The organism is Marivirga lumbricoides (assembly GCF_014636295.1).
GTDB classification, from domain to species: Bacteria; Bacteroidota; Bacteroidia; order Cytophagales; family Cyclobacteriaceae; genus Marivirga; species Marivirga lumbricoides.
Map to the genome: position 1 here is coordinate 1 of NZ_BMEC01000006.1, position 57,671 is coordinate 57,671.

General features: G+C 37.0%; 32 protein-coding genes and 1 tRNA gene (1 of these 33 running past the window's edge). 13 read left to right on the forward strand and 20 right to left on the reverse strand.

All coding sequences use genetic code 11. The features are described from left to right. The first annotated feature begins 1,662 nt into the window (after positions 1-1,662). Together IEV85_RS10165 and IEV85_RS10170 are read left to right on the forward strand one after the other, a co-directional pair. Positions 1,663-2,907, forward strand: a complete 1,245-nt coding sequence (locus IEV85_RS10165; protein WP_188462918.1) for a cation:proton antiporter — start codon at positions 1,663-1,665, stop codon at positions 2,905-2,907. A gap of 521 nt (positions 2,908-3,428) precedes the next feature. Beyond that, a complete protein-coding gene (locus tag IEV85_RS10170) occupies positions 3,429-3,791 on the forward strand; it encodes a response regulator (RefSeq protein ID WP_188462920.1) in 363 nt (120 codons plus the stop codon). Between the two features lie 118 nt (positions 3,792-3,909). Here the strand turns inward: IEV85_RS10170 and IEV85_RS10175 are convergent, their stop codons facing one another. From IEV85_RS10175 to IEV85_RS10205, 7 genes are all read right to left on the reverse strand, one after another. After that, on the reverse strand, positions 3,910-5,043 hold the full coding sequence (locus tag IEV85_RS10175; RefSeq protein WP_188462922.1) for a hypothetical protein: 1,134 nt from the start codon (positions 5,041-5,043) through the stop codon (positions 3,910-3,912). A 220-nt stretch (positions 5,044-5,263) separates the two neighbouring features. After that, the gene (locus tag IEV85_RS10180) at positions 5,264-6,385 is read right to left on the reverse strand and encodes a M14 family metallopeptidase (RefSeq protein WP_188462924.1); all 1,122 of its coding nucleotides are present in this window, start codon (positions 6,383-6,385) and stop codon (positions 5,264-5,266) included. A gap of 25 nt (positions 6,386-6,410) precedes the next feature. Next, positions 6,411-7,763: a DUF3526 domain-containing protein gene (locus IEV85_RS10185; protein ID WP_188462926.1), complete on the reverse strand. Its 1,353-nt coding sequence runs from the start codon at positions 7,761-7,763 to the stop codon at positions 6,411-6,413. A 3-nt stretch (positions 7,764-7,766) separates the two neighbouring features. Continuing rightward, complete coding sequence (locus IEV85_RS10190) at positions 7,767-9,206, reverse strand: ABC transporter permease (protein ID WP_188462928.1); 1,440 nt, start codon at positions 9,204-9,206, stop codon at positions 7,767-7,769. After that, on the reverse strand, positions 9,206-11,713 hold the full coding sequence (locus IEV85_RS10195; protein ID WP_188462930.1) for a TonB-dependent receptor: 2,508 nt from the start codon (positions 11,711-11,713) through the stop codon (positions 9,206-9,208). Before IEV85_RS10195 ends, IEV85_RS10190 begins: the two co-directional genes overlap by 1 nt. Before the next feature lie 38 nt (positions 11,714-11,751). Beyond that, entirely contained in the window at positions 11,752-12,444 is a 693-nt protein-coding gene (locus IEV85_RS10200) for an ABC transporter ATP-binding protein (RefSeq protein WP_188462932.1), read from the reverse strand. A gap of 157 nt (positions 12,445-12,601) precedes the next feature. After that, entirely contained in the window at positions 12,602-13,330 is a 729-nt protein-coding gene (locus IEV85_RS10205) for an SDR family NAD(P)-dependent oxidoreductase (RefSeq protein ID WP_188462934.1), read from the reverse strand. 433 nt (positions 13,331-13,763) lie between these two features. On the opposite strand from IEV85_RS10205, the gene IEV85_RS10210 reads away from it, so the two are divergent. Continuing rightward, positions 13,764-17,018: a PAS domain S-box protein gene (locus tag IEV85_RS10210; RefSeq protein WP_188462936.1), complete on the forward strand. Its 3,255-nt coding sequence runs from the start codon at positions 13,764-13,766 to the stop codon at positions 17,016-17,018. Between the two features lie 51 nt (positions 17,019-17,069). On the opposite strand, the gene IEV85_RS10215 is transcribed toward IEV85_RS10210, so the two are convergent. Then, the gene (locus tag IEV85_RS10215) at positions 17,070-17,321 is read right to left on the reverse strand and encodes a hypothetical protein (RefSeq protein WP_188462938.1); all 252 of its coding nucleotides are present in this window, start codon (positions 17,319-17,321) and stop codon (positions 17,070-17,072) included. Positions 17,322-17,614: 293 nt separating this feature from the next. Here IEV85_RS10215 and IEV85_RS25150 point away from each other — a divergent pair, with 293 nt between their 5' ends. Next, a complete protein-coding gene (locus IEV85_RS25150; protein ID WP_188462940.1) occupies positions 17,615-18,961 on the forward strand; it encodes a glycoside hydrolase family 11 protein in 1,347 nt (448 codons plus the stop codon). 552 nt (positions 18,962-19,513) lie between these two features. Here the strand turns inward: IEV85_RS25150 and gndA are convergent. Next, complete coding sequence (gene gndA, locus IEV85_RS10225; RefSeq protein WP_188462942.1) at positions 19,514-20,908, reverse strand: NADP-dependent phosphogluconate dehydrogenase; 1,395 nt, start codon at positions 20,906-20,908, stop codon at positions 19,514-19,516. Between the two features lie 261 nt (positions 20,909-21,169). Between gndA and zwf the strand changes: the two genes are divergently transcribed. The 3 genes from zwf to IEV85_RS10240 all read left to right on the forward strand — a co-directional run bounded on the left by zwf (position 21,170) and on the right by IEV85_RS10240 (position 25,577). After that, complete coding sequence (gene zwf / locus IEV85_RS10230) at positions 21,170-22,693, forward strand: glucose-6-phosphate dehydrogenase (protein ID WP_188462944.1); 1,524 nt, start codon at positions 21,170-21,172, stop codon at positions 22,691-22,693. A gap of 9 nt (positions 22,694-22,702) precedes the next feature. Beyond that, a complete protein-coding gene (pgl, locus tag IEV85_RS10235; RefSeq protein ID WP_229712557.1) occupies positions 22,703-23,416 on the forward strand; it encodes a 6-phosphogluconolactonase in 714 nt (237 codons plus the stop codon). Between the two features lie 115 nt (positions 23,417-23,531). Then, positions 23,532-25,577, forward strand: a complete 2,046-nt coding sequence (locus IEV85_RS10240) for a glutamine--tRNA ligase/YqeY domain fusion protein (RefSeq protein WP_188462946.1) — start codon at positions 23,532-23,534, stop codon at positions 25,575-25,577. A 1,513-nt stretch (positions 25,578-27,090) separates the two neighbouring features. Here the strand turns inward: IEV85_RS10240 and IEV85_RS10245 are convergent. Both IEV85_RS10245 and IEV85_RS10250 read right to left on the reverse strand, forming a co-directional pair. Beyond that, positions 27,091-27,342 (reverse strand): hypothetical protein, encoded by a 252-nt coding sequence (locus IEV85_RS10245; RefSeq protein WP_188462948.1) that lies wholly within the window; start codon positions 27,340-27,342, stop codon positions 27,091-27,093. Positions 27,343-27,496: 154 nt separating this feature from the next. Continuing rightward, complete coding sequence (locus IEV85_RS10250; protein ID WP_188462950.1) at positions 27,497-27,964, reverse strand: pyrophosphohydrolase domain-containing protein; 468 nt, start codon at positions 27,962-27,964, stop codon at positions 27,497-27,499. Between the two features lie 336 nt (positions 27,965-28,300). Here IEV85_RS10250 and IEV85_RS10255 point away from each other — a divergent pair, with 336 nt between their 5' ends. Continuing rightward, positions 28,301-28,966, forward strand: coding sequence for a TIGR02453 family protein (locus IEV85_RS10255; protein ID WP_188462952.1), 666 nt, complete (start codon positions 28,301-28,303; stop codon positions 28,964-28,966). Positions 28,967-29,033: 67 nt separating this feature from the next. Here IEV85_RS10255 and IEV85_RS10260 read toward each other — a convergent pair whose 3' ends face one another. From IEV85_RS10260 to IEV85_RS10275, 4 genes are all read right to left on the reverse strand, one after another. Continuing rightward, positions 29,034-29,960: a hypothetical protein gene (locus tag IEV85_RS10260; RefSeq protein WP_188462954.1), complete on the reverse strand. Its 927-nt coding sequence runs from the start codon at positions 29,958-29,960 to the stop codon at positions 29,034-29,036. Positions 29,961-30,237: 277 nt separating this feature from the next. After that, positions 30,238-31,047 (reverse strand): COG4315 family predicted lipoprotein, encoded by an 810-nt coding sequence (locus IEV85_RS10265; RefSeq protein ID WP_188462956.1) that lies wholly within the window; start codon positions 31,045-31,047, stop codon positions 30,238-30,240. Positions 31,048-31,178: 131 nt separating this feature from the next. Next, positions 31,179-32,864, reverse strand: coding sequence for an AMP-binding protein (locus IEV85_RS10270; RefSeq protein WP_188462959.1), 1,686 nt, complete (start codon positions 32,862-32,864; stop codon positions 31,179-31,181). 568 nt (positions 32,865-33,432) lie between these two features. Next, positions 33,433-35,115, reverse strand: coding sequence for an alpha/beta fold hydrolase (locus IEV85_RS10275; protein ID WP_188462961.1), 1,683 nt, complete (start codon positions 35,113-35,115; stop codon positions 33,433-33,435). Between the two features lie 426 nt (positions 35,116-35,541). Between IEV85_RS10275 and IEV85_RS10280 the strand changes: the two genes are divergently transcribed. Genes IEV85_RS10280 through IEV85_RS10300 form a run of 5 tightly spaced genes read left to right on the forward strand, consistent with a single transcriptional unit; the run spans position 35,542 to position 46,732 of the window. Further along, positions 35,542-36,888, forward strand: coding sequence for a hypothetical protein (locus tag IEV85_RS10280; RefSeq protein WP_188462963.1), 1,347 nt, complete (start codon positions 35,542-35,544; stop codon positions 36,886-36,888). After that, positions 36,885-37,517, forward strand: coding sequence for a condensin complex protein MksE (locus tag IEV85_RS24865; protein ID WP_229712558.1), 633 nt, complete (start codon positions 36,885-36,887; stop codon positions 37,515-37,517). Before IEV85_RS10280 ends, IEV85_RS24865 begins: the two co-directional genes overlap by 4 nt. Continuing rightward, positions 37,514-40,729 carry a hypothetical protein gene (locus IEV85_RS10290; RefSeq protein ID WP_188462965.1) on the forward strand — a complete coding sequence of 1,072 codons (3,216 nt, stop codon included), beginning with the start codon at positions 37,514-37,516 and terminating at the stop codon, positions 40,727-40,729. The genes IEV85_RS24865 and IEV85_RS10290 overlap by 4 nt, the downstream gene beginning before the upstream one ends. Continuing rightward, entirely contained in the window at positions 40,716-41,699 is a 984-nt protein-coding gene (locus IEV85_RS10295) for a hypothetical protein (RefSeq protein ID WP_188462967.1), read from the forward strand. Before IEV85_RS10290 ends, IEV85_RS10295 begins: the two co-directional genes overlap by 14 nt. A gap of 14 nt (positions 41,700-41,713) precedes the next feature. Continuing rightward, the gene (locus IEV85_RS10300) at positions 41,714-46,732 is read left to right on the forward strand and encodes a sacsin N-terminal ATP-binding-like domain-containing protein (RefSeq protein ID WP_188462969.1); all 5,019 of its coding nucleotides are present in this window, start codon (positions 41,714-41,716) and stop codon (positions 46,730-46,732) included. A gap of 60 nt (positions 46,733-46,792) precedes the next feature. Here the strand turns inward: IEV85_RS10300 and IEV85_RS10305 are convergent, their stop codons facing one another. The 5 genes from IEV85_RS10305 to IEV85_RS10325 all read right to left on the reverse strand — a co-directional run. Then, a complete protein-coding gene (locus IEV85_RS10305; RefSeq protein WP_188462971.1) occupies positions 46,793-48,214 on the reverse strand; it encodes an RtcB family protein in 1,422 nt (473 codons plus the stop codon). Positions 48,215-48,304: 90 nt separating this feature from the next. Then, on the reverse strand, positions 48,305-49,405 hold the full coding sequence (locus tag IEV85_RS10310) for a slipin family protein (protein WP_188462973.1): 1,101 nt from the start codon (positions 49,403-49,405) through the stop codon (positions 48,305-48,307). 378 nt (positions 49,406-49,783) lie between these two features. Next, positions 49,784-49,849: transfer RNA gene (locus tag IEV85_RS10315), tRNA-OTHER, on the reverse strand. A gap of 929 nt (positions 49,850-50,778) precedes the next feature. Continuing rightward, positions 50,779-52,695 (reverse strand): hypothetical protein, encoded by a 1,917-nt coding sequence (locus tag IEV85_RS10320; RefSeq protein WP_188462975.1) that lies wholly within the window; start codon positions 52,693-52,695, stop codon positions 50,779-50,781. A gap of 3 nt (positions 52,696-52,698) precedes the next feature. Further along, positions 52,699-57,671 carry the 3' portion of a DUF6603 domain-containing protein gene (locus tag IEV85_RS10325; RefSeq protein ID WP_188462977.1) on the reverse strand. 118 nt of this gene lie beyond the right edge of the window, so 4,973 of the gene's 5,091 nt are visible here — the last part of the coding sequence; its start codon lies off the right edge, out of view — the gene reads right to left on this strand; the stop codon is at positions 52,699-52,701.

The window sequence follows — 57,671 nt, forward strand, 5'->3', positions numbered from 1 at the left end:
TATTAAATGTAATTCGACATGTCAAAATCTATATGATAGACTTAGAACCAAAGGTAAAAGTCATAATTTGGCCATCATCGCTGTAGTCAATAAATTGATCAAACAGTCCTTCGCAATTGCCAAAAACGATACTTATTATCAAGTTGATTATATTGGTTGATTTAGTATCAAACAATATTTTATTTTGAATGATTTTACTTTTTACTTGATTTTTATCACAGTTCATTGCGAATATGTTATTCTTTCGATCTTAATCGGAAGAATTCATATGTGGCAATCTTTTGATTTGGAACGTTACACATTTTGCTTGTCTTTCTTAAGACTGATGCGGTTTTCTATGGCTTCCGTAAAGCCATGAGGAAAACCTGGCAATGACGAGTTCTATTGTGTATATTCAGGGTTAAACAATTCAGTCCCAAGTAAATCCCCCCTGCCCCCTTTCTTAAAAGGGGGAGAACGATCTCGGATACAATTACGTCATTCCAGAATTTTACGAGGTACGAGGAAAATATCAGGAATCTTTTCAACGGTGCAAAGCAGCGTTATCGAGTAAGTATGATCAAATACACGATATTTCAACCACTGTTGAAATCATAAGATTCCCGACTGCTCGGGAATGACGTGCAAATTAATAGCTAGTGGTTAAAATATTAACCTTCTGGAAGTTGCTGTATAACTCACCCCAAGCCCCTCTTAGAAAAAGAGGGAGTTCGATCTCACTATAATTGATATTAATCCTCTATTTGAAAATTCTCTACAATCTCCAAAAAGCGCGCGTCATTCCAAAAATTTTTGGAGTGAAACGGAAAAAATTATTTGGAATCCCCTTGCTTTTAAGCACTCTATCAACCAAATCATCTTTGAAAATCAAAAATTCAATAAATCTAACTCGGATTTCAGTATTAAATCGTGCCCGTCATTGCGAACATGCTATTCTGTCGATGCTAATCGAACAGAACGCATGTGAAGCAAATTTTTGATTTGGAGCGTAAGACGTTTTGCTTGTCTTTCTCAAGACTGCCGCGGTTTTCTATGCCTTCCATAAAGCCATGAGAAAAACCTCGCAGTGACGAGTTCTATTGTATATATTCAGGTTAAACAATTCAGTCCCAAATAAATCCCCCCTGCCCCCTTTTAAGAAAGGGGGAGAACGATCTTGGTTTTGATACTAATCAAACAGAATGCATGAAGTAATTCTATAAACAACTCACCCCACCCCTCTCTTAGATAGAAAAAGAGGGAGTTCATCCTCGTGACAATTTATAATTGTTAGACATTTGAAAATTGCTACCATCTCAATATATATCGTCATTACGAGGCACGAAGCAATCTTTCTATTTACATACTGAAACGCTATAGAAAGGCTTGCCATTCTAATTACAAGATTGCCGCGGTCATGTTTCCCTCGCAATGACTTAAATTTCATATGATTGCTTTCGTTGTTCCGCCCTCGCAATGAGGTAAGGTATTATAAGACTGCTTCAGTCATACCTCCCCTATCTATACAGACACGAACAGGTTCCACCCTCACAATAACGATTAACTTAGCAGCTGGTATTTTCCTTCTTCAGCCAAAAAACAGACAATTTTTACAGTTTTGGTTTTGCTTCTATTAGGTATACATCGATTCAATTCCTAATTTAGCCATTTTAAAATATAGAGATGAGTATATTCCATGTTATCACCCTTTTAATTGTTATTTCCGCACTCTTTAGCTACATCAATGTGCGTTTTTTTAAAATGCCTACTACTATTGGCCTTATGATTATGGCCATGATTTTTACTGTAGGCATTTCTATTTCCTCCCTTTTTACGGATGTGCTTTTGAATAATGCAGTGAACATCATTGGTTCAATTAATTTCAAAGAAGTATTGCTGGATATTATGCTGAGTTTCCTGCTCTTTGCCGGTGCTTTACATACCAAATTTCCTGATATTAAGGCACAACGCTATCCTATTATCATGTTTGCCACTGTCGGGGTGCTGGTATCCACCTTTTTAATAGGAACTGTTGCTTATTACCTGCTCAATTTTATGAATTTGCCTATTAGCTACTTACAAGCCTTGTTATTTGGGGCTTTAATCTCCCCTACCGATCCTATTGCTGTTTTGGGCATCCTTAAGAAGGCAGGAGCGCCAAAAAGGCTGGAAACCAAAATTGTAGGCGAAAGTCTTTTTAATGATGGTGTGGGTGTGGTTATTTTCCTAACGTTGTTTCAGTTGGCGGCCAGTCCTGAAGCAGATGTTTCTGCAGGGCATATTGCCTTTTTGTTTTTTGAAGAAGTAGGTGGTGGTTTGTTGTTAGGCTTAGGTCTGGGCTATTTAACTTATTGGCTAATTAAATCAATAGACAATTACGAAACAGAGGTAATGCTTACTTTAGCTATGGTGACAGGTGGGTACTTATTAGCCAGCAGCCTTCATTTTTCTGGTCCTTTGGCGATGGTAGTGGCTGGCTTATTCATAGGCAATGATACAAGAAGGCAATCTTCCATGAGTGAAATGACTGAGCTATATGTCGATAAATTCTGGGAACTGCTAGACGTGCTGCTTAATGCTATTTTGTTCGTATTAATTGGCTTGGAGGTGCTGATATTTACTTTCGAAGGTAATTATATTTTGGCAGGACTGATTCTAATTCCGGTAGCGCTTATTTGCAGGTACCTGGCACTTTTAGGACCCATCTCTATTTTCAAAACTAAACTCAACTTTGTGCCTAAAACAGGCCTCATCATGACCTGGGGAGGACTTAGAGGAGGGATTTCCATCGCACTGGCCCTCTCTCTTACTTCTGAGATGAATCGTGAAGTGATAGTCGCCATCACTTATATCATTGTAGTGTTCAGCATTATTGTGCAAGGATTGACCGTGGAGAAAGTATTGAAATGGTTAAAGGTGAAGGGATAGAACTTACCATGATGCGTCATTAGTATTGTTCATTGCGAGGAACAAAGCAATCTTACTATTTTGTAATAAAACGCCTTAGAAAGATCTTCCATACTAATCACAAGATTGCTTCAGTCATGCTTCCTTCGCAATGATGACGGTAAGGTTGGCGAGATTGCATCGGTCATATTTCCCTAGCAATGACGGAAAGCATTACATAATTGCTTCAGTCGTACCTCCTTCTCAATGACGATTAACTTAGCGGCTGGTATTTAGTCATGCTTCATCTTTCTACAATTTACTGGTGGCAGAAATTTTCATAGGAAAACATGAATTACTCAAAACTAAAGCAGCAAAGGTGTTGGCTATTTTAGCTTTAGTTATGAGTTCACTATTCCTAATTCTCGCCACCTATTTCTTTACGAAAAAGTTTTGGGGCCCGGCCATTATTGAGGTCATAATGTGATTGCCTCAGATTTAACCTTAGCTTATTAATTATTTTTGTACTTTTGATTTCAACAAAGCTTTTACCTAAATAATATATGAACAAAGCAACCTATCTAATTATAGATGATGATATTGTCTTCAGTAAATGGTTGAAGGTGAATATGGAGGATTTGTTTCCGGATTTCCAATGTATCACCTCCAAGGACAACACTCTTGAAGGTTTGTTGGAAATCCAGAGGAAGCAGCCGGATTTAATCTTTCTAGATCAATATATCGATGGGTTAAATGGTTTTGATGTCCTGGATCTCATGAAACACTCCCCGAAAACGATTATGATCTCTTCGGATAAAATTGATCAGTCGAAATTAAAAAGCTATCCTAATGTAATAGGTTTTATTGAAAAGCCGGTAGACTTGAAAGCTTTAGAGGCAGTGGTAAGTAAAAGTGGACTTGTTTAAGTGCTTTTATAGCTTACTTAAATGTAGCAGAAACACTATAATACTATTTAATATTAGAGCACAAAAAAACCAGGCTATCTATTGACCTGGTTTATAAGTCTATTTTATGATTGAAAACTTAATGGTCGTGGTCATCATCCTCTGCCACAGACATAATTAAAGTAAGGTCGGTTTCAAGAGTAAGGTTAGCATCATCGGTAGTTGCTTTCACAATTATTTTGTAAGAGCCTTCTTCTAATGAATGATTATGAGCTACTTTAACAGCACCATTATTTTCGTTAATGCTTATGATCCCCTCACTATTATCAAAATCTTCATCATCCTTTTGAATTGATTCAATCAAGAAAGACTTTTTGTATTCTGCAGGAAAAAAGGAAGGTGCAGAGCTTTCGTATGCTTCTCCTAAAGCAATATGTACAATATTGGTCTTAACAGTTAAATCATACTCTGGATAATAAGTACCGAAGAAGAACTTAATTTCGGGTATAAAAAACACCCTAAATTGTCTGCTGGCGATTATAAAGCCATCTTTTGTTAGTGATGGAATTAAATCATATGTCCATTCAGCAGTATTTTCCGGACTTCCTGCTGCTGAAGTAAATAATATTTTATCCTCATTAACAATTACCTGCTGATCAGGAAAGCCATTCTGATGAAGCACCCAGTTGGTATTTTCCAAAGACAGGCCAGGAGCTTTCAACTGATGAATATACTTGGCGGTATCTTCTCCATACATATGGTAAGAAAAGGGAATTTCATCACTATCATCCACACCTGAAATTTCTACTTTTGCAGCAGAGATATACAAGGAAAAAGTATTACTAACTGGCTGGTAATTTTCAAGGGAACTTACTGTTAAAACAGTTTTGTAAGTTTCCGGAAGTCTTACATCAGTAATGGATGAGACTTGGTTATTAGGATATAATTTATCACTTTCAATAACCAGTTTATTTTCTTCAGTGTTAACCTCAATAGCACTTTCCAATATTTCCTGAAGGTTTTTACCATTTCCCAGGTCTAAATCATTAGATGAAAAATCCAGTGAAAATTCTACATCAGCATTTTTGTAATCATCAGGAAGCTGGATAGAGTAATCCTCTCCATATTGAAGATAAATAGCTTCTGGAAGATTTAAGGGAGCCAGATAACCCAGTGGCTGTTGTACTTCATTCTCCTCATCGCATGAAGAAAATAAGGTGAATAAAATAGCTGTAAAAGCTATGAATCTAATTGTTTTGTAGTACTTATACATAATTTTTGTTGTGATTTTAAAGTACGGCAAAAGTAATTAAATTTTAATAAACGCAATTATATTGCGTTTATGTTTTTAGAAAAATTATACATGCCATGAGACAGGTGGAACAAAAATTAAGGGCTGTACAAATTAAGGAAAACTCAAATTCCTCTTTGAATTAAATACTCACTGTTAAATAGTATAAAAATAGCACAAGATAAGATAAGGGCAATTATCGCTACTCTTTTAAATCAAGATCCCCTATTACACATAGTGTTTCACCCTTTTTAACTGGCGGGGTGCCTAATATCAGTAAAACAACTCCGGATTTATCAGCATATATATCATCTATCTTTTCACCAAAGAAATTGGTTATATAGCCTAAGCTACTCCCCTTTTCAACATGTTGACCACTATGGACTTTTGGATAAAATATTCCGGTATAATTACTGCTTATAAAACTTCGCTCGTTAATGACTTTTATCTGCTCATTCAAAGAGAAAGTACCCTCCGTCATTTTTAAAGATTTCAAAAGTTGTTGAACAGCCAAGATAATCTTCTTTATACTGGCTTCTTCAACAATACCTAAGCGTCCGCATTCAATATCAACTGCAGCCTTTCCCTGTTTAAAGGCCTCCGCTGAACAGTATAAACTTGGAAACTCCTTTCTCATATAATCCTTACCGGTAGTTTTAAATACCACAACATGTTCAAAGCCCATACTGACTGCCATTTTTTTCCCTTTATCAGATATTTCTTCTTTATTATCGTTTTGATAATAGGCAGCATAAGGGAATAAATCTTCGGGAGCATCTCCACTGTGCATATCTACAAAATAATCTGAGCGTGCTATCACTTTTTTGGAAATGTAATTGGCAATTTGTTCTGTAATGCTTCCATCTTCCTGACCTGGGAAAGACCTGTTGAGGTTTTTACCATCTAAGGGATTGATAAAAGGAGTTCTTCCCAAAAAGCTTCCGGTATTTGCTATTTGAACTAAAATAATAGTACCCACTAACTGAGAAGGCTTAATCTCCTTCAGTAGTTTTTGTCCTGCTAATATCGGAGCGTATTCATACCCATGAACGCCTGCTGTAATACCCAGCACAGGTCCATTTTTTATACCATGGATAACACTTATTGGAATAGTCGTCTTTAAATCAATTGTACCTACTTCTACAGTAAAGTGCTCTACCGATCCGGCCATTACCTTTCTCCCTTCAAACTCAAAAGGCTGTTGCCCAAATGCTATAGAACAAAGACAACAAAAGAATGCCATTATTCTCAATGGACGAAAAAAGACCCATAAAACTGTACTCTTCAACTCACACAAAAACCTTTTAATTATAAGTACTTCCACAAGCATAAAATTTATAATAAATCAATTAAACTCCCTGATTTTTTCTAATGAAGAAAAAAGCTAAACAACTGAAAAGTAAGCTTACTACTACCAATGGGCCTAGTTCCATTAGCCAATTCACTGAGTGAGTATATTGGAAATATGCCGGCTTAAATTTTTCCCACTGCACAGTTTCAGTACTTGCTTCTGAGAATATTTTAGGATAAAAATACAAGCGTGTTTCTTCATGAAACCGGCTAATTTCTTTAAGAAAGCTCATGTGATTCTGAAGATTAGTACCGGCTATCTCATTAAAGGACATCTGAGTATGCATTGAGGGTATAAATTGTGCCCAACTACTGCTAACACTGGCACGTTCAATCATTTTATTCTCCATAGAAGCACTTTCTACACGGGATTCCACATCACCTAAATGCTGCATAGCATAATACCAATGCCAGTTAAACCCATCATCTGTCGGGTAGCCAAATTTCTCTAATTGAGGATAGCTGCTGTAAAATTTCTCCAATGTAGCTCTTTTATCAGTATCCCACTTTTCGTGATATCCGTCACGTTGTTTGATCATTGTTGTAAGCGCCTCAGGTACAGGATAATTTACTGTAACTAAATTATTGACTATTGAAGGTAAAATAATGGTTAGAACTATCCAGCAAGAAAGCAGTGTGACTGCATTGAAATTTGAATTGCGCCTAAGTGTCACAATGCAAAAGCATAAACTAAACCAAAAGAGCTGATAAAGTATAGCAATGGTAATAAATAATGCGGAATTTATGCTTATTGAAATACCTAACACAATACTGGCGGCTAAGTATAATATGAATAGTAATAAAATAATAATAGAAATTCTTACCAGCAGCTTTTTTAATAGGAAATGGGTAGTAGACTGTGACATGGTGCTTACAATCTTCCAGGTTCCGGATTCCTCTTCCTCGGATCTAAGGTTATAAGTAAAAGTAATAATCAGAAGAGGAAATACATAAATAAAAACAAAGCTCAGGTCTAGATTTCCAAACAACAGTTTTACCGGATTCACCAGATCAGTATCATGCTTTTGACCTTCAAGGGTTAAAATACTTACACTTTGAATACCCGGATTAAGATCGCTCTGTCCTATAGATAAAGCAGCCAAAGGGTCTCTCTGATTTACAACTGAGAATTTAAGATAATATAAAAGTAAGCCTAAATCATCTTTATGCAAATCCAGGTTTCGCTGAATATGAGCTTCTTGCTTTTCCACAACCTGGGAAGTAGCTTTTTTCTGATCTTCCAAAAATTGCTTCCCTGTCATGATACTAATGATACCAAGAATTAAAGCCAATGCTATACCCAACTGGCAAGTTTTGGTTCTTATAAACTGTATAAACATTAATCGGTACATAACTTAAATAGCTTTAGCTTTTTGAGAAGTATAAATAATTGCGAAATATGATAAGGCAAGCCATAGCAACAGAGAAATTAAAGCTACAGCTTCACTTTCCAAAGTTCCACCTACACTCATGAAATCATGTTCAAAATCAGCAAATGACTTCCATTCATTCCGGTCTACCACATTCTTTTTGCCCTCGGAACTACTTACATCCGCTGCAATGTAATCCATCTGTAGCCGGTTCATTTTTTGAGCCAGCTTATATCTGTAATCCTCGGCTTGATTCTGAAATTGAACATAAGATTCGAAATCCGTCCCACACAATGCCATTGATAAGTTCTTTAAAGCTAAATACGGGTTAATTAAAGCTAACCACCTGGTAAGTTCATTCTGTTGGCGATAGTTTTGAAGTAATTGATTATGTTGTTCTTTATAAATTTCGGCACTTATCCTTTCCCCTTCAGCCATTACAAATCCACCATAATTGAAAGGAAGCGCTGTTACAGAAGCTACGTTATGAGCTTTTAGCACTGAATCTTTTAGGTGGTTAAAGTACGGGTCATTCGGATCATGGCTATCTCCATGCGCAAGCACTTGCTCTTCAATTAGTGCTTTAAACTCCAGCTTAGTCGGTGCGGGATGAAAATAAGTTCCCAGGGCTTGAGAGGTTCTGGGGAGCAGTACAACTAATACAAGCCATAACCCCAGCAGCTTTATCAAGGCACTTTTGGAAGATCTGCTATTGGTAGAAACGGTAATAGTAATAAAACTTAACACGAAAGAAAAAGCTACATATAATAGGGTAAGAATACTTAGCCTTATCCAAACATCAGCGGTTGTAGCACCTTCCAGCAATAACAGAATTACCGTAATTATAAAAAATGGAAGTACAAAAAAGAAAGCAATCGCAAATAACCCTAATGACCTTCCGAATAAAATCTCTTTCCAGCGTGCTCCCTGAGTGATTAAAATTTTAAGAGTACCATTTTCACGGTCAGAAACAATAGCAGAATAGCCAATAAAAAAGATAATTAATGGTAAAATCAACTGAAGCACCATTCCCATACTCAATTCGCCAAATCTCAACAGTCCTGTAGAAAAGCCTGCATCGGAAAAATTGACCATGTTTTGTTTATGGGCTTCCAAAAAAATAGCATTACCCGTGTAACTCTCAATTCCGAAATCAAAAATACTTAAGGGATATTTTATTCGGAAGGCAAACGTTCCAAAATGAGCCATTCTATGAGGGTGCTTATCAGGGTTTGCTTCCCAGCTTTGTCGTGCCATTTCCTGATGTTCCGTACGGAAATGATTTTGGTCATGGTAACTTACACCACTATAAGCAGCATAGAAAAGCAGGATAATTATTACTCCGAAAAGAGTATATAGAATCTTTGATTTGAAAATGCTAGTCCAAAAATGTCTGGCAATTAAAAGTATTATATTCTTACGCATTAAAATTTGTAGGTAATAGTTAATAAAGAATTACGAGGTGCGCCAGGGAACAATCTTGTATAATTTATAGCCCCCAACCAGTAGGTTTTATTTAGAATGTTATTCATTTTAACCATTAACTGCATATTGGAATTTATAGGTTTGTAGTAAATGGCCGCATCAAATACTGTAAATGCCGGAATCATAAAATCTCTTGTCTGCCATGGAATTCTTTCACCTCTGTGTTGCATGCCAAACCCAATTCCCAAGCCTTTCAATACACTTGTAAATCGAAAATCATATCTGGCCCATAAATTGACATTATGCCGGGGGGTATTCTCTTTACGTTCTCCAATTAACGCCTCGTTATCATCATCCATAATTATAGCTTCTATAAAGCTGTAGGATGCATTTATTTGCAAATTGGGAAGCGCATAGCCTGAGATATCCCACTCAAAACCTCTGCTCCTATCTGATCCTCTCTGCACTAAAAAATCGGGATCCTCTTTGGAAGGGACAAGTATATTGTTCTGATTGATTTCATAAATTGCCACACTAGTAGTAATATCACCACCAAAAAATACACCCTTGGCTCCTATTTCTTTCAAATCGCTTAACAATGGATCGAATTGAGCGGCAGAATTTGGGTTCCAAATATAAGATTCTGTATTAGGCATTAGCTCCACAGTGTTTGACTGAGGCTGGAAACCTTCCAGATAGGTAACGTAAATATTGATGTTCCTATTTAGCTCATAGCTCAGCCCTACCCTTGGTATAAAAGACTGATTACTAAAGGACTGCTGATTTGTCTTTCCGTAGTTAGTAAAATCATTAAACCACTCATACCTTGCACTTAATAAGGCAGTTAACTTACCAAAGTTCAATTGTTCCTGAATATAAGCTCCATGAGTTACCGATAAGTTGGAAGGAATTTCAAATACGGAATTCATTGTATAATTCTGGACATTTTTAATGGTGTTAGAAGGGTTTGTTAGGTTGAAATAATCCACATTAGGCTGAGGAAGTTTAACACCATCAATTTCTGTATACAGAAATTTACTCCCCTGAGCAGGGTCATAGGTTCTGGTAACGCTACCATCTGCAAGTCTATATCCCCGGGCAGAATTTTGTCCTCCACCATTGGAGACATTCCAGCTATGTAGATCGTAGCCTGCCAATAATTTATGGTTAATATTACCTGTTTTGAGATCGAAATTAAAATAAGCATTGATATTGTCAATATTCCAAAACTGTTGCCTTTCAGCATATCTCATTTGAATGAGATTATCTACTGGATTACCTGCACTGTCGATGGCAAACCTGTTTTCAGTCCTGTGTTCTTGTAAATTTTCACTCCATGTCTGCTTCATGTAAGCACCATTAAAACTAATATTATCAGCTAATTTCTTAAAAAGGCTCGTTGTCATCACCCACTGCTCCGATTGATAATAATCATTAGTGGCACCAAGATTTAAGCTGATAGGCGTCTGAACATTATTCAAACCTGTTTCACCTGGTACAGCACCAAAAATAGGTTGTCCCCTGTCTACATTGCCAAGTGCGTTGCTATAAATGAGTTCAACGTTTACAGCTGTTGTCTCATCTGGAATATAGCTAAAGGAAGGTGAAGCAAGTACCACATTATTTTGCACCAAATCTCTAAAAGAATTTGCCTTTTGCACACCTGCATTTAAACGATACAATAATTTTCCTTCTTTATCAATAGGTCCTGTAAAATCAAGTGTTCCCCTAAGTGTACTGAAGCTTCCCATGCTTAGGCTTATTTCTTTACGATCTTCTTTCAGGGGTTTTTTAGTAACTAAATTGATACTGCCACCAGGATCAGCACTAGAAAAAGTAACGGATGCAGGACCTTTCAATACTTCAACTCGTTCTATGTTACTTGTAATGGGCTGAATAAAATAGAATTGTCTGGTACGCATTCCATTCAATATTTGTCCAGACTCATTCTGAGTAATACCTCGAATATTAAAATGGTTGTAAAAACTTAGGTTAGATACTCCGCTTACAGTCTTAACGGCATCTGTAACCTGAAAAGCCTGCCTATCTGCAATGAGTTCCTTAGTAACGGCTATCAAAGCTTGAGGCAGTTCTTTATTTTTAATTCCTGTTTTTGTGGCAGAAAAGGAGTAGTCACTATTGTAATCTTTTTGCTGACGACCAATAATTTCTACCATTTGTAGCTCCACTTTATCGTCTTGTAATTTGATGTCGTCTAATTTATAAACTTTCTTTTCCAACAGAGATAATTGCCTGGTATAAGTTTGGAAGCCCACAGACCTAAGTTCTAATTGGTAATTTCCGGTGCCATCAACAGCAATTTCAAATTGACCATCTCTATCAGTTATGGCTCCTTCTACTACTTGCTCTTGATAAAGTGAAACTGTTACGCCTGGCAGAGCTGAACCTTCCGAGTTGAAAACTCTTCCCTTTACCTGAATTTGAGCGTAAGATGATGCTGAAATAAGTAAAAGAGAGCCTATAAAAAGTAAATTTTTAAATTTCATGGAATTATGAGGAGATGCTTAATAATCAATTAGGGCTATTATATAGTTTTAAGGTAAAGCTCCTGCAACTCATTAGCACTAACATTTTTAGTGTCTGCAGAATGGATCAGTTGCCCTTCTTTCATAATACCTATTTTACTTCCTACATTAACAGCATTGAAAATATCATGGGTGGCCATGAATATAGATTTCTTTTCTTTTACCAATTCTTTACAAATTGAGGTGAACTCATTGGTGGCTTGAGGATCAAGTCCCGAAGTAGGCTCGTCCATAAAAATAACTTGTGCATTTTTGGAGAGTGCGATAGCAATTCCTACTTTTTGACGCATACCTTTAGAATAGTTAGAAAGCTTCTTTTTAAGATCCCCTTCTTTTAAACCTGCTTTTTGCAATAGAGCTTTCAGTTCATTTTTAGTATATTGGTTGCCTGAAAGCTTACTAAAGAACTCAAGGTTCTCGATACTGTTCATATTTCCATAAAGCTGAACTACTTCAGGTATGTAAGCAATCATCTGATTTGTCTTCTTATCAGCCCCTACTTCTACTCCATTAATCAGCGCTTTGCCACCAGATGGTTCAATTAAACCTAAGAATAAATTTATTGTGGTGGTTTTTCCAGCGCCATTTTGCCCTAAAAGGCAATATACCTCTCCCTTATCTACTTTGATATTTAAATTAATGAGTGCATTGTGCTTGCCATACATCTTCGAAAGATTGACCGCTTCTAACATGTGTTTCGTGATTACAAGATTATAAGACTTAAAGCAATGACTTACTTAAGCATTGCTTTAAACTTTCCGGTTTAAAAACGCGAAGATAGCGGATAATTTATTTAATGCAATATAATTGCGTTTATTATTTTAGCAGGTAATAACTTTCCTGACTTCACTAATGCACAAATTTTACAGAGGTAAAGCTATCCAGAACCTGTAACAGTTCTTCCTGCTTAGCTATATCATCTGTTTCAGTCATAGCATTTTGCTGTTGCTGGTGATAGAAATATTTTCCGCTCACTTTAGCTTCCGCATCATCGCTGGTGGCCAACCATATCTGGGTCTGGTAGCCCTTCTCAAGGTCGTCTGATGCAGTTGAACCACCCATTTTTGTTGGCACCCATCCAGGATCTACCGCATTAGCATACACCTGGGGCCATAGTCGGGCAATGGATTTTGTCAGTAGCACTATATGTAGTTTGGAGTCTCCATACGTAACTTTTCCCGGCTGCAGATTTTTAAATCCAGCTCTCCCCTGCCGGTGCAGATTTGAACTGAGGTAAATCAATCGCTTTGGTTTGTTAATTAAGCAGGTCAAGATGTAAGGAGCTAATGTATTGACATTAAATATGAGTTCAGGAGAGGCTGAATAGACTCCGGCATTGTGAATAATGGCATCAAAAGCACCTAAGGCATTAACTTCAGCTGCTAATTGTTTAGTTTCCTCTATATCAGAAAGATCTCCGGTCAAAACAGCTTCTGCATTTGGCACAGCATTTTTAGCGTCCTCTGCTCTTTTATTGTTTCTGGCATGTAATACCACTTGATGTCCTTCCCGGGTTAATTGCTTAGCTGCCAATTGCCCTAATCCGTCTGCTGAGCCCGTAATGAATATTCTTGACATGTACTTATATTATTTAATGAAATGGGCTATTTAAAATTCCAAGACTCTCTCCTACGAGGCCTTAAGTATCACTTACAATACGGGCTTCCTTACTTAAAAGGTTTTTTAAAGATTAAACCTCATGAAAGTGATCCAATTATTTGATTGTATATCTCATACTTTTTTAATTGATTAAAATCTTACACCTAACATAATTACTTAGTTATTTTAGAATTCGACTATTTATAGGATATAAAGAAGTTAGGTAGCGTGTATTGTATTTACTTAACTGTTAAAATATAGCAATAAAACCTTCATAAAAGCTCCTCAAAAACTTTTCCTACCAAAATCTTCGGAAACATTACTTCTTTTGATGACAGCTTAATGTATTGGGTAGAACTATTTAATGAAAAATAAGAATAAATACGGTAAATTGATAATTCAATTATATTAAATGTTGAAACTAATTACGAAACCTTCTGGCAAAGTCAAAGATTCCTCATCACTGCTATCCTTTGGAATAGCAGGAGCTCAGGAAGATGAAAATTTTACAGACATAACACAGCTGGCTGCAGAAGTTTGTAATGCTCCTATTTCTATTATCTCGCTGGAGCATAATACCAGGAAATGGTTCAAGAAACATGTAGGAATTTCGATTGCAGAAACCCCTTCAGAATTCTCTATTGTAAGCTCAGAAAACAATCATAAAGATGTTTTGGAATGGACAAATGACGAGCTGGAAAAATACTATACCAAGGCGGTCAGTAGTTCAAATACTCAGCATGTGAAGTTTTATGCATCAATACCACTTATAAACAACGAGGGATATACATATGGTACTTTAAATGTTCTGGATTATCAGCCTCAAAAGCTAAATGATAGCCAGAAGAAAGTACTGGGTATTTTAGCTAAACAGGTACTGATACGCATTGATCACCTGAAGAAGAACAGAAAATTAAAGCATGCGGAATTTACTTTCGATAATTCAATAGTAGGAATTGTGCGGCTGAATAAAGAAGGAGCTATTTTAGAGTGCAATAAAAAGTATAAAGAGATGGTAGGCCATTCAAATAGCGGATTGTGCCCTAAGTTCATTTATGACCTTGACCCTCAATTTAACAAAGAAAACTGGAAGAATTACTGGGGAAAATTACAGAAGAAGCCATTTTTAAAAATTGAAACTCAATCTAAGCTCAAAGAGACAAATTATAGAGACATAGAGAGGTCTTTATCTATCCATACCAATGGAAATGAGCAGTTTGTTGAGATAGCTTGCCATGATATTACTGAGCGCAAGAATATAGAGCAAAAATATCAAGAGAATATTGATTTACTTGAAGAAAATGATAATAAATCAAAACGTACCATTGATTTATTAGAAGAGCTTCAGAACATTGCCCATATTGGTTATTGGGAGTATAATCTTAAAAATAAAGATATATTTTGGTCTGACGAAACACGAAAAATTCATGAAGTTGAGGGTAGCTATACTCCTACTTATCAGGAAGGTATAAACTTTTATGATGATGAGTCAAAGCCTGTTATCATACAAACAATTAAAACAGCCATTAAAAGTGGTAGCTCATGGAATAAAAAACTGAAAATAGTAACAGCCAAAGGGAATAAAAAATGGGTACGATCTGTAGGAAAAGTCTCTAATGAAAAAGGAGAGCCAGTTTTACTGTATGGACTATTTGCGGATATTTCAGAAGAGATTGAAATTCGCAAAAAAGTGACTCTCAGTCAGGAAAACTACCAATTATTAGCTAACCATACGCATGAAATGGTGGCGCTCCACCAATTAGATGGAACCTATACCTATATTTCCCCGGCCTCCAAAATTGTTTTAGGATATGAACCCGAAGAGTTAATAGGGAAGAATCCTTATGATTATTTTCATCCTGATGATATTGAAAGAATCAGGAAAGAATCACACGAGCCAGTTGTTCAAAAAAATGATTTAGCAAAGATTGAGTGTAGAGTAATTACGAAAAGCGGAGAATATAAGTGGTTAGAAGTGCTTTCCAAATCAATTATGTCAAATGATAAAGCTGTTGCTATCATAACCTCATCCAGAGATATTACTGAGCGAGTTGAAATTCAAACTGAATTATTTGAAAATTACAAATCTTTAGAAAAGGCTAAAGAGCAGGCTGAAATAGCCTCTAACTCAAAAAAGCAATTTCTAACAACAATGAGTCATGAAATAAGAACTCCTCTGAATGCTATTAATGGACTGACTCACCTATTATTAAAGAGCAACCCCAGGGAAGATCAAATTGAAAATCTGAAATTATTAAATTTCTCAGGAGAGAATTTACTAAACCTAATTAATGACATACTTGATATTTCTAAAATAGAATCGGGGAAACTTGAGCTTGCTAAACAACCATTTGATTTGGCGTACCTGCTTACAAATATTCAGAGATCTTTGGGTACTAAGGCAAAGGAGAACCTGGTAAATATAGCCATTAAATATGATGATAATTTACCCACAATTTTTGTAGGAGATAGTGCAAGAATAAGCCAGGTACTATATAATCTGGTAGGGAATGCTATAAAGTTTACTAAAAATGGTGAGGTTACTATTCTAACCTCTCTCCTGGAGCAATCGGGAACTACTTATAAGTTTAGAATTGGCGTAAAGGATAATGGTATTGGTATATCAAAAGAAAAACAGGCGAAAATTTTCGGATCATTTGAACAGGCAGATGCCAGCATATCCCGTCAGTATGGAGGCACCGGTCTGGGGCTGTATATATCTTCAAAGCTAGTTGAGTTGATGGACAGTGTTATTCAATTAGACAGTATGGAAAACATGGGGTCATACTTCTATTTTGATATTCAACTAAACGAGGGCTCTATGGAGTTAGAAGATCTTTCTAATACCAATGCTGAAATTGACTTTAGGGGAAAAAGTATCCGGGCTTTAGTAGCTGAAGACAATACTGCTAATCAGATGATTATCAGCAAATTCTTAGAAATGTATAATGTGGATTTTGAAATTGCTGAAAATGGCAAAGAAGCATTGGAGAAAATTAAATCCAAAGCATACAATTTTGTGCTCATGGATTTACAAATGCCTTTAATGGATGGCTTTGAAGCAACGCAAAAAATTCGAAGCCTGGATGATGAGTATTTTAAAAATGTACCTATTATAGCATTAACTGCCGATGTCTTTGAGAATGTTAAAAGTGAGTCTCTTGCCAGTGGAATGGACGATTACCTAAGCAAGCCATTCAGACCAAAAGATCTTGTTAATATTATCAATAAATATTCTGCAAAAATTGGAGATTTACAAGTGAGAATGCCTAAACAGGCTCTCCCACCTGAAAAAGGAGTGACAATTCCATTTGAAGAGGGCAACTGGAATAGCAGTGATATTGAAAAAACATTAGCAGCAGGTTTATTGGGAGATCAGCCTTTTAAAATGAAATTTTTAAGAAAATGCAACGATAATATTCTCCAATTCAAAAGTGGTTTTAAGGTATGCATCCAAAATAAAGATATCGCACAATTAAGAGTATTACATCATAATTTAATCACCATACTAAGGTTTTTCAGACTAGAGTTTGTTTTAAATAATATTCGTAAATTAGTTGAAGAAGGAGAAGGTTTTCCAGGTAACACCGTACTTATTGACAAAATATCTTCACAGATAAATAAGGTAAATGCAGATTTTGAGGCCATTCTCAATAAACACGAATAAAATTTGATTATAAATTAACTGGTTTGGCATACAGCATTAGAAAATGCTAAATTATGCCACCCGGGATTCGGAATATAAATCGTAGGCAGCCACAAGAGATTCTCGGCCGGTAGAAGATTCGTATTTTTCGAAAGTTTCTATAGCTTCCCTTCCTTCCTTATAAACAGGTATATACTTCTGGTCGTATGCATCCCAAACTACCAAAAGATAAGCATATCCTATTTTACTGTCACGGCCTTTTTCAAGCCAATTTTCAAAAATTGCTTCATCCAATGAAGCTGGGAAAGCGGAGCCATCAAACATACTCAGGTTACTGTTTAGAAATTTGTTGCAATTTAGACCTTATAACTATTGATACAAAGTATAATTCCTATTCTGTTGAAGTAAATATTATCCATAAATAACCAACACTATACCTTTCGTATTTATGTGTATTTTAAATTCTTAAAACTTAGGATTAATAAATATTATTTGTTAAATTGTTTTTATGATCGCAATCGATTGCGTGTCAATTCCCAAAATTAGTATGCACCCATTGCGATTATATCAATAATTGGGTAATTATTGATTAAATATTTTAACCAAAATCCAAAATTATGAGAAATCGATTCCCCCTCTTAAAAAAACGACAACATTTAATAATGCTATGCATTTTGATGTTTTCACTCAGCTTAAATTCCAATGCGCAAACAATTTGTAATAATGATGTTGGCAGCAGTGGCGGTTACACTTATGAGTATTGGAAAGATAGCGGAAATGGCTGTATGACTCTTGGCTCTGGAGGAACCTTTAGTGTTAACTGGAGCAATATTGGTAACTTATTAGCCCGCAAAGGAATAAGGCCGGGTTCAATGAATCAAACAGTTACTTACGGTGCCAATTATCAACCTTCAGGTAATTCCTATTTGTGCGTTTATGGTTGGACAACCGGACCATTAGTTGAATATTATATAGTGGATAGCTGGGGTAGCTGGAGGCCACCAGGCGGAACACCTAAAGGCACCGTAACTACAGATGGAGGCACGTATGATATCTACGAAACCACCAGAACCAACCAGCCTTCAATTGAAGGTAACAGGACTTTTCAGCAGTACTGGAGTGTAAGAAGATCCAAAAGAACTAGTGGAACTATTACTTGTGCCAATCATTTTAACGCATGGGCCAGTCTAGGTATGAATATGGGTAATTTATATGAAGTTTCCCTTACGGTAGAAGGTTATCAAAGCAGCGGAACATGCGATGTTTACAGTATGTCAATGGGTACAGGAAGTGGCAACGGAGGTGGTGGCTCAGGCGGTGGCAGAGCTTATACTTTAACAGTGCGTGCACGTGGTTTAGCCGGTGGTGAACACCTGAATGTATTAATTAATAATGAGGTGCAATCCGAAATAAACCTATCAACCAGCTGGAATAATTATGAAGTATATGTTGACCCAGGTGACCTAAATTTAGAATTTGATAATGATGGTGGTAGCAGAGATGTAGAAGTTGACTGGATTGAAATACATGGACAAACAAGGCAAGCCGAAAATATGTCATATAACACAGCCGTTTATCAGAATGGTAGTTGTGGCGGCTCCTACAGTCAGATGATGCATTGTAATGGAAGAATTGGATTTGGAGATATAACCTATCAAAGCAATAACAGAGTGCTTAGTAGTGGGAGGTCAGCGCTTAATGAAGATGAGTTAATATCGCTGCAAAGTTTAAAAATCTTCCCCAACCCCATCAATAACGGTCAGCTCTCTATAAACCTTATAGGAATTGAAGAAGCAAAACACATTGCGCTTACTGATTTAAATGGAAAAATCCTTCGAGAAGTTGATTTGAATAGCAAGAACAATTCCTTGGTGGAGTTTGATGTAAGCATGTACTCCGGACTTTACCTGGTTAGGGTAAAAGGCGATAAAGATCAGATTGTAAGAAAAGTTATGATTAAATAGAACCTATTGAATAAGTAATAAGTAAAAAAGAGGCTGTCTCAAAAGTAAAAATTTTATGACAGTCTCTTTTTTTGATTTTGGGTTACGCCTATCTCTAACAAAAGCATTGTCCCGTCTGTTTCTTTATACCTCCTTTAAATATCAGTGAGAATATATAATGTCGTCCTTACAGGACTTTTAAAACATGGTAAGTTCATTATTACCGTAATACCACCTCTACGAGGTTTTGAGCCTCGTCTCATACCACCTCTAGCCATGTTTCGTGTCTCACGAAACATTATTTAAGCGATCTTAAGCCATGCTTCGTGTCCCACGATGCATTTCATATTCCTAGTTTACTTGAATATGCTATCACAAAACCTGATCATAGTGCATCAAAGGTATCAGTCCAATCGGGACGAAACTATGGTAGCAATCAAGGTGAATGGGGTTTTATATATAATGATTTTACTTATACTTTGATTAGAAACAAAATAATATTGGGGCAAAAGATAAGAGGCCGTCCTTTTGAGACAGCCTCTTTTGATTATAAGTATTTGGGCAATGTATCACTCACCACTCTGTATGAAAAATCCCCTCTTTATCCAGTCTCTCATAGGTATGCGAGCCAAAATGATCTCTTTGTGCCTGAATTAAATTCAGCGGCAATCGACCTGTGGTAAAGGCATCAAAATAACTCAAGCTGGCACTTAAACCTGCAACGGGAATGCCGGCAGAAATAGCGAAAGTAGCTACCTTACGAGCTCCGCCTACTGAAGCATTCAATTTCCGGGCAAAATCCTCATCCAGCAATAAGCTCTTTAGGTCATTCTTTTTAGTAAACGCTTTGCGCATATCTTCCAGCAATTCAGCTCTGATAATGCAACCACCCCTCCATATTTTGGAGATTACTGCTAAGTCCAATTCATAATGGTATTCTTTGGAAGCAGCTACTAACTGAGTCATCCCCTGAGCATAGGTAACAATAAAAGCAAAAAATAAAGCCGCTTCAATATCTTGAATTGATGGTAAGTTAGCAGGAAGAGCTGGTTTAGGGTAAAGGTTTTGCGCTTTTAGCCTATCACTTTTAAAAGAAGAAATGGCTCTCATACTTACTGCAACATCAATGGTAGGAATTGGAGTACCAAGATCCATCGCATTCTGGGAAGTCCACTTCCCGGTACCTTTCTGCTTCGCTTTATCGAGGATGATGTCGACTAAATCCCCACCGGTTTCCTCATCTTTCTGAACAAATATTTCCGAGGTTATTTCAATCAAAAATGACTTAAGCCGGTCGTTGTTCCAATCAGTAAATATTTTATGTAGCTCTTCATTGTTTTTACCTAATCCGGTTTTCAACACATCATAAATCTCTGAAATCAACTGCATAAGCCCATATTCTATACCATTATGGACCATCTTCACATAGTTTCCGGCAGATTTAGCCCCCATATAATCCACACAAGGCTCACCATTCACTTTTGCTGCAACCGCTTCAAATATGGGTTTTACTAACTCATAGGCTGCTTTGTCTCCACCTGGCATAATACTGGGGCCAAATCTCGCTCCTTTGGCACCACCTGAAACACCTGTCCCTATAAAGTGAACTCCCTTAGCCTGCAGTTCCTCTGCCCTTCTGTTAGTATCAGTGAAAAACGAATTCCCTCCATCTATAATCAAATCACCTTTATCCATTAAAGGAAGAAGATCCGCAATTACTGCATCTACAGGAGCTCCGGCAGGTACAAGTAACATGATTTTTCGCGGTTTTGACAAATGCTGAATAAATTGGGCTTTTCCTGTAGTACCATCTACTTTTTTACCCTCTCCTTCCAATCGCAAAGCATCAACTTTTTCAGGGTCTGTATCTAATCCATAGGCTGAAAAACCATTATCTGCAACATTTAAGATAAAGTTTCTGCCCATAACTCCCAGTCCTACCAGGCCAAAATCATAAGTTCCTTCCATGTTTTTTTATAAAAATTAAACTTTAGTATATTTTCCGTATAAGTGATGCCTTTACAGCAATTAGGTTTTGCGTAAGGCTCCTCTCCTATTTTCACTCACTTAAAAATCAATTAACCTTGATCCCTGTGTTAATTATTCGCTCTCAGCCGATTATATAAAAGATGTCTGATAAACTATTCTAAACAGGCTTCTTTATTTCCGTTTGAGTTTAACGAAGTATTAAAATATTTGTAATATTACCAAATCTTGTGATAAATCATTATGTCAAAAACAAAAATTGAAGATCAGGTGCTGGTAATCTTCGGAGCTTCCGGTGACCTTACCATGAGGAAACTGATTCCTGCAGTTTTTAATTTATATAAAAGAGGCTTTCTGCCACAAAACTATCAGGTGCTTGGCGTTAGCAGAACTCATTATACTGATCAGGAATACCAAAAATTAGCTGTTCTTGAAAATCCACATTTGCCCACTTTAGAAAAGGACGAACTTGCGGTTTTTGCTCAACATGTTCGTTATCAGGCCATAGATACAGCAGATATTACCGGTTATCATACGCTTAAGGAAAGGCTGGATAATCTTTTTAAAGAGTGTTCAATTAGTAAAAATTGTATCTTTTACTTGTCCACCCCACCTAGTTTATACGAAACCATTGGGGCTAATTTAAGTAAAGTGGGCCTGAATAAGGAATCCGATGGTTGGAAAAGGGTAATTATAGAGAAACCTTTCGGATACGATTTAGCTTCTGCTAATGCTCTAAATGAAAGACTCTTAAACTGTTTTCAGGAGAATCAATTATACAGAATAGATCATTACCTGGGTAAAGAAACAGTCCAAAATCTGCTGGTTACACGTTTTGCCAATAGTATTTTTGAACCACTTTGGAACCGTAATTACATTCAGCGGGTAGAAATTACTTCTGCGGAAAGTGTTGGTGTTGAAAAAAGAGGCGGTTATTATGATAAATCGGGTGCTATGCGAGATATGATCCAGAACCACCTATTGCAATTAGTAGCTTTGGTAGCTATGGAGCCACCTGCCAAAATGGATGCCACCAGCATCAGAAACGAGAAAGACAAAGTTTTTCAGGCTATCCGGCCTCTTACTCAGGAAGAAATCAGAAAAGATGTGATCCGTGGCCAATATATGGCTTCTACCTATAAAGAAGAGGCAATGACAGGTTACAGGGAAGAAACTGGCGTTGCTCCGGAATCAAGGACAGAGACTTTTGCCGCCATTAAGTTTTTTATAGATAACTGGAGATGGGCAGATGTTCCTTTTTACATCCGAACAGGTAAAAAACTACCTACACGCGTATCAGAAGTAGTGATTCACTTTAAACCGAATCATCACCATTTGTTTAGCGATAAAAAACTACCCAATCAGCAAAACATCCTTGTCTTCAGAATACAGCCTAATGAAGGGATTTTATTAAAATTTGGATTAAAAGTTCCTGGTACTGGTGTAAATGTGGAATCTGTTAATATGGATTTTCTTTATGAGGATTTGTCTAACACTTATGTACCGGAAGCTTATGAGCGTTTACTGCTTGATTGTATGCAGGGAGACGCCACTCTTTATGCGCGCGGTGACAGTGTTTTAAAAGCTTGGGAATTTGTAGACCCTATTTTAAAAGCATGGAAAGATGATCCTTCCATTCCTGTATATGGCTACCCAGCAGGTACCTGGGGGCCAGAAAATGCCATGAATATGATTGAAGGAGAAGGATTGAAATGGCGAAACCCATGTAAAAATTTAACTAATGATGGCATTTATTGCGAACTATAGAACTTAATAATGATGAATAATAAAAATATTTGTAAGGACGGAGAAACGCTTTCCGAAGAATTTGCTAATTTTTTCCTCCGGGAAACTCAGAATAAACCTGTCTTTCATGTAGCATTATCTGGCGGATCCACTCCAAAAATATTATTTGATTTACTTGCCAAAGAATATGCAACAAAATTCAATTGGCAAACTATCCATTTTTGGTGGGGTGATGAACGTTGTGTCCCTCCTACCGATGATGAAAGCAATTATAAAATGACGAAAGAATTGCTGATTGACAAAATAGCTATTCCCCCGCAAAATATTCACAGGATTTTAGGAGAGAATGCCCCTGAAAAAGAAGCTATCAGATATGCAAAAGAAATTGAAGGAATTATCCCTGCTAAAAACGGGCTCCCCCGCTTCGATTTGATGCTCTTAGGCATGGGGCCTGACGGACATACTGCGTCTATTTTCCCGAATCAAATAGAATTAATAAAAGCTGAACCAATTTGTGCGGTAGCTACTCACCCGGAATCCGGACAGAAAAGAGTCACTTTAACAGGCGCCACTATCAATAATTCTGCTGAAATAGCTTTTTTAGTAACAGGGGCCAATAAAGCAGAGAAAATCCAGGAAATATTTAATAAGGAAGGTGATTATAAAAAATATCCTGCGGCTCATATTAAAGCTACTGACGGCAAGCTCAGTTGGTATTTAGATGAGTCGGCTGCAGGAAAATAAGCACCGTTTTTGTTAACTGTTTTAGGATTATTTGTTCATTCCTGTGCAAGTAATCCTACACGCTGTATTGCATATCTTTGCATTTCACCTAATTTTGCGTTTCAATTACATTAGTATGAAGGAAGGATCAGAATCATTTAATTTTATAGAGCAAATTGTTGAACAGGATTTAGCTGCCGGAATGCCAAAAGAGCAACTCCGCTTTCGCTTTCCGCCAGAGCCAAACGGTTATTTACATATAGGGCATGCAGCTTCTATTTGTCTTAATTTTGGTTTGGGAGAGCGTTATAATGCCCCTGTAAATTTACGTTTTGATGACACCAACCCTTCCAAAGAAGAGCAGGAATATGTGGATGCCATTAAAAGAGATATTGAATGGCTCGGATTTAAGTGGGCAACTGAATGCTATTCTTCCGACTATTTCCAGCAGCTTTATGATTGGGCAGTTCAATTAATTAAAGATGGAAAAGCTTATGTAGACAAACAGTCTGCAGAAGCAATGGCTGAGCAAAAGGGTACTCCCACTTCCCCTGGAGTGGAAAGCCCGCACCGCAACCAAAGTGTGGAAGAAAACCTGGATTTATTTGAAAGAATGAAGGCAGGTGAGTTTGAGCCTGGCACACATATTTTACGTGCTAAAATTGATATGGCTTCGCCTAATATGTTGATGCGCGATCCTTTGCTTTACAGAATTGTGAAGAAAGCCCATCACAGAACTGGCAATGACTGGTGTATTTACCCTATGTACGATTATACTCATGGGCAATCCGATTATTTAGAATCTATCTCTCACTCTATCTGTACTTTAGAGTTTAAATCACACAGAGAACTATACGACTGGTTTTTAGATCAGATTGCTGACCCGAATAATTTACGGCCTAAGCAAAGGGAGTTTGCCAGAAGAAATTTAAGCTACACAGTAATGAGCAAGCGTAAATTACTGGAGTTGGTGCAAACTAAAACTGTAGCCGGGTGGGACGACCCACGTATGCCTACTATTTCCGGATTAAGGCGCAGAGGCTATACACCAGACTCAATCAGGAAGTTCAGTGAGGCTTCCGGTATTACAAAGCGTGATAGTGTAACAGATGTTGCTTTACTGGAGTATTGTATCCGTGAAGACCTGAACAAGAATGCTACCCGTGTGATGGGTGTATTAGACCCGGTAAAATTGGTGATTACTAATTATCCTGAAGGTAAAACTGAAATGCTTGTAGCTGATAACAATCCTGAAATTGAGGGCTCAGGAACGCATGAAGTGCCTTTTTCAGGAGAGCTATATATTGAAAAAGAGGATTTTAAGGAGTCTGCCGGCAGTAAGTTTTTCAGACTTAGCATTGGAAAGGAAGTAAGGTTAAAAAATGCTTACATCATTAAAGGTGAATCTGTAGTTAAGGATGAGAAAGGTAATATAACTGAAATTCATTGTACCTGCGATTTGGATTCCCGATCAGGCAGTGGCACAGAAGCCAGTGAACGCAAAGTGAAAGGAACCCTTCATTGGGTCTCTATTCCACATGCTGTAAAAGCTGAAATCCGTGAGTACGACAGACTGTTTTTAGATGAAGCACCTGACAGCCATGCAGATAAAAACTTTATGGAATTCGTAAACCCTAATTCTTTAAATATTATTAAAGAAGCTTATGTGGAGCCATTCCTACAAAATGCAAAACTGGATGATAAGTTCCAGTTCCAAAGGTTAGGTTATTTTACTTTAGATAAAGAGGCCAGTAATGACCATTTGATTTTTAATAAAACGGTGGGATTGAAAGATTCCTGGGCTAAGCAACAGCCAAAAGCTGATCAAGCTAAATCGAATCAACCTGCTGCGCAGCAAAATCAAAACCAGCAGCAGCGTAGTGCTATCAATGAAATTCAGAAAATCAGTAAAAAATACACCAATCTTTCAGGAGATAAACTGGCCACAGCCAGAGCAAGTATTATGAACCTGGCAGAAGGCGTGGAATATGAGGAATTACAGCCATTGTTTAATACTGCAGCTAAAAAAGTGGGCACACGCATTGGCGTCATGATTAGCCTAGGCGTGCTGTTAAAGAAAGGACTTATTCGTAATTCAGAGATTGATGCTTTTATTGAAGCCGGTCTGCAAGATAAAGATGAAATGTTAGTGGAAGAGGCGAAGCGGATTAACCTTGAATAGATGAAAGGAATGCATGCTTTTGTGGTGGTGACAAATACATCATAGTGCCTGTTGATTGAGATCGTTTTTTTTCACTGGTCTGCGGCTTACAGTCCAGCAGCAAAAAGGGGAAGGTCTGTGAGCCACAGACCTTGGTTTTAAATCTTGATAGAAAGAAAAATGCCAATCAGCTGGTTATTGCGAGGTACGAAGCAATCTTAGTAATTAAGTATCACCTAAAATCAGCTGGTTATTGTGAGCGCAGCGCGGCAATCTTTTGTCCCAGGTGCTCTGTGCAATAAGATAGTTTTCTTACTCAAATTACCATTAGCTCCGTCATTCCCTTGCAGAAGGGAATCTGTTCATTTCAACAGCATGTTGAAATAACGTCTTTTTTATAGAATTGGCTTTGCTATAAACCTACAATTAAATAGTCATTGCCAGGCACAAAGCCATCTTTTCTATTATGCTAGAAAATTCAGGTAATGAAATTTCATTGAAAAGATCCCTGATAATTTTTTCCGTTGCTCTCCAAAAATTTCTGGGATGACGACACTTGCCGGCTTTTATGGTGGTGACAAATACATCATAGTGCCTGTTGATTGAGATCGTTTTTTTTCACTGGTCTGCGGCTTATAGTCCAGCAAAAAGGGGAAGGTCTGTGGCTCACAGACCTTGGCTTTTCTGTTCATTTGTGTACAATAAGATGGTTTCTATACTCAAATTACAATTAGAACGTCATTCCCTTGCAGAAGGGAATCTGTCCATTTCAACAGCATGTTGAAATAAAGTCTTCTTATAGAATTTCCTTTGCTATAAACCTACAATTAATAGTCATTGCCAGGTATAAAGCAATCTTTTCTATTATGCTAGAAAATTCAGGTAATGAAATTTCATTGAAAAGATCCCTGATAATTTTTTCCGTTGCTCTCCAAAAATTTCGGAGATGACCATAATTGCCGGCTTTTGTGGTAGTGACAAATACATCATAGTGCCTGTTGATTGAGATCGTTTTTTTCCACTGGTCTGTGGCTTATATTCCAGCAAAAAGGGGAAGGTCTGTGGCTCACAGACCTTGGTTTTAAATCTTGATAGAAAGAAAAATGCCAATCAGCTGGTTATTGCGAGGTACGAAGCAATCTTGGTAATTAAGTGTCACCTAAAATTAAATGGCTATTGTGAGCGCAGCGCGGCAATCTTTTTGTCCCAGGTGCTCTGTGCCATAAGATAGTTTTTTTACTCAAATTACAATTAGAACGTCATTCCCTTGCAGAAGGGAATCTGTCCATTTCAACAGCATGTTGAAATAGTGCCTTTTTATAGAATTGCCTTTGCTATAAGCCTACAATAAAATAGTCATTGCCAGGCACAAAGCCATCTTTTCTATTACTCTATAAAATTCCGGTAATGAAATTTCATTTCATTGAAAAGATCCCTGATAATTTTTTCCGTTGCTCTCCAAAAATTTCTGGGATGACGATACTTGCCGGCTTTTATGGTGGTTACAAGTCTATAATATAGATTGACATTTTGCTTAACCTACCCAGGCAATATTGCTGATTTCACGAATTTCGATGCGAAACTTTCCAAACCTTGTTCCACCGAAAACAATTAAAGCAGGAGGTAATTCAGGCACCGTTATATGTCCATATTCCTTTTTTGGAATACTACTTATATCATGACTAGCCAATGAAACATCTGCTATTGATCCATTTTTTTTGATCAATTGAAGTTTAGCCCCTATCGGAATCCTCTGGATAACGCTTTTTGCTTCTTCCTCTGTCATGGATTAACTCACTTTCCCTAATTAAACTCCTTACCTAAATGCTTGTTGCACTTTAAACGAATTAAAATTTCAGGCGAAGTGAGGCCTTAAATGGAAAGAGGAATTACTTAAAACCTTTTTATTCCACCAAATACCAGGCTGTTTAGCTAAATCATTAACTTTCCAGAATATCTTTCAAATTTGCCGGAGAATAATTAACAGACTTCAAGGTTTTATCATCTGCTTTTCTAAAAACCAAAAAACACTCTTCCTTTTGCTTATAGTAAGCGGGTTGACCCAAACCTTCGTAATGGATAACCGTTGCTTTGGCTTCTTCCTCTGTATGGCATACTTTACTCATATTGGAGCGCTGTACTTCTGCAAAAAGTGTGGAAAATTTTGTTCCTAGTCCAAATTCCAAAATTGCACCTGACAATACATATTGCAAATCGCATAAGGCATCTGCTACTTCTACTAAATCATTATTAGCTACGGCCTCTTCCAGCTCCTGAAGCTCTTCTTTTAATAGATTCACCCTTAAATCCGCTCTATTTTTAGCGGGAATTGCCGGGTGTTCCACTATCGGATGATTGAAAGTTTGATGAAATTGTTTTACGGAGTTGAGTGCTTCAGCTTCCTGCATAGAATTGTTTTTTTTAATGAAGGATGAAATAAAGGATTATCTGTGACTAATCCAATAGTGCAGATTGAGAAACATTTCTAAAATCAAACAGTTACTTTACTATAAACCTAAGTTAGACTACTAAATATGGCATCCCCGTAAGGAGGGCAAGCTATGCCACAAAATTAAGACTTACTTTTCTAAAAAGTCTTAATTTATGTGGTATCTCCTTACAATAAGATGAGATTACGGATAATTTTCTTTTATCTGAAAATATGAAAAGAAAATTTCCGAAATGACGTTCTAATGTATCTAGAAAGTAAATTTAAAATTGAACTCAGGTTAAAACTTAAATACATGAATTTTAGAAAATTATTTGATTTCCTCCGTGACCTGAATTCAGAAGGAAATAATAACAAAGCCTGGATGGATGAACACAGGAAGCAATATGAAACGATCAGAGATGAATACAAAGAGTTTCTTTCTGATTTGAACCTATCATTAGCAAAAATTCATCCTGATTACCATGATACTCCGGGAAAGAAAGCAATCAATAGAATTAATAACAATTTAGTTTTCCACCCTAACAAACCAACCTATAAAGACCATTTTGGAGCAGGTATGGACCAGGCAAAAAATTATGCCGATTTTTATATACATTTAGGCATCAATGAATGCTTTCTTGCCGGAGGATTCTATCATTCCCCGAATGATATTTTGAAGAAAATACGGGCCGCGATTGATTATAATGGAAATGAATTCAAAAAGATTATTTCGGCAAAAGAGTTCAATGACTATTATGGAGAATTAATGTCAGATGATGCCTTAACCAATGCGCCCAAAGGTTATTCCATCGACCATCCTCATATAGAACTTCTGAAGTTAAGGTCTTTTGTTGTGATGCACCCGCTTACACAGAAAGAGGTTATAAGTGATGATTTCAAGGAGGAATTGATTAAAGCTTATCGTATTTTACTCCCATTCAGAAACTATTTGAATCAGGCAGTAGCTTTTGAGGAATAAAAAAAGTAGCACAGAATTGACCTGTGCTACCTTGAAAAAGAAACAAAAGCTTTAAGAACTAAAAACCTTATTTACATTCGTAACTTATTGATGCTGTAAACTCTTCACTTTTAACTCCATTTTCTGAGAATACTACATTAAATGCTGTCGGAAAATTCTTGCTATTATATTCATACTCGTATACAGCTGAATAACTACTTTCGCTATCACCTGCTTCAGTTTCTTCATAGGTTAAAAAATTATTTTCGCTTACAAAGAACTGAAAGCTTTCGTTGTATAAAAGAAATGCAACATTTTTATAAAAAGGATTAAATTTATCATCCACTGTAACGCTTACTGTACTAGAAAGCTCTGGAGCAATTCTTTGAGTAACACCTTTGTTTCTGTTATTAAACCGCTTTTTACCTTTTCTCATAGAGTTATTACTATTCTCATAGAAATATTCAACTTTGTTTAGTCTATTTTGAACATATTCATATACTTCATACCCATAAAGCTGCAGTGTTTCTGATCCGTTGTCAGTATCATATTCTTCTACTTTCACAACCTGGTCTGCACTATTATACTCTAACCTATATTCGTACACATAAATATCCTCATCATAAGAATCGGTATAAGTGAGTTTACTTAATTTGCTTTCATCATCGTAGGTTAAAACCAAATCAATTGAAGTAGCTACTCCATCCTCGAAAAACTGAGCGCCAGTAATTAACTGTCCTGTGTATACTAATTTAATTTCATTTTGTACTAAACTTGAGTCACAAACAAATTCTTCTGTTGAAGGATTATAATTACAATCAGTTTCATAGTAGCTGAATTCAAGACTTGTTGTTTTTCCATCCGAATTATTATTGAATACAATTATATCTCCGTCATCATTTAACTCAGTAATCAAACAAGACTGTTGGCCTGTATCTAATCCTTCGTCATCATCTTTACAACCGGTGAAATACAACATGGGAACTACACAAATAGCAATAAATATTCTTTTCATAATTAAATTTTTTGAATCAAATATATAGTAACTTTTACTTTTAATAACTTTTTAATTTTACTACTGATGTAAGTTTTTTCTTATTATGATAAAGTCTATGAACACCTTAAGATTTACTTTAAGTGTTATATTATACTAAATTATGTATTGAATCATTCTCACTCCTTTTTATTCTTCTTTTTTGATCTGCTGTTCAATGACATAAAATCAGTAAATCTACATTAAAAGGTAGCACAGGCCAATCCTGAGCTACCCTTGTATTTAAGAATTTGCTCTTTTATAATTCCGGAGCTACTACTGTAAAGGGACCTGTACCATTTCCAGTAACATTACCTCTAATCCCTTCATCTGAGGCAAAAAAGTATAAAGGAACTCCTTTAAATGAGAGTTGTGGTCCTAAAGCATCAGTTCTCGTTATCATAGAAAAATCGTCTTCGCTCAAAGTTGATGGAATTACAGGATTCTGCTGTCCGCTAAATATTGGCCATGCATTTGCACACCCGCCTGTGCAATTACTTACATTTTCTTCATCATTTGCAGACTGATATAGTGTCAACCCATAATCATCCACTAAATAGATTTCAGCATCTTCACCCTCCGTTAAAACTTGTCTCCCGAGAAATAAAGTATAATCTGGTTTAGCCACATAGAATAATCCCCCTCTTCCATCACCTTCCACAGCGCCAGATGCTTCTAACACATCATCGCTTTCAGGAGAAAAATAGTATAAAGGCCATCCTTTATAGGTAAGTTGTTTCTCTCCATTTTCCCTGGTAACATTTCCAAAATATGTGAGATTAAGGTTAGAAGCAAGATCTAAATCATCTACTTCAGCAATTACCGGAGGCCATACTTCTGCACACCCTCCGTTGCAATTGCTTTCCCCCTTTACATCTCCTGCAAAAAAGTACATGGATTGATTCTCCTGATTCACCAATATACTTCCGAAACTACTGTTATTCTCTATTTTAATATTAAATGCACTTGTTTCTTTATCCAGACTGTCATCATCACTACATGCTGTAAATAAATTAAGTACTAAAAAGCTTAAGGCTACAAGGCGCAAATTTTTAAAATAATTGTTCATTTTTCTTTGAAATTTTAAGTTTGATAAATAGTAATATATTGAATGGGTAGAAGGATGTTCTTGTGCGATTTTGATCACAATCCGGATTGGCCGGTAACACCTTCCGTATTAATTTCTTTATTGATAGACTATCATACTTCCAGAAGCTCTTCCTCCTTTAGTGCCCTTCTGAGTACTTTTCCTACAGTGGATTTTGGCAATTCATCAATGAACTCTATATGCTTAGGAATTTTGTAGAGTGTGAGATGCTTGCCACAGAATTCCCATAGTTCATCTTTGGTTAATGAGGTATCTTTCCTTACTACAAAAATTTTAACGGCTTCTGAAGTTCTCTCATCTGGCACTCCGATAGCTCCAACCTCCAATACCTTATGGTTTCCAGCAATGATATTTTCTATTTCGCTCGGGTATACCTTAAAGCCAGAAACAATAATCATTTCCTTTTTTCTATCCAGAATGGTTAAAAAACCATCTTCATCTAACCTACCTATATCACCTGTTTTAAACCACCCTGATGAACTAAAGGCATGTGCCGTTTCAAGGCTCTGGTTAAAATACCTTTTCATTACTTGTGGCCCTTTTGCATAAATTTCACCAGCCTCTCCTATGTTAAGTGCTTGTCCTGTTCTGTCTGCAATCATAATTTGGGTTCCCGGCAAAGGCATACCTACAGTTCCTAATCGCTCTTTCCCTCCTAAGGGATTAAATGTAAGAATGGGTGAAGTTTCAGTTAATCCATACCCTTCAGTAATGGCAACTCCTGTTAATTTTTTCCACTTTTCAGCCACACTAATCTGCATGGCCATACCCCCTGCTGCACAAAATTTTAAGTCTGAGAAATCTACTCGTGAAATTGAAGAGTGATTCAATAAATTGTTATACAAGGTGTTAACACCTGAAAAAATGGAGACTTTGTATTTCTTAATCTCCTTTATAAAGCCTTTTGTATCCCTGGGGTTAGGAATGAGTACATTTTTGGCTCCTAACTTCATCATGGTGAAACAATTACCCATTAACGCCATAATGTGGTACAAGGGAAGAGCAGTGACTACAGTTTCCTCTCCTTCTTTAAGTGAACCTTTTATCCAAATTGAAAACTGCTCAATATTGGCAAATATGTTACTGTGGGATAGAACCGCTGCTTTAGATATTCCAGTAGTACCTCCTGTATATTGAAGAAAAGCAATATCAGTGCCTTCAATAATAGGAGGATGAAATAATAGCTGACTTCCTCTATTTATTGCATCATTAAAAGCTACAGCTCTGGGTAAATGATATTTGGGCACCATTTTTTTTATGTGTTTTGCCACAGCATTTACCATTGTTTTCTTAAAAGCTCCTAATTGATCTCCTAATTCAGTGATGATAATGTGCCTTACAGAGGTAGAGCGGAGAATATTTTCCAGTTTAGAAGCAAAATTGGCTAAAACTACAATTGCAACTGCTCCTGAATCTGCAAGTTGATGCTGCATTTCTCTGGATGTATACAGTGGGTTGATGTTTACAACTATTAGTCCTGCTCTCAATGCACCTATCATAGCAATAGGGTATTGTAAAATATTGGGTAACTGAATGGCAATACGTGCACCGGGTTGCAATCCTAATTCTTGCTGCAAATAGGTCGCAAATTTCCGTGTTAAAAGGTTCAGTTCATTGTAGGAAATTGAGGTACCCATGGAAACAAAAGCAGGCAATGACGAATATTTCCTTACAGACTCTTCAAATAAATCAACAAGAGACTCGTAATGATGAGGCTTTATTTCAAACGGTACCTTAGAAGGATAATGTTCAAGCCAAGGAGATTTAATATTGTTCATTTCAAATAAAAATTAGTTTTGTATAAAAGATATCAGTGTAAAAAAAGAGGAATAGAAAAATTGAATAGATTTTATGAAAGCTGTTTTCTTGTTATTGTAATGTATTATTCTAATTATTAATTGCATAAAGGTAGGTAGGGAGAATGATTCAATAGGTGTAAAAAACCGCCAAAATTGGATACAATTCCGACAATACTGATGGAATAAAATCGACAGTGGTAAAATTCCGACAGTCAATACTATTATTAATACGAAATCTAAAATCAGGCCACACAATGGGTAATCATTTGTTGCTGACTTTCAGGTACATATGATTGATTCTGATGTTGTTGTCTAATAGGCTCTATTTAATATGGAATCTGGATACACAGGCATAAAAAAGGTGACTCTTCACGAGCCACCCCTTAATTTCCACAGTATATTCTGCTTAATTTTTTTCGGTAAAAACTAAGTCATTATTTGTCAAAACCAGAAAGCAAACTCCATTAAGATCGATAAGGTAGACTTTTACTGCCCTATTAGCATTTACATTTAATAGATTTTGTGTGAGTTTAGGGTGTAACACCTTTTAGGCTGAAATCCTCTCTTGAATTAAATCAGAAGGTGCCATACCAAACTCTCTCTTAAAACATTTTGAGAAATAGGAAGGATTGGAAAAACCTGTAGTGAAAGCAACTTCAGATATATTTTTTTGCTGATCCATAAGCAACTCTTTTGCACGATGCAAACGAACAGAAGAGATGAGCTGATTAGGGGATTTGTTGGTAATGGCCTTCAGTTTCCTTTGAAGCTGCCTTTCACTTATCCCGATTTCCTTACATAATTTATCCACCCCAAAAGCCTCATCCCCTAAATGTATATCAATGCATTGCAAAACATTCTCAAGTAATGATTCATTCTGCAGCAATTTTTGCTGGTTAATATGAGTGGATTGAGCAGCCGGAATGGCTCTTTCGTTAATCAAATAAAGCAAGTGTGATTCTCCTGATATTTTTTCATTGATAGGTTTATGTTGAATAAAACTCAGCCCAGATCCTGAAAGTAAATATTTTACTGTTTGTGTAATTAGAATTTGATTAGGTTTTGCCTGATCATGCATTGATTCAATGAATTGGTCTGTTTTTTTACTTACAAAATGTAATTCATCAATGGCTCCTTCCGTAATATGCACTCCAATGGTTAAATGTGTATTACACTTCCGCATAGCTGCTGACATATCAATACTACAGTGAACTGCCTTACTAGGCCCTTCAAACACAGCAATAAGGGTATTTACTTTGTGGCCTATAATTTTACCTCTATATTGCATTACCAGCTCCCGAACCTTTTCACGACACTTTTCATCTGCTCCATTTGGAGACGATAGGCGAGCAGAAACAATTGTAAAAAGCTGCTTCTCATAGCTTTTTAAAGGTTCTATATTTAAGATAAATGCTCTCATTTCTTCAAGCACAGCCTCTGTGTTTCCTACCCAGAATAAATGATCATTGCCTTCTAATTCTACAAATTTAGCACCTTTAATACGTTCCGCAATAAACCTTCCTTCCTCTATTTTTACATCAATATCATTTGTCCGCTGTAATAATAATGTAGGCACATTAATGGAATCTAATATATCAATTATGTCCACCTCAGTATTCATTTTAGTGAGTACCATAGCTGCACTTGGGCTCGCTCCGGACCGAAAATAATTGGCTAACCAATCCATAAATTTCTTATCCAGCGCTTTGGAAGGTGCTAATGATTCCAAATTCATTTCACCCCCACCCCAGCTGTTTTCAATCATTGAATAAACCGATTGTCTTTCCTCATCAGTAGGTGCCCATGGATAATCAGGAGCATATCTGCGTTTAGCAAATACCCCAAAAGTAATAAGAGAAATGGTTCTGTTAGGGTAAGTAGCTGCAAATAGCGCTGAAACAGAACCACCTTCAGAATGTCCAAATAAAACAGCCTTCTCTGACCCTACAGCATCCATTACTGCACGAATGTCATCCATTCTTTCTTCCAAAGTAGAGAGCTCTACTATCCTATCCGAAAGCCCTGTGCCTCTTTTATCAAATAGAATTACCCTGGCTATCTTACCTAGTTCTTCCAGGAAATCTACTAATTCAGGGCATCCCCACATCCAGTCGATATTAGAAACCCAGCCTGGTATATAAACCAAATCAACGGCTCCGGTACCGAAAACCTGATAAGCGATATTGATACGACCGCTTTTTGTATATTGGGTAGTTGGCTTCCTATTCATGATGATTTAAATTTGTAAGGGTTGAAAAATTTATTTTCTATTTACATCACAAAATTACCCTCCATTAATTTAAAATCTCAGAATTAAAGGTATACAAGAGGTAGACAAATATATTAAATCAGCCAATTTTAGCTATTATTACACATTTTTAAGGTGAACATTTTAATTCTCATACATTTCCACCTACTTAAAAATATTCAGTACTTTCATGAAGTCAATAAAGAAAAAAAGGAAAACAATTTGTTCTCCTTTTTCTCTCACAATAAAGTCAGGCCAGGTCATTGAATCGGAAATAATCCTAGTACACCTTTTTCAACTAGTCTGCTATTTTTATAAATAACCCAGATAATTTATGTTGTATAATAAAAATATTATATATTAACACAGTGTTTAAATAATACTGAAATCAAAACCTACAACTTTAAAATGACCACTACAGATTTTGACTTCTTTTCCGAAATCACAAAAGATGACAACTACCAACTATTATATCCGCAGAAGGAAGTTGGGTTAGCTATTGTCTGGCTATATCAAAAAAGCTTAGAAGGGGCTTTCCCTGAGATGACCTTTAAGGAGTCTGATATACATGAAGCATTAGATGCTGTCAACCCTCGCTCCGAATCAAAGTCACACCGAAAACCAACCGAACACTATAATAGAACAATTGCCAGTCTGCAAGAATATTTCTTGAGGTACGATGATGAAAAGCAAGTATACAGATTTAAGGAGTATGCCAATGAATTCTGTAAACACGCTTTCAATACACTTAAGTCAAATTTTGACCCAACCCAAATTGAGCGCATTTGTAAGACCCTCACAAAAGAGTTAAAGGAGGCTAAAACGCCTAATGCTATTAGGGAATGGCTTACTATAAATTTTGAAACCTTTAAACCCAATTTAAGGCAACAAATTGATTTTATAGAGCGGCAAATTGATCATTCCGTGCTAGAACTGCGGCAAAATATTAGTACTAACGAGAATTCCAAAATCGTACAGATTCTGAAAGAGATAGACACACGCTTTGATGAAATAAGAGGTCAGAATAAGGAATTAAGAGCTGCTTTCAGGGAATTCGACATTATAAAGGAACATCTTGATGAAAGGTCAATGTCTATTGATGATAGACAAATTGGTGATTCAATTCACTCCGCACATCTGTTGCTTCAGGAAATGAAAAAACTTCTTTCGATGGTCGATAGCCGACTAGACAGAATACATCCCAAGGTCAAGCAGCTTTTTTCCAACCTCAACAAACCTCTTTTCAACTCTCAAATTGAAAAATTTCTTAGAGTCCTTTTAGATAACAGCACAGTCAAAATTGAGAGAAATAAAAAACTTTTGGTTCTCCCGGCTGGTCTTCCTGAATATAATGTATTTCGCCAACTGACCAAATTTTCAATTGTTGAAAGAAAAAAGGATCTTTTCCCAGCAAGGGCTCGCAGAAAAATAAGATACCCTGAAAACGAGCAATCAAAACAAATCGCCTACCGTCATTCTCAAAATCAGTTTGCCCGCCAAGACACAATTGATATTTGGCTAAACCGCATAGATGCTGATTTGGAAAAGGAGTCTGTGGTTCAATTTTCTGAATACTTCTTCCAGATACTCCAGAGCACTAGTAATGACTTAAACCTCGCCATAGAGCTCGCCTATCGAGTGATCAGAGATCGTAAAATTTATAATTGGACACTTGATATCTCCACTCAAAACGATAGATCAAGTCAATTTAAAAACCTTGAATTAAGAAACCTATTAATCCATAGAGCATCATGAATAGTTTGATCTTTTTTGAACACCCTGCCGCTCGTGATCTCTTCGCCAAAATAGATTATGCTCTGAAAGACGGAGTTCATATTCAAAACAGTAGCCATCAAGCCAATCTGTTTCGCTTTATTGAGGAAAATGAAGAAAGCATAAGAGACTTTTACGAGGAATTTTATGGTGTTTATCTGGAACATGGAGGAGAGACAGTAAACAAATATTACTATTTAGAATTTGGTCACAACTCAAGAGGCAACATCCCTTTAGATCACCGATATTTTCTTCCTAATGAATGCGTAATTGTAGCATTTATGGTTTACAAAATTATTTACATTGACGGATATGTCGACCTTTCTTCAGTCTCCAAACTTCAGAAAATTATCAGGCAGGATTATGAGGACCTAAAGCCAGGTTTGTATAGAGCTCTGACTAAAGCGAAGAAGGACAAAGCGACTAAAATCAATGATGAAAATATTGATAAAGTAGTACTGGATTCGCTTAAAGAGTTCAGTAAAATTGGTTGGATAATATTAGATGAGGACACCTTTGATCCTCTACCAGCCCTTGAAAGGATTACCAAAATGTACGCAGAATATATCAATCATCTCGATGAATGGCTTAAAGGAGACGAAGTTTCATGAAGGAGTTCCCAAGAATACATAGTTTGTCCACACTAGGCCTCATTCATCACCAGGAATTTGACTATGAGTTTCATCCTTTGAGAACTGACTTCATGGGCGATAGTGGTTCAGGAAAGAGTATGATTGGTGATTTACTTCAGCTCATTTTTGTTGGTTCCGATGCGTTTGAATCTGCTACGATTGGCACGGATGATCGAAAGCCTTCGGGTATGGTACTAGAGCATAAAAAAGGCAGAGGCACTGATTTTGCTTACGCATTTATAAATATCGCCTCTACTCCAAATAAATACTTATGTATTGGCACTTACATTGAAAATACTGCCAGGAATACACATTCATTTATAATTCAGGGTGGTTATGATCTAGAAACTCTTACTCCTTTTGACAATCCATTTTGTTGTCAAGATTTTCTAAGTAATGACGAAATTCTTCCAATAGACTTGCTTAAAGAACACCTGGAAAATAAAGGATTCATTTGCCACTCCTGGCAAAGATCAAAAACCTACCATGAGATATTATTTAAAAATCATCTTCTGCCCCTTGACCTTTCTTCAAATGATAAGACGTTAAAGGACTTTGCTCAAATTATCCAATCGTTCTCCCGAGGCAAAACCCTTGACACAAAAAAGAGTACTAGCCTAAAGAGCTTTTTATTTGGTGATACTGAAGCAAAAGAAATTACAAAAAAATTCAGAGAAGCTGTTAAAGAATTTGAATCTCAAATAGGAGAATACGGGCGTAATCTTAATGAAATACAACGAGTTACTGAAAAACAAAAAGCTTACTTAGAGCTTCACCATCGAAAAATCAATCTTGAAAAGTGTCTTCACGACTACCTTATAAGGAGTTATGCATTTTATCAGCAGGAAGAAGAAACCACATATCAAAAACTGGTAGATATTTCTGATCAATTTGCAAAAACAACAGAGTTTTTACATGACGTGCACGTTTGGGCAACTCATGAATTGAGAGAAATTGATCTCAGAGAAGACCAACTAAAGTTAAATGAAGAAAGAACTCGTTTAAAACTTAGAGAGGCAGAAAATGACCATGTTACATTGGAGGATGTTCAAAAAATTCTATACAAGCTCAGTTGCGAACCCTCAGAATTGAGAGAACTTCACAAAGTCAACAAGAAAATATCATTCAGTATTAAGGCGATAGAATCTGTTAATACTGCTTTAAGCAAAGAGAAGCTAATGGCATTCTTTGAAAGTGAAGACTGGCCAGCATCATATTTGGAGTTTCAAGAGAAGATTCCCGACAAATTGGAAGGCATTAAAAATGAGTTGCTCAAAAAGGAAGTACTAGCAAAATACTCAGATATCAATGATATCAATTCACTTGCAAGTTGGGCTTTTAATTTAGACCGACCTCTTTCTCTTGAAGAAGAAAGCACCCTGCTCCATTTCCAATATTTACCCAGGAAAAAACCTTCAGACAGATCGAATTACCTTCCAAAACCCGAAGAATTATTTCTAGCCCTGCCCGTAATAGAAAAAGAAAAAGATGGTTTTTGGTTGAGTACTAACGGTATACGAGAATTTATTCCATTCATCAATGATAGAGTATTTAATACTTCAGATAAAAGCTCTATTGCTTCATTCTTTGGTGATTACTCCAAGGAACTCACAGATGAGATGACAAATTTGATAGATCAATCAAACAAGCTCCGATCTATCATATCATTGTTTCAGAATTTAGAAAGTCCTAAACACTTCTATGAATCCTACCTCAAGAGATCTGAAATCCTGAAGTCTTCATATAATCAAGTTCTGAGCTTTGACGACAGCACCCTTGATAAGTATTTACACAGCCTGTCAAAAAGAGAAGAAATAAGAAACTCTTACGACAAGGCCAAAGAAAATCATAGGATTGCTTCCAGAGAATTGGCCTCTTTTGAAAATCAATATGGGGAGCTAAAAATGATTATCGAAATTTCCAGTCAGACTTCACAGATTTCTGAAGAATCTAAGGCACTTTTTGAAAAGTTTCGAAGTGCTCCATCCCCACCTTCTACTTCACAGCTGAACTATAACAAACTTCAAGACCATATTGAGAGAGCAATAAGAGAGAAGGAATCGATCAGAAATCTTGATCCTACTTTGCTGTACAACAACTACAAGGAGACAATTGCAAGCAAAAATAGAACACTAGAAGAATACAGAACTCAGTTTAATAAAGAGCCAGACATATCTTCATTTGAAAGCCATTGGCTTAATGAGCCTAGAAGTGAAAAAGAGGCACATATCAAAGCTGAACAAGCTTACCAGGATCAATTCAGTTTAATCATTGATCGCTTCATATCTGCAGATTCACACAAGTTTGAAACTACTCATGACTTTCTGGAGCTAGGTAAGAACCTATTACCAGAAGCATTCAGAAATGAGCAGGTAACCGAAGAGAATGTAATTGAAATTATCAAACACTACCTGGAGAAAATCAATGAGAAAAATCGTGAACTAAATTCAAGAAAAATACAGCGTATCCGGGACATTGTCGAAGAAATAGAAGATAAAGTAACAAATCAGCTCAATGAGGTTAGGCTTATTGACAACTTCTTCAAGAGTGAAGAGAAGCAAATAACAGGTGGCTACAGCGTACGGCTTAAGAAGGAAATGTCAAAACAATTTCCTTTGGAATGGATCAGAGTTTTTAAACAAAAAATTGATAGTGAAATAGGCCTTTTCGCAACGGATGAAGGTCTGAGAAAAAATTTATCCCTTTTGGTCGGGTTGGAGGAAATAATGAAGGACGCATTCACTCAATGTGGAGGAGTCAGAGGTTCTAATGTTGACACAAATGACCTATTGAATCCATGCTCCTACTTTGACCTTACTTTTTCCATGGAATCTGATGCCGGGAGAACCAACATTGGTAGTACCGGCCAGACTTATGCAGCAATAGCAATGCTGTGCATCGCACGGCTTTCAATTATCGGCAAGGAAGATGGTGAAAAACAAAAACCCGGAATCCGTTTTATGCCAATTGATGAGGCAGAGGGGCTAGGATCAAATTATGACCTCCTGTACAACATCGCAAAAACTTATGACTACCAGATCATTTCCATGTCCGTAGGTTCTGTGGGAAGGTTTAAAGAAGGTGATCAATATGTTTATATACTACATAAAAACACCGATGTGGATGAACCCGTCAATTTCACACCTATGGCGATCTTCAGTCGCTCAGATATAAAAGATGAATCGAGATAGCATTTATAATCGCAAACTAAACTGGAGACATCTCAAGGCATTGAATGAGCTGTTTGTCAGTGGTTCTACACGGAGTAAGATCAGGGATAATGCGTACATCGAATATCTGGTATCGACTAAACGTTTGATAAAGCCAAAAAGCGGTAACCTGAACATTCTAGAAGCTCAAAGCAGTTTTGCCTCATTTTATGAAAACAATATTAGGGAGCACTATGATCTGTACTTAAGCCTCTTTGAATCATATGGAATAGAGTCTGATGCCAAACGGAGATATTTAGAGGAAGATATCATTACACTGTTATTCATATCTGAACATCGTAAGAATTTAAGACAAGAATTGAGCACTATTCGAACATTTTCTGCGACTGTTTTCAAGGGTAAAGGATCGAAGTATTTGGAGAATAATCTCAGTCTTAAAAATGCGGTTTGCCGAATATTGGATATCGATGATTTTCCAGAGAAAGACCCAAAGAATCTCGTATGGAGATTTGTGGTAGATTGCATTTCCCCAGCCGCCATCGTCTTATGCGAGAACTTGGCCTTTTTAAAACTTCCATGGAAGGCCAAAGAAAATAATATTGAGCTTTGGTATGTTGGTGGCAACAACATTGCAATCATTGATGATATCCAACCTTCTAAGTTCTCCCTTCCTATTTATTATTCCTGCGATTGGGATTATCATGGTCTAAAAATCTACGGTTCGATCAAAGCAAAATTGAAAGTAAAGGGCGTTGACCTTAAACTATTAAGCCCTCCTTCAGATAGTTTGTTATTGCCGGTAGGATCCCCAAACCACAATAGCACATGGAACCATTCTATCCCACTATCAGGGCTCAAAAGCGAAGATTTCAGCGATCAACAACTTAATCTCATAAGAGCTTTAATCCAAGAAGATCAATGGATAGAAGAAGAGTCAAATGATCTTATCGAGCTTATGAGTTTTAATCAGATCACCTTACTAACACAATAAACGACAATGCCTAAATGAGCCTAAAATCTGAAATAGAAAAAATATTCCAAGAACATACCGGCTACTCCACTCCCGGTCAAGCAGCAAACCAAGCAAGTTCACTACATGATTTATCTGCAGATTTATATACGGATTCAAAGAGGTTTATTTATGAACTTCTTCAGAATGCTGATGACTCTTCACAGAATAAAGAAGCTATCAAGGTCTGGATTAAAACATTTGAAGACTATTTGGTCGTAGCACATTCTGGTAAACCTTTCTCTTCTCGAGATCTTCAAGGAATATGTAACGTGAACCATGGAACTAAAAAATCTGATCCTACGAAAACCGGATATAAAGGCATTGGATTTAAATCAGTTTTTGGTCAATCAGAGCATGTGATCATATTTACCAATGGCGAATATTTTAGATTTGATTCATCATATCAGTTTGGTTGGACATGGGAGGATTCAAAAGAAGTATGGGAGAAAGAAAATGATCGAGATTTCCAATTCCCTTGGCAGATCATTCCAATTTTTACAGAGGTTGGGGAAGTTCTAAAACCAATTGATCAGTACATTAAAGCCATTGACGCAAAAGTTGCTACTATAATACAACTAAAGAATCAACAGGAAACTAGAGAAGCCATTCAAGTCCTTTCTAAGAACCTAAATATGTTTCTTTTTCTAAGAAATATATCAGGTATTGATTTTGATATCCAAACACCTACAGTCTCAATTGAAATAGATAGGACAATAGAAAACAAGATTTCACTAAAAGAAGGAGGCCGATTAAAAACTACTTGGTTGATCAAAACATTTAACCTTGCGGTACCAGACAACCTAAAAACATCCCTTCAAGACGAGCGAAACATTCCGGATAAACTTCTCAAAGCTGATGCCATAGAGTTATCTATGGCTGCAGAGCTTGGAAAGGATGGTATAAAGAAGCTATCCCCTCAGGACAAACTTCTATATTCATATCTACCCACCGATGAAACAAGATACTCCCTCCCTGTATTAATCAATACAAGCTTTCTAACAACTGCTAGCAGAGAAAAACTTCATGCAGATTCAAAATGGAATCAGTGGTTATTCAAAACCATTCCAATAGAAATATTTAAATGGATTTCGGAACTTGTGACATCCGACTATGAATATCAAGCATATCAATTAATCCCTGATAGAACTGTCATTAATGATCTCTTGGCCATTGAGTTCAATAGTGGAATTGAAGAGGCAATAAAGTCTGTTCCTTTCATAATCACGGATGAGAAGAAATTGGCCAAAATTGATAATACCATAGTGGACTTCACATTCCTTTCTGATAAAGATTTTGTTGGACGTGAACCTATCAAAAACTTTATCAATCAGGGTGAAAATAATAAGGGGAAATTTGCTGCGAACACTGGATTTGGTCATATTTTCAAGAAACTGGGAGCATCCAGTTTTGAGTGGAGTGACGTTCTCACATTGCTGAAATCACAAGACCTTTCAGATGTTCTATCGATAGATAACAATATTCAACTGATCAAACATCTTAAGATTCTCTGTGAATCTGAAAAACCAGCAGAGGTATCGATCGAATTCCTAAAGAAGCTGCCATTTATTCGAGATCATAAAGCGGTATTAAATACTCCATCGGATCTCTGCTTTCCAGCCCCAGATGATCAAAACTGGAATGACCATAATAGCGAATTATCCTTTATACACCCTGAACTAAAGGAATGGCTTGTTAAAGAAGGTGAAATGAGGGTTTGGTTCGAGACATTAGGAATGTTGGAAAAAACAGACATTACCTTTATCCATCAAACGCTCATTCCCAACATAGAAAGCTATGTCACTTCTCAGAATGCCATTCAGACAATCCAAGATTTATTTATTCTATACCGGAAAGATCAACTTAAAGAAGATCTAATAAAACGTTTGTCAAAAATAAAGCTGCTCACACAAAAAGGAACCTTACAAATAGCAGAAGAATGTTATTTATCAAATTTTTACTCTCCACGTCTTGAAATTGAAGAAATTATAGATACTGACATCTTTGTAAGTCAAGAGTATTGCACTGATAAGGTTGACAAAGATGAATGGAAGCGCTTTTTTAAATTATTAGGAGTTAAGGAAGGAATCTACCATATAACATTTCCTGAAAAGACATCAACGGGGAATTTTACCAAATCCGGTTGGTTAGTAGAATTTTTCAATGAGTACAATAATCGATTTTATAATAACAGATTTTCAGCTGACTCTTTTTCGAACCTATCTTCATTGTCATGGATAAATGAGACCAATTCCTATGAACTATCAACCAGATTTTGGAAGGATGTCATAGAGTATATTGAACCTGAAATACTAGTTGAACTTGGAAGAGCCTATTGGGGATATTCTCATATGGGTGGCCAAACTAATGGTGACGCCATCGAAAACTATGTCCCCTGGTTTATCGTGAACCGAGATTGCATACCTGTTGTAACAGGTGAATGTAAAAAGGCAAATTCAGTTCTACTCAATGCTGATGACACAAAGTCAATTGCTGGTAACTACTTACCTGTTTTTAGTGGCCCAGAATTAACTCCTGATTGGAAGTCATTCTTTGGATTTCGAACAAGACTAGAGCTATCGGACTATTTGGATTTGCTTGATAGCATATCCTTAGATACCGATGATGAAGGACGGGGCAAGAATGAAAATTACAAGAGAATTCAAACAGTTTATGCTCTTTTATTAGATCAATGCCCCATTTGGAATTTCTCAGATATTTCACTTGTTGAAGAATGGTCTCGAACTGGGCGTTTGTTAAATACCAAACGACAATTTACTGATTGTGATAAGATCAAATGCTTCATTGATGGGAATGACTCTATTTTTCAGGATCAATTTCATTTTCTATCTCTTAATTCAGAAAACAAAAGACATAAAAACTTAGAAACCCTTTTAACTCATATCAAAGTCACAATTCTCAGACAAAGTGACTTTGAATTGATTCCTACGGAGGAAGAAACCTGTTCTAGTTTAGAAGAGCATTTGAAAGGTGTTATTCCATATTTCAAAATATGGATTCAACACGAGTCCAATAGTGAAAGTGAAACGGAGTTTTTAGACAATCTTCAAGGCAAGGTCGATAAATTAAAAATTTACCAAGCCACAGAACTTAAGATCACTTATTCGAGTATTGATTTTAGTAAGAACGTAAACGTTCACTTTGATAAGCCAAATCTCTTCGTAACAAGCCCATGGGATACTAACAGTGTCCTGTTGAAGTTGCCGGAGATTTTAGCTCGTTATTTCCAAGTACTTGGACATGAAAAGAAGCTGGATTTTTTGCTTAGATCAAACAATCAAGAAATACTAGAGCATTTTTCTCAGGAAAACATTGACCTACCAGATGAGTTTAAAAATCCTGTCATCAATACTGGTAATAAAATTTCTAATGAACAGGTCAGAACGTTTTCAGATGTGGCTAGTGCCATTGACCAAGGCAATATTCCTCCTGAGTTCTTTCATTTATCTAAACCGGATTATGAAAGATTAAAGTGGATAGAGACCCTCATACCAAGAGCTGTAGCCAACGTGATGGACTACCTCAAGACTTTATCAGAATATGATTGCGCCAATTCATATCACATAGCACCAAGTATTATCAGAGGTATAACGAAAAACGGGAATGAAATTACAGTTGTAGCCAGGCCTTCAGATGGGAACAAGGTACTGCTCTACTATACCTCGGAATTTAATGTGCTTCAATATGTAGATGCCGAACTGTGGGGAGAGGACGGAATTAACCCTCCAATAAAGATAACGTTAGGGCAACTCCTTAGAGAAACAGGAATAAATCGAATACCAATCAAAAATATTAGTTTTTCTGCTCCTGATTTTGAAAAACTGGCTACCACTCCTAAATCTGAAGAATTCGATTTTGATGTGGTACCATTCGCTCCAGAAAAAATAGCTAGACTAGTTTCATCTTTTGCCAATAGCAATGGTGGTAAACTGGTCTTTGGTATAAGGGAAATAGCCTCCTCAAATAATGAAATTGTAGGTTTAAGCAATGATTTTAGAGTTGTTGAGATTACTAGAAAAGCCATATCACTTCTAAATCCTATTCCAACAGTAAGTTATGACTGGATAAGGAGTGGAGAGAAATCTTTATTTGCGATAGAGACTGAGAAATCGGACCATGATATCCTCTATAATGATCAAAAATATATTAGAAAAAACGCATCGACAGAAGCGTTAATAACGACAACAGCTACTATCAAAAGAACGTTGAATCTACCTAAATTTAAAAGAACTGTTGCAATCATAATAGGAATTGAAAACTACCTTCCTAAGAATAAAATATCCCCAGTCAAATATGCAAATGCTGACGTTTCAATATTCAGACAAACACTAATTGACAAGATGAATGTTGATGAAAGAGACATTCATGTTTTTCAAAACGAAGAAGCTCTTAAGAGCTCTTTAGAATATGACCTGAAAGGATTGTTCTATTATTTAACAGAAGAAGATCGATTGATTTTCTATTACGTTGGCCATGGTTTTCACAATGGAATCACAAATTTCCTATCAACTTACGATTCACACAAACATCACATATCTGAAACTTCAGTTTCATTAAATCAGATTTTACTTGATCCATTGCGGAAATCAAAATGTAATACTGCGCTAATTTTTATCGATGCATGTGCCCAGAGTTTTCAAGACGCACTGGAGAGAAATCACATCAGTGATATCAACGAAGAGGAAATTCAATTGTTAGTCAGTGAATTCCCATACTATGCAACATTTCTATCATGTCAACCAGGTCAAAAATCATATTCAAGTGATAGTCTGTTGAATGGAATATTTACCTATCACTTATCCAAAGCATTAAATGGAAATGCTGCTGAAGCTTTAAATGGTAAATATGTAACGGATCGTCTTCTAAAAGAATACCTCTCAAAGAGTGTTGCAGAATACGTGAAATCCGAGCAAGATAAAAATCAAAATCCCAGAGCAATTCTAGATTCAAGCGGAGAAAATGTTATTGTGGAAATAATTAGCAAAAAGATTTGATAGTAATTTTAGAATAAGATAGTTAAAAAAGGAAAACAATTTGTTCTCCTTTTTCCAATCTTAATCCACCTCCTGAAACCGTTCATCTCCACACATTCTTACCACTTTAGGTGTGAACTGGCCTACTACCTCCACAAGCGATTGCTGCTGCGCCATTACCTCATGGATATTCTTATATACCATAGGAGCTTCATCCAAACCAGAACCAATCAGGGAAATACCTGCATCATTCAGGTGCTTAAGTACCTCTCTCTTCGATAGTGTTTCTTTGGCCCTTCTTCGAGACATTACTCTTCCTGCCCCATGAGAAGCAGAGTTCAAGGAAGCCTGCTCTCCTTTCCCCCTCACAATAAAGCCTGGGGAGGTCATTGAACCAGGAATAATCCCTAGTACACCTTTTCCCGCTGGAGTAGCCCCTTTTCTATGCACGATCAGTTCTTTACCTTCCTCATTTTGCTCTTTCCAGGCAAAGTTGTGGTGGTTTTCAATCATTGCTAAGGGTTGTTCACCTAATGAAGCGGCCATCCTTTCATGAATCTGATGGTGACAAGCCGAAGCGTAATCACCCGCTAAATTCATTGCGAGCCAGTATTCTTGCCCATCTTCTGAATTCAGGTCTAGCCATGCTAAATGTTTGGCCTCACTAGGAAGCTTACAAGTATCCATAGCAAGCTTTGTATAATGCCTCGCAATATTAGCACCCAAACCTCTGGATCCGGAATGTGTTAGGACGGCCAGGTATTTTCCTGCCGGTAATGCAAACTCATTTTCATTACTCAACAGCTCAGTAGTGCCGAATTCCACGAAATGGTTTCCACCACCTGAAGAACCAATCTGTGAATATGCTCTATCTTTCAATGATTTTAAGATGTTAATTTCATTGAATTCGGATCTATCCAAAACTGCATGCTCTTTTGGTTTCTTGAAAACAGCACTTCCAAATTTTGCATTTTCCATCAGCATTCCTTTGAGCCTTTCCGTTTGCACACGATCAAATACCGGGGGTAAATCGTACAACGTCATACACATTCTACAACCAATATCCACGCCCACTGCATAAGGAATTACTGCATTTTCAGTGGCCAAAACACCTCCAATAGGCAATCCATATCCTTGATGAGCATCGGGCATCAATGCGCCTGCTCTCGTAACAGGCAACTTCATAGCTATTTCCATCTGATTTACAGCACCAGGTTCAATCCCCTCTAATCCGTAAATAGGGTAATCTAACCTGTTTTTAAGTAAATCAATTGTCTCATTATGCTCTGTTTTTATAATCAGAGATTTAGCCACTGCACCTAATTGTTCATGTTTTAGGTATAATGCAGGATTCTCTATCACCCTTTGGAGTAATTCCAGTTTGAACTTTTTACTCTTTCCTTTGTAATGCGCTTCCAGCGCTTTCATGGCAAAACCAATGACTTTGCCTTCAGGATAGCCGATCTGTCTTAGGTCTTTACCTGTTAATTTTGTCGTTGCCATCTCCAGTTTGTTTTAAATTTTTTAAATCTCGTTCTCTTAATGTTTGTAAAGCAATGGCTGAGTAGGTCTTTATGCCACTCAGCGCATTACTTATTTAGTTGGAGCAAAGATGCTTTTCAATTGATCCAGTACCTGACCGTTTCCTGCAACAGTAATCTGGCCAATTTTATCGGCAATTTTTTCTACATACTCCATTTCTTTCAATTTGAACAACATTTCGTTGCTTTCCATCAATTGAGCAGTATTGAGCAAGCTTCTTGTGGAAGCTGTCTCTTCCCTTCTCATGATTACATTGGCTTGTGCCTGCTTTTGTGCTACCAAAACCTGATTCATGATCTCTTTCACTTCTCCAGGCAAAATGATATCTCTTATACCACAATCCATCACTTCCACACCCAAAGCATTAGCTTTAGTACTAAGTGATTTCATTATAAAATCAGCCACTGACTCCTTCCTCTCAAGCAATTCGTCCAGCGAGAAAGTACCAATAAACTCCCTCAAAGCCAACTGAATAAGTGTATACAATTGCTTCTCAAATTCTTTATTGACTATCATCGCTTTTTCTATGTCCACCACTTTGTACTGTGCTACAAAATTCACCCGCAAAGCAGCTTTATCTTTAGTGAGAATCTCCTGACCGGCAAGTTCTAACTGCAATTGCCTCAAGTCTACTTTATCCACTTTTACTGGTGTGCTGTTTTTCCAGAAAAAGTAAGTACCATTGGTTAAAATTCTTTCAAATTTACCATCGATGTACAATACTCCTTTTTCGAAAGACTCCACCACAAAAACCCTGAGATAAGGTAGCAACTCTCTCCTTTCGAAGGTTGACTTTTCAATTCGCTCAGTTATTTCTACTTTGCTTAAATCAGACTTCACAAATGAGTAGTTTACAATTCCTTTCCAGAAAGCATACCTGCCTGATGTTAATACAGTTTTGAACTTTCCATCTTCATACTGAAGGGCTATTTCATTATCCTGTACTTCTACTATTTCCAACAACTCAGCAAGCTTTTCATCTCTTAAGAGAATATTTAGCGATATAGCTGAATGGAAAGGCCTGTCCATATCATATCGAACCAGCTCCTCAAAAGGCGAAATCCACCATGTGCCGGCAGTAAGCACTCGCTTGTATTCTCCATTTCTGAATACCAAGCCTACTTTTCCTGTATTGATTCTTTTTCTTAACATTTTTAATCAATTTTACTTCTACACTTTTTATATAATTACTGGTCCAATAATTCACATTTAAATAAAGCAACTAAAGCTTCTGCTATCAGTTAAGGCGGAAGCCTGATTGAGTAAGAGCATTTTCTCATCGTTCTCTTTTTCTACTCCCCTCTTTTCTCCCACACATTTTCTTAGGTTCAAGAGAAGGATCAAAAGTTCCTCTCACGGTATCCTCAGGCGTCAAAGCCATTTCCAATTTTTTGGGTTTACTGCCTCTAAGCAAGTAAACAAAAGCATACACTTTAGTTGCTTTTGGAAGCCCTGTTTTAGAAGCAGGCTACTTCATCAATCAGATGGATTTTGAGTCCATTGCGTTTACCAGTTCCGCCATCCTTCAAATTGAAGGAGTGGGATTCGAACCCACATTGATTCTGTTGTTCTAGCCACTGAACTATCCCAATATCACTATTAGGAGAAGGATTCGAACCTTCGACCCACAGAGTGGTGAAAAATGCTCCAGCTTGGAGTGGTATACAAACAACTACGGTTGTTTGCACCGGTGCGCTATTCAGAAACGCTGTCCATATACTTCAAACTTTCACTTTTCCGCTACTTCTACCCCTTTCAGAGTAAGAAGATCTTAAGGAAGCCTTTTGCTTCCTATTTATGTTGCCAAGGACTTTAACCTTGAATGCCTTTATCAAAAACCAATATTTACCATTAGCCCACGAGGCAATAATTCACTTTATAAGAAAATTAGCACATAAAAAAAGCCCCGTCCTTTTTCAGGGCGGGGCTTTGCTTAGCAACTACTGCAAATCCTTATTAACCTGAAAACTCGTAAATAATTTTACTCTGTAAATACTCCATACCCTGCTTTGAAAAAGACGCACTTCTCCTCTGGGCAAGATTATTCAAACCAAATATTATTCTGTATTTATCCATAAGCATAAATTAGCTATACATAAAAAAACCCGAACCAAATGGCCCGGGTTTCTTAATCTATTTTTATATAAATTAAATCACTCAAAGCCAATACTGCCTGATATCCATATAAAGGTTATCTTTAGGTAGCTCTAAACAAATGATATGTTGTATGTATTGGCTCATATTTTTTCTTTATTGAGCTGCAATGTTCGGAAACATTTTTCGATTAACAAAATATTATTCTGATTTTTTTTTAGTTTTTGGAATTAGTCTGAATAAAAAACAGCTGATTTATGAACCATGTATAAGTTCCATTCGAACTAAATTAAACGCATATACACTTATAAGTAATTTAAATCAATTTTTACTATTATAAGAATTCTACCATCTGAAACCTTTCATCATCATCATACACATACTTATTGTCTGAAATACTCTAACATCGAGTTAAATAGACAGGGTTAATTCTAATTACTTCTCTCTTTTCCAAATTTAAAACTAAAAGCGGTTCCTTTTTTCAAGACGTGATATGCTAATTCGGCTGATCCCAATGAGGCTGATTCATGAGATGGAATTTTTTCAGCAAGTTTAGGAATGTCGATAATACCTTGAGACTTGGAGAGAAAAGTTACCTCTACATTAGATACATCTTTTGTTTGTGTTTTATTAGATACTTCTTCTAATTTGTTCGGATTTTTAAGAACCAGCACTAACTCAGATGGATTCCCTCTATGTTCAAATCCAGCATGCATGCTATGATCGGGCATAGAAAAGATCACTTCTGCAACTGTCTGATTAAATAAAACCATTGCCATGTCTCCTTCCCTCAAAACCCTTACGGGTGATATTATGTTTTTATCTTTATCCAATCCAATTAATTCTACTGTTGGAAAATCTACCAACAATTGGGATCGCATGATATAGCCTAAATATACATTTTCTTTCTTTATCTTTTCAGTGTAGAATTGATTCCACAAGGCATTGTCTCGTTCAGCTGATAAGCCAGCAAAACCCACTTCAAATACCCCGTTTAATAATGCCTTTGTCCAACTTTTATCTACTTTAAAAAAACGAAGGGATTCTTTCGGTAACATCTTATTATCCGGAACAAGGTAGACCATTGGTACTTCTGCAAGCTTCAAACAATTTTCAATAGCTTGTCTCACTACTCCGGGAAGTTCGAAAGATGGAGATTCTTCATTCAGCAATTGTTGCTGAATGGGAAGGTTCTCGTGAACTGAAGCCATTTCAAAGAGCTGATGTACTCTTTTTTGTTTGACATCATGTGCATGGCTGCGTTTCCAATTCACTAATGCTTTTACCAAAGTTCTTGAGTTCAGCGCCAAATAGCGACCCAGGTTCCATGCGGCAGCATAAGAAGTATCGAGTATACCAGTTTCAGCTTCTATACGTAATAATTGATCAGATGAAGTGGCTAAAGGCAAATCTGTTTCTTTTGAAGAAGGAGGAACAAGTGGTCCCCGGTAAAGTGAATACCTCTGATCTCCTGTTCTTAAATGATGATTCAAGGGAACAAATGCTTCCTGCATTAATTTAGCAGCTATTGTATCTTTTTCTGCGGTGGTTCCAGTATTAATAACTGAAACATTTAATTTCGATAAACCAAGGTGAAAATCTGATTCATCTTTTTTTTGGTCTATTCCATTGGTTGAAAAACTGTAGCTGTAGAGCGAATATAATTGTACCTTTTCCCTTTCATGCAAAGAGGAAAAATTAAATGTGTCACCTTCTGGAGTATATACCAAGGAAACTAAATGCACCACCGATTTACTTCCAGCCTTTGGAAGTCGATTGCCTAAAATACAAGCCTGCCTACTCATTATTTCTTCTACTCCATTCTTATTAACTTCTTTAAGTACCCTTACATGAGTTAAGAGCCTAAGTGTTTTTAAACATTCACTGAGTTTCAGTGGAGTTTTAGTAGCTCCATCTATAAAAAATTGAGACAACAGTGCCGTAGGCAAGGTAAGAATAGTTCTGGTCTTCTTTTCCTGTTCATTAATTTCGGTTCGCACATCCAGGTTAGAAAGCTCTGACTCATCAAATAGCAGAAGGAATAAGAACGGATCTCCTTTTTCGCTACTTCCAGGGCTAGCTTGCCAGGGTAAAGTACTATTATTTAACAGAATATGTGGAAGATGGTGTGCATAAGAACCAGCACTATTGGGGGCAGGATAAACTGAATGAATTTGATTGGTTGTCAATTGAAACAGCTCCTCACCTACTGTAAATTGATAAGAACTCTCTTCCAGGCTTCCCTCATTCTCAATTTTCTGACTGACAGTGATCTCATACGTACCTGCAGCAAGTCCTGATGCGTGGTGATCATATAAATGCAAAAAAGATTTTTTCGGATCCTCCATAAATTATTGGGTTGGAATATTAAATGGTCTTAAAAGTTGAATAGGTTGGAAAACCTTTCGCTCCTTTTTTAAAGTTGGCTGAATACCAAAAGCACTTAAAATTGATGAACTTGCTGTGTTGCTGTATAGCTTTAGCAGCACTTCCTCATTCAAGGGGTGCCACTCTAACGGGTCCAGCACCTTAGAGCTTACATTCGGCTCAATCAGTAGCGCTTCCAGGTCGGTAGTTGGAAATTGGATTGAATTATTGTCTTGATGAAAGAGTTCAGGTTTTACCGCTATTCGATAACCAAATAAACAATTTTCAATAGTAGTTGAGCTATTTAACTCAGGTTTTAATTGTTTTCCCCAAAGTGCGGCAGGAGCATTCTTTAAAACCGGATCAAACTCAAAATCATTGATCTTTTCCCCTTCATGCTTTACTGTCAGATGGAGTGTTGAATTGACATTCTGCCTATTCATAGGCGCAATGCTTATTTCCTTATTTGCTTTGCTCTTTTCTCCATTGATTTCAACGTTAGAAATAGGTACAGTGCTTTCAAGAAATATTTCTAGTGCTGAAGGGTCCACTGTTCCCAATAAATTCTTGCTGCCTTCAGCAGCACCTGCTATCAAACCTCTGCTTACGCGGCAAGAAAAGGCATCTGGTATTGTTCCGGTTTCAGATACTGGTGATAAAAATGCTTTGGCAAAATCTTTCCAACCAAGCTTTTCAATTTTTTCAACTTTTGGGGCTCCAAAATCCACATCTATTTCAAGAATTAGTAATTTCAGATGAGCTATACCCCCAAATTCAGGTCCCCAGATGGCAATTTCTGTAGTCAGCTCCAGTTCTATTTGAAGAAAATCATCACTGTAGGCTACTTTAATGCTTAAAGAAAAATCTCCTTCATAATGGAAAGGTTGCCATTGCATTAATAAATTTAATGCCAGGCGAAAGCTGGCTTCAAAGTGATCTTTTTTCCAGTTTCCCTCTAATAAGCCTCCAGCCATTAATGCATTAGGCGTTAATGCAAAATATAATTCCCCTTTGAAAAGCATGTGAGGATCTACCTGCCAATGGAAACCTAAACGAGGGACTTGAGGGTAATGAGAAGGCACATTAAATTGAGCATGGTAGCCACCTAATGTCAACACAAAATCTCCGTTTTTGACATCTTCTTCTTTAAACCATGCATAAAATGCAAAACCGCCCTGCAACTTGCAGTTTCGGGAAACCAAAAAGGAATTCTCAGCGTCTAAACGGGCTTCAACTTGCAAGGTGCCTGCATCTGGCCGAAAGGCAGCATGCACCAGTAAACGGGCCTGGGCTATAGGATCTATCTTAGTCTTCTCCTCCCCGGAATCGTCCAAAGGCAATGGAGCTGTAAGTAAGGAGTAGCCTAATAAATCCAGTTCTGTATGTTCACCTATCCCCAAAATGAGCAGTACAAAGGAGTTTAACAATTTGAAAGTGCTGAATTTAACTCCTGCGGCAAAAAAGTAAGAACCCAGTTCCGCCTTTAAGTCCTTCTCCATACGGCTGATACGATCAGTAAGTAACTTGTTTTCAGAACTAATTACCGCGTCTATCAATGAAAACCTGTTTAACTCATCGATGCTCGGATACTGAACCCTTCTGTTAATACCTACACCAGCTGCAAGTCCTTCTACCAGGAAAAATGGAGGTCCGCCAATAGGATAATCCAGTACACCATACACCAGGAAGGAAGGCTCCCCCAGGGCATCGGTATACGATCCGAAAACAGAAAGACCTAAGGCTTTAAATTGTAAAGTCAACATCCCACTGAAAGTGGTTGCATCGGATAATTTCCCCGTAGGTTCTTGAAAAATTAAGGCTCCCCCAATCTCCAGAGGATCTTTATGAAAATCAACACCCAAGCCCGAGAGCCGCAGTTTGGGTTTGAAATTGGAAAGAGGCGATCCTATCCCCAAACCATCTACTGAAACCTCCAGAATGGCCATTTCAAGACCTGCATCCAACAGAATCCACAAATCCTGCTTCTGATAATCATATTGTATCCCTAGTCGGCTTATCGTTAAAGGACCCAGTGTTTTTCCTACTTTGAACCACTTACCAACTAAACTAGATTCTTCCGATGACGACAAAGATGGAGTTGCAGCCCGTAGCTGTTTATTGGACTCTTCTACTGTTTCATTTGCTTGCTTATTATGACTGCTTTCTTCTTCAACTTCTGGTCCCACAGAAAAAAGCTTATCATAGTCCTTACCCAATTTCAGTTTTCCTGATAAATGAAAGCCTTTACCGAGTGCTTCCATTCCCCCCTTTTCTGATTGCGGTACGGGCAAGTCATATATTCCCGCTTCTTTTAATGATACTTTAAATTCTTTTGATAAATGAGTTAAGGTATTCTTATCTATGTCTGAGGAAGTGTAGGCTACCCTAAATTGCTCTATTCCTGCAGTGAGGTCATCTGTTAGGAGGGTTTTAAGGAAAGGCATTTCTTTGAGTTGAATGGAGCTTGCCATTTCTACTCCAAAATAGACACTTCTTTCTCTCTTTTTCTCCTCTGCATTTTCTTCACCTGCATTTTTTTTGCTTTGAATAAAAATACAGGCATTGCTGATTTTCAAACTCAGCTCTGGCCATTTAGTTTCAGAATGCAACCAGCTCTCCAACAATTGACTGACCGGAATGTCTACTTCTCCCTGATAACTGGCCAATAACCAATCCTTTTCTGGGTCATGATGAAAATGAAGCCCAAAGTTTAGTGTTTTATTCGCTGTTATAGGAATGAATAAATGCCCTGCCAGGTCGACCTGGTACTCGTTTTCCTTGCTTTCAGCATTTATATGCTTCTCTACCGTAAAAATGAGCTGGGTGGCAATGCTTTTTTCTTCATGTTCTTTTGTGGCCTGCTCTGTAATGATTTTAGTATCACACTCAAAAGTGAATTTCCAGTCAGTAGCGGTTTTAGTAAGAGAGACTTCTATTTTTTCGAGGGTGATGTCTTTTAATGAAGCAGGTAGGTTCAGTTGATCATTTGGGTCAATTCCAAACCGATCTTCAAAGAATAAAAGCAGCTCATCAATGGGCAAGTGCTCCATACTTCCGTGAAAAGAGAGTGCCATTTTCTTTTCTTGAGTATTACTATCATTTATTATTTCTCTCTTGGAATCTAATTGTAAATTAATCGCAGGTATTTCCTTACCTAATTCATTGGTGAATGCCGGACGAAGTGTAAAGTGGATGATCGCTTCCCATTGCAAAGTCTCCTGCCAATATAGTTCTAAGAAAAAGAAATCAAAGGGGACTGAAACGTTCTCTCCACTCTGAACATGCAACAACAATGACAATTCGTTTTTTCGACCTTCTTCCTTTGCTTCTCCTCTGGGAATAATAATGTTAGCATAAACCCTCTCAATAATCAAATCCAGATTAAAAGAATCAGCCAATTTTTTAGCCTCATCATGCCCTGCTTTGGTTAAATGATCTATTTTAAAATAAGGAATTACATCACTTATTCCTAAAGAAAAAGGAGCCGTTTGCGCCATCAAGGACCATCCCCAATCATGTGTGTAGGATGCGCTCATGGTAAGGTCAACTGCTCCCAAATGAAAGCGACCTGACATATCTAAATTCTCGATATGATTGTTTTGATAAGCAAACTGTAGATCAAGGTGAGACATGCTAAAGGTATGCCCTGCAACCTCAAAACTTAAGCTTGAATCTAATTCAAGAATAAACTGAACCGTCCAATTCTCTCTTTTTTGCACCATTAAACTCATCTCTGCTATGGAAATTACAGGGGATTCTTCACCTTCTTTTGGGAAACAGTCCTTCAAAGCTGGTAAAAGCTTATGAAATCCATCTGATTGCACGCCATGACCTGTACTTAAATCGAGTAAAAGGGCTTGCTCCGAGGAGTTATACATAGCATCTAGACGAGTTCCTGCCATTTGGGCCCATCCGCTGATAGTAAAATCAATTTTCTGATTTTTTGAGAATGGAGAGGTTACTGCTAAAGCTACTCGAGGTTGTAATTGAATAAGGCCCTCCTCAGCAGGAGGAGTTTTTTCAAGAAACTGAATAGGTTGACGCGCAGAAATCACTATCTCTGCATGTCGGATTGCGACTGCAGGTGAAAATTCCATTTCCATCGCTAAATGGTCAATTCCAATACTACCTGAGCCACTTTTGTGCATCTCCATCAAAATAGGATCATCTTCAGGTAAGAATTGGGCAAGGATATGTTCAATGTCTGGCAAATCAGAGACATTTAATGACAAGCGTTTATGTTCCCAATTCAGTCTCCCACTAAATGCAACATCACGTTCCGAATCAAAAGGAGTTTTAATATGACCATTTAAGCCGATATGAGCCAAACTGAGTTGCTTTTCCCTGAAGTTAAACCCAAAGCTGAGTTGCTCTGGTTTTAATTGCAATTCTCCTTCCCCATGTTTCCTTTCAGTTTCGTGGAACAGCTCCTTTAATTCAATGATAAACTGAAAGAAATAAGCACCTGCTCTGGGCTGCAAGTTTAATGTCACACCAATCTCACTCTTAGATGGAATCTGAAAACCAGGAGAAATCGAAAATTGACCCAAATTGGCCTGAATCCGACAACTTAAACCAATGGGTAAACCAAAAGGCACCTCCGCACCGCATCGTTCTTTTATTTCAGCAGTAGAGAAATCTCCTGAGGAATAATAAAGACCAGAAATAGATTGATCCTGTACTGGGCTAAGAGAGCTACTTGCTTCATCGTTGCCAATCTGGTCTGCAAAATTATCTATTCCACTTAAGGCCGAAAAGAGATACTCTAATTTTTTAGAAAAATTTAATTGAAGGATAAAATGACGTTGAGGCGTTTTATTTCCATTGGTACTGATAACATCAAATACCCAGAAGGTGCCCTTAATATTTTCTAAACCAAAAAGCTTGGGAAAACAGCCTTCTATGCGATAGCAGTTTTCATTGACCTCCTTAGGGGTTTCAAATTGGAAATTCCTTG

Coding starts and splice junctions, on each gene's coding strand:
- IEV85_RS10165 (WP_188462918.1), top strand. CDS start 1,663: ATGAGTATATTCCATGTTATCACCCTTTTAATTGTTATTTCCGCACTC.
- IEV85_RS10170 (WP_188462920.1), top strand. CDS start 3,429: ATGAACAAAGCAACCTATCTAATTATAGATGATGATATTGTCTTCAGT.
- IEV85_RS10175 (WP_188462922.1), bottom strand. CDS start 5,043: ATGTATAAGTACTACAAAACAATTAGATTCATAGCTTTTACAGCTATT.
- IEV85_RS10185 (WP_188462926.1), bottom strand. CDS start 7,763: ATGTACCGATTAATGTTTATACAGTTTATAAGAACCAAAACTTGCCAG.
- IEV85_RS10190 (WP_188462928.1), bottom strand. CDS start 9,206: ATGCGTAAGAATATAATACTTTTAATTGCCAGACATTTTTGGACTAGC.
- IEV85_RS10195 (WP_188462930.1), bottom strand. CDS start 11,713: ATGAAATTTAAAAATTTACTTTTTATAGGCTCTCTTTTACTTATTTCA.
- IEV85_RS10200 (WP_188462932.1), bottom strand. CDS start 12,444: ATGTTAGAAGCGGTCAATCTTTCGAAGATGTATGGCAAGCACAATGCA.
- IEV85_RS10205 (WP_188462934.1), bottom strand. CDS start 13,330: ATGTCAAGAATATTCATTACGGGCTCAGCAGACGGATTAGGGCAATTG.
- IEV85_RS10210 (WP_188462936.1), top strand. CDS start 13,764: ATGTTGAAACTAATTACGAAACCTTCTGGCAAAGTCAAAGATTCCTCA.
- IEV85_RS10215 (WP_188462938.1), bottom strand. CDS start 17,321: ATGTTTGATGGCTCCGCTTTCCCAGCTTCATTGGATGAAGCAATTTTT.
- IEV85_RS25150 (WP_188462940.1), top strand. CDS start 17,615: ATGAGAAATCGATTCCCCCTCTTAAAAAAACGACAACATTTAATAATG.
- gndA (WP_188462942.1), bottom strand. CDS start 20,908: ATGGAAGGAACTTATGATTTTGGCCTGGTAGGACTGGGAGTTATGGGC.
- zwf (WP_188462944.1), top strand. CDS start 21,170: ATGTCAAAAACAAAAATTGAAGATCAGGTGCTGGTAATCTTCGGAGCT.
- pgl (WP_229712557.1), top strand. CDS start 22,703: ATGATGAATAATAAAAATATTTGTAAGGACGGAGAAACGCTTTCCGAA.
- IEV85_RS10240 (WP_188462946.1), top strand. CDS start 23,532: ATGAAGGAAGGATCAGAATCATTTAATTTTATAGAGCAAATTGTTGAA.
- IEV85_RS10245 (WP_188462948.1), bottom strand. CDS start 27,342: ATGACAGAGGAAGAAGCAAAAAGCGTTATCCAGAGGATTCCGATAGGG.
- IEV85_RS10250 (WP_188462950.1), bottom strand. CDS start 27,964: ATGCAGGAAGCTGAAGCACTCAACTCCGTAAAACAATTTCATCAAACT.
- IEV85_RS10255 (WP_188462952.1), top strand. CDS start 28,301: ATGAATTTTAGAAAATTATTTGATTTCCTCCGTGACCTGAATTCAGAA.
- IEV85_RS10260 (WP_188462954.1), bottom strand. CDS start 29,960: ATGAAAAGAATATTTATTGCTATTTGTGTAGTTCCCATGTTGTATTTC.
- IEV85_RS10265 (WP_188462956.1), bottom strand. CDS start 31,047: ATGAACAATTATTTTAAAAATTTGCGCCTTGTAGCCTTAAGCTTTTTA.
- IEV85_RS10270 (WP_188462959.1), bottom strand. CDS start 32,864: ATGAACAATATTAAATCTCCTTGGCTTGAACATTATCCTTCTAAGGTA.
- IEV85_RS10275 (WP_188462961.1), bottom strand. CDS start 35,115: ATGAATAGGAAGCCAACTACCCAATATACAAAAAGCGGTCGTATCAAT.
- IEV85_RS10280 (WP_188462963.1), top strand. CDS start 35,542: ATGACCACTACAGATTTTGACTTCTTTTCCGAAATCACAAAAGATGAC.
- IEV85_RS24865 (WP_229712558.1), top strand. CDS start 36,885: ATGAATAGTTTGATCTTTTTTGAACACCCTGCCGCTCGTGATCTCTTC.
- IEV85_RS10290 (WP_188462965.1), top strand. CDS start 37,514: ATGAAGGAGTTCCCAAGAATACATAGTTTGTCCACACTAGGCCTCATT.
- IEV85_RS10295 (WP_188462967.1), top strand. CDS start 40,716: ATGAATCGAGATAGCATTTATAATCGCAAACTAAACTGGAGACATCTC.
- IEV85_RS10300 (WP_188462969.1), top strand. CDS start 41,714: ATGAGCCTAAAATCTGAAATAGAAAAAATATTCCAAGAACATACCGGC.
- IEV85_RS10305 (WP_188462971.1), bottom strand. CDS start 48,214: ATGGCAACGACAAAATTAACAGGTAAAGACCTAAGACAGATCGGCTAT.
- IEV85_RS10310 (WP_188462973.1), bottom strand. CDS start 49,405: ATGTTAAGAAAAAGAATCAATACAGGAAAAGTAGGCTTGGTATTCAGA.
- IEV85_RS10320 (WP_188462975.1), bottom strand. CDS start 52,695: ATGGAGGATCCGAAAAAATCTTTTTTGCATTTATATGATCACCACGCA.